The following is a 55,621-nucleotide window of genomic DNA, read 5'->3' on the forward strand; positions in this document are numbered from 1 at the left end:
GGATCGGTCTCGCTCTTCACCAGGCCGGCGGGCGTGAGGCCGCCACCGGCCGCCGTCTCCGTCCCGTCGGTGTAGGCATAGATGGTGGAGCGACCGCTGGGGAAATCCGTGGTGACCGGCGTCGTCTCCTTGGACTTCTCGCCGAACGTCGTGTAATCCCACTTGATGGCGTAGGTGTTGCTAGTGCTGCTCGTCGACCGCGCGTCCCGGTAGGCGGTCATCTGGTCATTGCGCGGGTCGAACTTGTCGGCAGCGTTGAGATAGTAAGCGGCGTAGGAGGTCTGGCAGTCCCCGGCCGATCGGCACTTGGTGATGCTGAGTTCGTTGCCACGCTCGTCGTGGGTGACCTGGGTGGTGTTGCCGTTGCGGTCGATGATCTTGCCGAGGAAGCCACCGGTGTCATACTCATAATTGGTGGTCTTGCCGAGCTGGTCCGTCTCGTTGGTGGTCCTCAGCACACGCAGCGCGTCGTGCACCGACTTCAGCGTGCCGTTGTGCGGGTCGGTGATGGTGACCGTGGCGTGCGGGTCGCCCTCGGGGTCCGCGCTGTACTGCAGCGCGCTGAGCTTCCAAAGGCCGCCGTTGGCGTCAGTGTGGGTCTGCAAGCGGCCACCGTCGGCGCCGTACAGGTTCTGCCCCCACACCCGCCCGGTCGACAGGGTGGACGTGATCATCTGCGGTGCTGCCGCGCCGGCCAGGTAGTGGGCCCGGACCTCCGACACCGGCAACGCCCGGCCGTAGATCGCGACCTCGTCGATGTCGCCCTTAAACGGGAACAACCGCGTGGAGGTGGTGGAGGACGGCCAGGTCGGCGAGGCGTACCCCGAGCCCAAGCGGGTGTCGAACTGGTCGCGGTGGTCGATAGCGCCGCTACGCGTGCCCACGGCCTGTCCGTCCAGGTACAGAGTCTGGGTGCTGCCATCGCCGCTCAGCGCCACATGGTGCCACTGACCGTTGTTCACCGTGCCGGTGGAGGCGATCGGGTTGGCGGATCCGTTCCAGAACTGGCCGCGCAGCTTCCCGTCGGCCCCCACGTAGACCACCGGCGTGAAGTTCGTCGGCGTGGACGACGTGTCGCTATGGCCTAACACGACTCCGGTGCCCGTGGTCTTGAACCAAGCCTCCACGGTGAGGTAAGCACCTCGGCCGCTGACCGCCGAATTCGGCAGCGACACATACGAGCTCGCGGCCGATGTGCCAGCGAACCGGACCGCGGTGTTGGTCGAGCCGCCCAGCGCCCCGGCCGCCCCCACCGCTGCGTCGTAGGTGCCACTGCTGAAGTACCCGTCTTCACTGCCCAGGTTCCAGCCGGCCGCATCGGCCAGCTTAGAATCGGCGGCCCCATTGGCCTCGCCCAGCCGCCAATAACTCTCCGGCACCGAGTTCAGTACGCTGCTGCTGTAGCGCGACGCATCGGCGTAGGCGTACGTGCTGCACGCGGTGGCCGACCCCGGGCCGCACACCTTGACCAGCTTGTGCGCCTCATAGGTGTAGAACCAGTCGAGCGGTGCCCCGTTCACCGGATCGGTGGACACGCCGCTTACATGACCACCATTCCAGGTGAAGTACAACGACCGGCCACCGGTGGAGGTGACCTTGGACAGCTTGCCGTCGGTGCCGTACACCAAATCCTGGGCCCGGCCCCGGTTATCGGTCACCTTGGTGACACGCCCCTGGGCGTCGAACAAGTACGAGGTGGACGACTTGTCCATCAACCGCCACCCGCCACCGGTCACCGTCGCTAGGGTCGCGTAGGTGCCCAGCGGCGAGGCATAGCTGCCGTCGCCCATCGCGCCGAACCTGGACTGCTGGCCGTCGGGATAGGTGACCAGTACGGTCTTGGTCTGCGGCTCGTCCACCAACCGCATATCCCATCGGGTGCTCCACCCCGCCCCGAACATCCCGTCGGTGCGCGGGTCCAGGCTGTTGTAGGTGCGCGTGGCCGCCAGCGGCGGGCCGACCGTGGCCACCGAGGCGTCGGTCACCGTGGAGGTGTAATTGCCCACCACATGGTTGAACTCCCGGCCACCGGTACCGCTGCCGAGCAGGGAATTGATCGACGGCTGCTCGGGCTGAGCGCTGAAGGACATCCACGGCGAGGTCACGGTCAGACCGTTGGAGGTGTCCTCCGCCACCACCGACCACCAGTAGGTCTTGCCCCACTGCAACTTACCCGCTGGCACCAGCCAGGTGCCGCCGTTGCTCCAGGAACCCGGGGTGCACTGTCCCGTCCCCGACGCCCCCGAACAGATTTGGAAGTAGTACGCCACCAGCCGTCCGGTGGCCGAGTAGGCGTACGCCTCCAGAGTCGGCGTCAACGAACCCACCAACCCGCCCTCGCGCGGCCAGAACCCAGCGAACACCGGCGGCTGCGGCGCCGGCTGCACATAACACCGGCCAAGGTCCTGCCACGCCGTCGTGCTCAATGGCGGCAAACCTTGTGGGTTACGCGTCGCCCGGAAGTCGTGTGACTCGGTCATGCCTTGGGCGGTGTTGAAGTAGGACACGGTGGCGCCGGTCGAATAGTGACTAATGGCGGACCATGCCGGGTAATAGCAACCAGCGGCGGCCGTGGCGGCCCCACCCGCGGAGCTAGGCGCGGCGGACGGCGAAGAGGCCGGGGCACTCCCATCCACCGAAGGCTTACGGGCCTCCTCGCGGGCAAGCTGATACGGGGATTTCGGAGGCTTCAGTCCTCCTGCCGCGGGTTCCTTGAGCGCCTTGTGTCGGCCTTCCAGCGGCAGCGCGCCCTTTGGCGGCTTGAAGTCCGTAACCGCTTTTCCGGATGATCCGAGCTTCGTCATGGTGGACTCGGTCGGCACCAGATGCGGTAATCCGGCGGCCGAACCGGTCTGCTGGACCGGAGTGTCCACATCGGCTGCGGATATCTCTACGGCCGCCTGCTCGGCGGTATTCGCCGACGCCTGCGGAGTCAGGCCATCAGGCACACCGACACCCGAAATGAACACCATCAAGGTGGACGAAAAAATCGTCGCAGCAAACAACGACCGACGCAGCACGGAACGACGCACCGACGCCCCTTCTGTAGGCACAAAGCCACCAGGGCGCCGTCGTCAGACGATTACCTGGACCCATCCGGACAAACTGGACTGATCTCTACGAACCACTTGGAACGTACGCAAAGAGTCCCTGTGGCACAATAGTGATCTACGTCACAGTGCAGTCCACTGCTGCTGGGCTACGCCTGCGCGGCCCGCGTGAGCGAGCTGGCCGCGCTCGACGTCACCGACCTCGCCGAGACCCCCGACGGCCTGCTGGTCACCGTCTATCAGCGCAAATCAAGAAGTTCACCGAGGTCGCCGTCCCGTACGGCCGCGTCCCGGCCACCTGCCCGGTGTGCGCGGTGCGCGACCTGCTGGCCGTCATGGAGCAGGCTGGCCGCACTGCCGGGCCGCTGCTGGTGCGCATCGACAAGCACGGCCGCATCGCCGCGCCGATGACCCGGGCCGGTGCCCGATCGGCGACGCGGAGGGCCGGATGACCGCCGAGGCCGTCGCCGACGGCGTGGCCCGCATCGCGGCGGCCGCTGAACTCGAGGGCCGCTGGACCGGCCACTCGCTGCGGCGCGGGTTCGCCACCGCCGCCCGCCGCGACGGCAAGAGGCTGGAGCGCATCGGCCGCCACGGCGGATGGGCCGACGGCTCCCGCGCCCTGCTCGGCTACCTGGAAGAGGGCGACCGCTGGACCGGCAACCCCGTCACCGGGCTGTAGCCGCTCGGTTGCCGTAGTACTCGCCGGGAATCAGGCGGATATCGCTGACCTGCGGTGAGCTTGTGTCAGGTCCTGGTCGGGAGCGCGGCGAACTCAGCGTGGGCCTGGTCGACGGCGTCAGGATAGGCCTGCGTCATGGCGTGGTCGGCGAGTGCGCGGTAGATGCTGGCCAGGCTCGGGTTCTTTCCTCCGCGCTTGCCGGTGGGGATGATCAGGTCGGAGCGGATGTCCTCGACGGACTCACCGCCTGCACGCCAGCGCAGCACGGTGTGCAGCATGTCCTCAGTGATGACCGGCGGCCGGCCGAACTTGAGGAGTGCATCCGCATGACCCACTCGGCCGAGTGGGTCATGCGGGTGGCCACCAACCGACAGGGAGCATGAGCAGATGAGTGACACCGAGGCGGCGCAGACCACCGTCGTGCCGTGGGAGACCGTCGCCGACGCCCAAGGCCGCCGCGCATGGACCGCCGGGCAGCTGCGCGCGGCGATCGCGCATCTGGCCGACGACGACCCGATCGTGGTCCACGTGGCCACCGACGAGGAAGGCGTGGCCGACGACCAGATCATCGTGGACGCCGGCCACGGTCAGATCCGTTGGAACAACGGCGACCGCATGGAGCGCGACCCGCTGTTCGCGCTGGAGTGCGCCTGGCACACCGCCGACGTTCTGCACGTCCGGCCCGCGCGGATCTCATCGTCGTGATGGCCGGCGCCAGGCCGAGCACCGTGGTCACAGTTGGTGCTCACCGGCCGAAGTCGTGGACCGGACTGGAGCCGATGGGTTACCGTGCCGTCAGCGGCTGACGCTCCAGCCCACCCCGAGTCGTTTCCGCCCACGCGGAAGGCGGCGCTGATGGGAGAAGTGTCGTGTGACAGCGAGCGGCATCCTCACCTCCTGTTCTCGGCGCGTCCGTTGTCGACGCGCGCTCTCGACCAGGCGGGGAACGAGCGTGGGCACCCCCGCGGACTGGGACGAGAACATGCCGCACAACCATCGTGACCTCGGCCGCGCCGTGCGCGAGCTCATGCAGCACCGGCCGGGCCAGACCTACACCGCCACCCGCGCCCAGCTGGAGGAGTGGATGGACGGCCGCGAGGAGACGCCGCTGGAAGCCGTGGCTGTCCTGGCCGACCCGGCCAACGAGATCCTGTGCGAGACGTGCGGGTGGACGGTCGGCATGATCTGCCCCGAGTGCTCCAAGGGGTGCGGTTGCGAAATCAGTTGCAGCGGGTGGCGGCATCAGGACTGGGGACCCGAACTCGACCCTGAGGAGGAGGACGAGAGGAACACCTGCGAGGAGTGTGGCGGCGACTTCAGGATGATGGGCTACGACATCGGGTGCATTTGTGGCTGGCCTCGTCCCAGATCCCTTGGAGCTCGTCGCCCGCGGGTTGGCGGTGTTCCCGAGAGCTCCTGGCGGGCGCCTACCCGACCGGCGCGACTGGCAGCAGTACGCCCTGCATACGGCTGACCAGGTCCGACAGCAGTGGCGGCCCGGGGACAACATTGGCGTCGGCTGCTGGACCAACCAGATCGTCGGCCTGGACCTCGACGTGCACGACGACGTCGAGGGCCGCAGGGTCCTCGCCGAGCTGTGCGTCACCCGGGGCTGGCCCTGGCCCGACACCCTCACCGTTGCCACACCGTCCGGCTGTCGGTTTCCGAAGTCGCGTGCACGGATGCGCGAAGTGGACTGCACGCCTGCGGGCGTGGGGGTGCTGCTGGCCACGGGCTACCGGCCCGGCGTGGAATACCTGGCTGCCTTGGACGGCACGCTGGACGGCGAGGGGATGCCGCGCCACCGCGGCGGGGGTCCCTGGCCCACCCCGGGCTGGGGTTCGTCGGCCTGGATTGGCAGCGCTCGTTCGCCTCGGCCACGCTGCGTGGCGTGGGCGCTGACGCCGCCTACGTCCTGGACCGACCAGGCCGTGAGGACGGCATCACCCCCAATACCGGCCTGGATCCGGGCGGGCAAGCTCGCCATGACCACCATCCTGCGATCTCGCGTCCGCCTCGACTATCGGGTGAACGAAACAGCGAGTTCGTTCCGCTGCCGGAGTGGGCCGATGTTCTGGACCGTGCACTTGCCGGCCGCTGGTCAGTGACGCCCGAGGCCGGGACAGATCCCACACCTCGGGACACACCCGTTAGCGGTCGTTTCACTGACGGACTCGACCTCTGCTGGACGAGACCCGGCCGGCCCGAGTGTTACGGCGTGGAGAACAGACCGGCCCCCGGAGGCGAGGAGCCGCCGGGGCTGACGCCGTTCGTGACCCGCAGGAACTCCAGCTTTTCCGCATCGACGGAACCCGCGGCCGCCGTGTAGACGACGAGCCGGATGTCGCAGCCGGGGACGGTGAGCACGTCGCAGTCGCACGTCACCTCGCCAACCTGGGGGTGCACGATGGTCTTGCGAGCCGAGACGTGCAGACCGACCGCACCCTCGTCCCACAGCCGGGCGAACTCCGCACTGGTGGAGCGCAGTTCCGCGACCAGGTCGATCAGCCCACGGTCGCGGGGGTAGTCGACGAGAGCCGTGCGCAGATCGGCGACGAGGGTGGGCTTCAGGGTGTCGCCCTCCTGGAGCACGGGCCAGGCCGCGAGCCCGCTGGGCCCTGCGGCGAAGACCGCCCGCACCAGGTTCCGCTCGACGTGCGTCCGTGCGCTGGGGTCGCCCAGCAGCACTGCCCAAGCGGGAGTCCAGGACAGCAAGGTCCAGTCGGCACTGAACACGCCCACGGGGAACTCCCCGAGGCGAGCCAGCATCCGTTGGACCCCCGCTGGAACATGCGTGGAGATCGTCCCCTCCTGTGGCGGGAGGAGGCCGGCCAGCCGGTAGGCGTAATCGCGCTCCACGGGTTCCAGTTGCAGTGCCCTGGCCAGGCTCGCCACGACCTGCGCCGAAGGGCTCGTGGCGCGCCCCTGCTCCAGCCGCACCACATAGTCGACTGACAGCCCTGCGAGCTCGGCCAGTTCCTCGCGTCTCAACCCCACCGCACGTCGTCCGGGCCGCGAAGTCCGGCCGACGTCGATGGGAGAAAGCCGGTCGCGCCAGCGGCGCAATGCCGTGCCAAGGGTCTCGTCCACTCGACCAGTATGTCCACTGGGCAGCCGTTTTGCCTGGTACTGGCCGTCCTACCCCCGCGGAGGGCACTGGTTGTCCTCTCGCCGCTGGCCGAGAGTGAAACACATGACAACAACGTTCATCACAGGAGCCAACAGATCCCTCGGGTACGAAACCGCCCGCCGATTGATCGAGGCCGGCCACACCGTCCTCATCGGCGCTCGCGATCCAGAGCGCGGCCAGGCAGCCGCCGAGGCACTCGGTGCCCGTTTCGTCCAGATCGACGTGACGGACGACGCGTCGGTGGCCGCGGCCGCCGCCAACGTCGGGGCTCGCGAGGGAGTCATCGACGTCCTCATCAATAACGCAGGTATCTTCGGAACACACAACCCGGCCGACCAGATCACGGCCGCTGACGCCAGCGCGGTGTTCGAGGTCAATGTCGTGGGGATCGTCCGAGTGACGCACGCGTTCCTGCCTCTGCTGCGCAAGTCCGCGAACCCGGTCATCGTCAATGTGTCGAGCGGCATGGGGTCGTTCGCGGCAACCCACGACGCCGAGCGCGTCGAGTCGAGGCCCGTCGCGCCGCTCTACACATCCTCGAAAGCTGCCGTGACCATGCTGACCACGCAGTACGCGAAGGCCTGGACGGACCTGAAAGTGAACGCGGCCGACCCGGGCTATACCGCGACCGACTTCAACGGGCACAGCGGCCCGCAGACAGTGACCGAGGGGACCGACGCGATCGTCGAACTCGCCACCATCGGGGCGGACGGACCGACCGGAACCTTCCGTGACCGTCACGGTGAGATGGCCTGGTGATCCACCTCTGCATTCGGGGCGTGCCCGGCACGGAGGAGGGAGACCCCGGCAGCCCCGAGTCTCTCGCGGCATACTCGGCGATCCGCCCAGACCACACTGACTGGCCGGTCGACCCCGTCGACCGCCAGAGGCCTTCCACCGCAGGGCCGCGCGAGCACATTCGCGCGATGAACGTGAAGGAGACACCATGTCCGATCTCGAGTAAAACGCTCGATTACCAGAGAAGAACACCGCGGGCGCGACGGCGGCGAGTCCCGTTCCGGCATGTAGCTCGTCGTGGGCGAAGACCGCGCTCCAGCTCTGGTGGGCGTTCTCGGTGGCGAGCGAGTGAGCGAGCGCGGCTGAGGAGATAAGCGCTATGGCTACCCGCCCGGCCAGACCTTGCATAGGCGGTATGACGAATCGCAGAGCACTTGAAGATGATGAACGGGCCAAGCGGCGGTTGCAGTCGGCAGCTGACCGCAGCGCAGATCCTTCCTTGGTGAGATTCGCACGGCGGGTTCAGTCGCGGAGAGACCGCGCAGTCCATCAAGAGCGTCAGCGGCGAGGTGGCTCCCCCAGATGACCGTGGTGATGGCATTGGCGGACCGTTGGCGGTGGACTGCGGCTCATCACGACGCCTTTACGATGTAGATTCACAATGGCTATAGCCACCGGTTTCAACCCGAGCCGTCAGCGTGTACTGGCGCTGACGGCAACGGGCAATGCAGTACATCGCTTAGATGTTTGGCACGCTGGGCGACCTCATCGTCTCGGCGAAGTCGTTCGACCACGCGAGAGCAGTCCTAAGCGGGGCAACGGTCGGGGATACGCCTCGTTCGGTGGCCTCTCCTCTCGGTTCCACATACTGAACCTTTTTCATCCTCTGGCGGCATGTGCGACGCGGTGGTTTTGAAGGACGGCGGTGGCCTTGCACGGGTGGCCGGCCTTGGCGGGGCTGCAGCGTAGTTTCCGGAGGATTTTCCAGCTCTTCAGCTGGGCGTTGGCGCGTTCGCCGGGTCCGCGGAGCTTGGCGTGGGAGCGGTTGGCTTGTTTCTGTGACGTGGGCTTGTTCTTGCCCTTGTACGGCGTGATGATCGGGCCCTCGGCTCCCTGATACGCCTTGTCGGCCAGGGTGATGATTCCGGCCCGCTCCAGCGCACGCGGGATGCCCCAGATGCGGGCGGCGCTCAGATCATGCGCCGTGCCCGGCAGGGCTCTGGAGGTCCACGGGATCGTCCCGTCCGGTGAGGCGATGACCTGGACGTTCATTCCATGCACGCGGTGCTTGCCGGAGAAGCGCGGCCGGTCGGCCCGGACCTGGTCAGTGTGGATCGGCGTGGCCGTCCAGCGCCAGGTAGTGCATCCCGTCCCGCTTGGCCTTGCGGCAACGCTTGGCCGAGCTTGGGTGAAGCGCGCCGACAGCACCGCCCCCGTCTGCTGCGCATGGCGTCACGCGGTCGTCGTGGACACTGCGAACCCCGCGCCGAGTTCGACGAACGTCTCGCTCTTGCGCAGGTAGACCAGTACCAGCAGGGCCTGTTGTCCGGGGTTGAGCCGCCGCCAGGGCGACCCGATCGCCTTGCGGTGCCGGCGGATCAGGCCGGCGACGTAGTTCAGCGTTGAACGCGACACATCGACGGCAGCACGATAGAACAGCATCCGAAACCCCTGGTTGTGACGGTGATGGTTGTGGTGATCAACCCGTCTACCAGGGGTTTTTCTATGTCGTTAGGCGAACACCGGTCTTGCGATCATGCTGTGTCCAGCAGTCCGCTGTCAGGGGATGAAAAAGACTCAGTGCCCCGTCCCACCGGCGAAGACAACCGCGATCACCTCACAGCCGACCGGCTCGCGTGCCCGTCGTTACGCTGACGTTCCAACCTGAAGCCCTTCGGCGGAGTTATTTCTCTACATGGACCGCTACGAGGGGTTCCACGAGTTCGTGCACGCTCGCCAGCAATCGCTGATGCGGACGGCGTACCTGCTCACCGGGAACCCCCACCTCGCCGAGGACCTGTTGCAGACAGTCCTCACCCGCCTCGCCTCCCACTGGACCAAGCTCGCCAAAGGCGGCAACCCCGAGGCCTACGCCCGCAAGGCCCTGGTGAACCAGAGCATCTCCTGGCGCCGGCGCAAGCACGTCGAGCTCCTCGAAGCCGAAGCGCCGGAACTCGCCGAGTCCCGGCAACCGCACGACGAGGCGACCGTGCGCCGCCTGGCCCTGCTGCACACGCTGGCCCAGCTCACTCCGAAGCAGCGGGCGGTGATCGTGCTGCGCTTCTACGAGGACCGCTCCGAGCACGAGACCGCGCAGCTCATGGGCGTCTCGATCGGCACCGTCAAGAGCCAGACGCACTACGCGCTGTCGAAACTGCGCGCGATCACCCCTCAGGAGGTGTACCGGTGAACACACTACGTGAGGACCTGCACGCGCTGGCCGAGCAGGCGCCCGCCGTCGACCTGGCGGCCCGGGCGGTGCGGGGGGGGCGCAGGAGGCGCACGACCCGCCTGATCATGGCGTCCGCCGCCGTGACCTGCCTGATCGCGGGCGGTGGCGCCACGCTGCTCCCGCAGATGCACCTTGCCCCCTCGGTGGTGCTTACCCCGCCGGAGACGACGGTGCTCCCGCTGCCCGCCAAGGGGGTCGGGCCGGTCGAGCAGGCGTACAGGCAGAGCTGCCCGATGACCGGAGATCCGTGCGCCAGGCGCGCCTGGCGGATCGTGACCGGCGGGGGCGACACCTACGAGCTGGCCGAGGCGTTCGAGAAGGGGCCGCTGGAGGTCACGGCGGACGGCCGCAGGATCGCCTACTACAGCTCGGAACATCGCGCGATCGTGGTGCGCGACCTGGCGAGCGGCAGGACGTGGAAGGCGCCGCTGAAGCAGCCCGCAGAGGACTTCGCGGTTGAGTACGCCCTGCGGCTGTCTCCCGGCGGGCTGCGGTTCGTCGTGTCGGGGTGGGGCGGGCGGCGAAAGCCGAACAAGCTGGTGGACGTGCAGCGGGGGACGGTGACCGACCTCAAGCGCGGGTGGTGGCCGGTGAGCGTGTCGGACGGGTCTGGACCCGTCGTGCTCGCCAAGCCGTACGACATGACCAGCCAAGTGTGGGTGCTCGGCCATGACCCGATCACCATCCGGGACTTCACGTACGACTACAGCGCTCTCGCGTCTGACGGGCGGACGCTCGCCCGGCTGGGGCAGACCGTCGATCGGGACCGGCAGCCGATGGTGCGGCGGGACGGCTCAATCGTCGTTTTCGACGCGGTAAGCGGCGGCCGGGAAACCCGCATCCCGATATCCGGCATCTCAAAAGGGCTCTACCCCTTACGGCTCGGTGGCTGGCTGAACACCACGGAGGTGACCACGCTGGCCGCACCGGAATCACCGGACAGGCCATCGGTGGTTTACGCGGTGGACATACGGACGGGCAAAAGCAGGGAACTGTTCACGCTCCGCGAGGACGGGGTGAAGGTGGTACCGGGCCTGGTGCGCTGACCGCGTAGTCGGCCCTCTACCAAGGAGCCTTTTCCATCCTGCCCTGCACAGGCTCTAGAACAGCGACGGAGCAACTCCCTCGGGTGCCATCTGAGCGCCGCATGGCCCGCATCCCTGCAGGCCATGCAGCCTCGGTCATCCGCTCAGCGCCTGTTGACCTGCGACAACAAGTTGAAAAAGGTTCACTGGATCATCCCTCGTTGAGGTCCAGTTCTAGCGGCACGTCGGTTGTCGTCAGATCGGTTCGTGGGCGCAGGTACCGGACCGGGTGGCGCCATCTGCCGTGCTCGGCGGCGACGTCGACCTCGATCTCCACTGCCAGGTCGGGACGGACGCGAATGTAGTCGACGGCTTCGTGCCTGCCGTACAGGCCCACCCACCCGGACGGCAGCCGGTCCGGCCATGGTGTGCGGCGAAGGTCGAGTAGTCCAGGCCGGTCATCAGGCTGATGGAGCGGACACCGAACGCCGTGGTGGTGCAGCAGTCCATCCGCGCGGCCGCTCCGAAAGCACGGAGAATCATCCGGAGCACTGGAGCACGCCGGCCCCACGCGGCCCGCCGTTCGGGGTCGTGTTCGGCCACCCAGACGGCGTTGCGCCAGATGAGGATCTGCTGCCACTGATCCAGAAGCGGCCCGCTGTCGGGAGCTTCCGGGACTCCCCACAAGTTAGATGTCTGGCCGTCCCCTCCCCGGGGGGCCGTGGAAGAAATCTGGCTGGTGTGGGAGTTGCGCGCAGATCTCCACCGGTTGACGGAGGTCACTGCGTCGGCCCAGTCCGAGTAGAGGAGCCGCACGCGCGGCACCCCACAGCCAATTGACTGCCCGACTAGGCAGTGGCGCGGCAGCAAGCTCGTCGACTACAGCCGCCAAGCGCGGCACGTGTCAGCGCTTGTACAAGCTCAGGGACAACTTGCTGGCTGAGCGGATCAGCTTGATCGATCCAATCCTCTGTTTCGGATAAGCAGTAAATACCATTAGATGCTTTCCGAATTGTCGGGGCCGAGATGCGGCTCTTGCGGCCACAATCTCCGTTTTCCTCTCCGTGAGCTGCATGAAAGCCACTACTTTCCTGTTGCGTCGTAGTGTCGCGCGTTGCCGCTCACCATGCATATGTTGCGAATCGGTAACGGCACGGAGCGGGGTTCGCGTCTTGGTCTCTACGATCAGCGCCTCATTGACCCCACGAGTCAACGCCCGTCACCTGGTTGCGCGGCCCGGTGGCACATTCGCTGAGGAAGAGGCAGTCATGCAGCGCAGTACCGACATCGGCAACGCCACCATCGCCGACGTGAACCTGGCCTATCTGGAGCTGTACGTACCCGACACCACCGCCGCGACGGAGTACTTCGCGCAGTCCTTCGGCTTCGCCCGCTTTGGGGTATGCGAGTCGGCTTCCCACCGCACGGTCGGCCTCGCCCAAGGGGCCATCACCCTGCTGCTGACCGAACCGAAGGTCTTCGACCACCCGGGCAGCCGATACGTAACCGAACACGGAGCCGGGGTCGCCGACATCGCGATGCGCACCGGCAACGCCCGCGCCGCCTACCAGGCTGCCATCGCCGCCGGCGCACAGTCCATCGCCGAACCGATCGAGACCACCGACGGGTGGGTGCGCGCCACGGTCACCGGACTCGGCGACCTGGCCCACACCTTCGTGCAGCCGCGGACCAGCGCGGCCGCCGCCACCCGAGCACCGGGGCTCACCCCGGTGGGCGACATCCACCTCGCGCCGCTGCCCCGGCTGTATCAGGTGGACCATCTGGCCATCTGCCTGCCCACCGGGCAACTGGGCCCGGTGAGCGAGTTCTACTGCCAGGGCCTGGGGTTCCGGCAGATCTTCGACGAGCAGGTCACCCTCGAAGGCCGGCCGGCGATGGACTCGGTGGTGGTGCAGAGCCTGTCGGGTTCGGTGACCTTGACGCTGATCGAGCCCAGCGCGCACGCCACCCGCCCCGGGCAGATCGATGAGTTCCTGGCCGAGCACCGCGGCCCCGGCGTCCAGCACATCGCTTTCACCACCGACGACATCGTCACCACCGTCTCAGCGCTGACCAACCGGGGAGTGGCTTTCCTGCCAACCCCGGCCGCCTACTACAACCAGCTGCCGCAACGCCTGCTGCCCTCCCACCACAGCATCGCGAACCTCGCCAAGGTCGGCGTCCTGGCCGACGAAGACCACCACGGGCAGCTGTACCAGATCTTCACCCGAAGCATCCACCCGCGCCGCACCCTGTTCTTCGAGCTGATCGAACGCTTCGGCGCGACGACCTTCGGCGCAGGCAACATCGAGGCCTTGTACGCGGCCGTCGCGCACGCCTCGCGCGCCGAACGCCAGCTCGCCTAGGCCGGCGGCGATGACCACCACAGACACCGGCACCCCCGCAGCGACGCCCTCCCCGCCGCAAACGCCGCTGACCGTCGACGACATCGCGCAATGGGCCGCCACCGAGCTCGAGCCCGAAGTGTGGGACTTTGTCTGCGGTGGCGCCGGCGACGAGTCGACCCTCCAGCTCAACCGCACCGACCTGGCCAATATCCGGCTGGTGCCGCGAGTACTGCGCGATGTGGCGCACCCCAGCACCCACACCACCCTGCTGGGCACCCCGGCCGCGATGCCGGTCGCGGTCGCCCCGATGGCCTACCAGCGGCTGATCCACCCCCACGGGGAGCTCGCCGTCGCCCGGGCCTGCAAACGCGCTGGCATCCCGTTCACCGTCAGCGCCCTGACCAGCACACCGATCGACCAGCTCGCAGCCACCGGCGCCACCTTATGGGCGCAGCTGTACTGGTTCACCGACCGGGCCCGGGTAGGTGAGCTGCTCACCCAGGCCGAGCAGGCGGGATGCCGCGCGGTGGTGCTGAGCGTCGACATGCCGCGCATGGGCAGACGGCTGCGTGACATCCGCAACGATTTCACCCTGCCCGCAGGGCTGGCGTCCGGCGCCGATGCGGCCGGGCTGGCCGCGGCCGGTACCCGGCCGGGATCGTCCATCGCCCGCCACACCGACACGATCATGGACGCCCAGCTGAACTGGGATGACATCGAGTGGCTGAGCCGGCAGACCGTCCTGCCCGTGGTGCTCAAAGGGATCCTGGACGCCCGCGACGCCGCGCTGGCCGCCGAGTTCGGCGTCGATGCGATCGTGGTGTCCAACCACGGCGGCCGCCAGTTCGACGGCGCCCCCTCCACCATCGGCGCACTACCGGCAGTGCTCGACGCCGTCGCCGACCGCTGCCCAGTGCTGATCGACAGCGGCTTTCGCAGCGGCCTGGACATCCTGCGCGCGATGGCTCTGGGCGCCGGCGGGGTGCTGCTCGGACGCCCGATCCTGTACGGCCTGGTCGGCGGAGAACGCGGCGTCGAGCTCACCTTGTCGGTCTTGCGAGAGGAACTGCTCGACGCCATGACCCACACCGGGTGCGCCGACCTGCGCGCGGCCGCTGACCTGGCCAGCGTCATCAGCGAAGGGCTACTGCCCGCGCCTGCCGCCCTGACATGAGCGCGCATCCCTGACGCCGACACTCCGACGCACACCCGCCGTGCTCGGCGCGCACCTACCCCGAAGGAGGCTGAGATGAAAGCCCTCACCGTGACACTGGCCGCCACCTGCCTGGCACTGGCATCGGCCGCGCCAAGCTCGCCCGCCACTACCGGCCAGGACCAGGCCGCCATCGAGACGGCCACTGCCAGACCCGCCGACGCGGCGCTGGCGGCCGGGCCACCCGGCCAGCGGGCCTGCTGGTATGAGCCCGGCCCAGACGCTGCGGCCATGCTCACCCGGCAGCGCCACACGAGGGCCTGGTACATCCACACCAGCCCGAGCGGAACCTGGGACCAGCACCTGCGGCAGTTCACCGACAAGATCGGCAAGAAGGGGCGATGGTGGACCCCTGCCTACAACACCGCAGATCCTCAAGGACTGTCCTGCTGGACCGCACTGTCGGGCGCCGTATGGGCCCCGGCCGGCACCACGCCGCCTGGCGGTCGGCCATGAACCGCACCCGCGACATCGGCAAAGGCCGCATGAGCAGATGGAGCACCAACGCCGTCACCAAAGTGGTTGCCGTTGCGGTGACCGCCGCCCTCACCGGCTGCCTCGCAGCCAACCAGCCCGCCGTGCCGCGCGTCTCGGCCACCACCCAGGTCACGGTTTCAGCCGCGGCTGCGTCCCCGGCGCCGCCGACCGCCGCCAGCGTCGAGGCGAGCTTTGCCACCGCCGCCACCGTAGGGCTCCCCGGCGCGCGCAGCACCACCATCCCAGCCCGGGGCACCTCCGGCGAAATCTTGATCTGCGCTCCGCTCACCCCGCTGCACGGCGTCGCCAGGGTACAAGTGCCCAGGCGGTACGCCACCGCCGGCCGCGAGCTCATCGTGCCCGGCACCGGAGTATTCACCCAGCAAGGCTGGATCCTGCCCGACACCGCACACGCCACCACCCTGATGAGGCGCATCACCACCCGACTGAACCGGTGCCGCTACTCCGGCACAGCCGACGACCCGGTCACTCCGGCAAAGAAGATCCGCGCCACCTCCACCACCGCCGCCTACGCCACCGACAGCGCCGGCTGGCGCGGACATACCATCGGCCAAGCCGTCTGGGTCGCCAACAAACGCACCTCGGTCAACGTCCGCGTGCTGGTCCAACGCGGACCGGTCCTGCTGGCCCTGGAATCCATCGACTACACCACCGGCAAAACCGAACAAGCGCTGATCGAATCCAACTTTGGCCGGATCGTCGCGGTGCTCACCGACACCAGGTAAGCGGACGTGCCGGCCCCGGGCAGGCAACCCCTTTTCGCCAGGCGCACACACCGGCCGGACAAAGACTCCGACTCCACGATGCTCATCGCGCTGCTCCGGTCAGGACGGCTCAGCGCCTGGGACCGGGGCGCCGCCCTGGAGGAGTGAGGCCGACAGCTGGTGGCCGGGCCGCGGGACCGGGCGCGCTCGTCGGGCCGGGGGCGCCGGTGGAGCGTTGATGGGCCGCCAGCATGCGGGCACCGGGCAGGGGATGGGCCGCCTGCACGTAAGGCAGGACGGCCGCGAGCTCGGCTGCCAAATGTGGCCGGCCGATCCGCTGCCAGGCGGCGATCACCTCGGCCAGAGCAGTCACGGCGTGCAGCAGCACGCTCCAGGCAGCGCTCTGCGGTGCCTGACGGATGACCAAGACCGCGCTGCGCATGTCCTTGTGAGCTAGGGCGTCGCTTCTCGGCCGCCCGGGCGGGATCTGAGCGGCCTTGGCGAGCAGGTCGGCCAGTTCGGTCACCGGCCCGGCCGTGGGTTCCATGCGGACCGCCAGCGCGGCCGCAACCGCTGCGGTATCCCTGGTGGTCCTCGACCTGGTCGCGGCGTCATGGTGCGGTGGGGTCGCGAGCTGGACGGCGATCTGCTCGATGCGCTCCGCGGCCGTGACCCACGCCCCTGTCCATGCCTTCGGACCGGGGGTTTGCAGGCCAGCGGCGGCGACCGCCGGGCGGCACCACTGGGCCAGTGCCGCGGCTTGCGTCGCCGGAGTGGGGCAGGGCCAGTGCTCGCGCAGCCGGGGCAAGGTCAGGTCGGCGGCCAGGCGACCGCCGGCACCGTACCAGGCCACCATCTGGTGCTCGTCGACCACTGCGACGCTGTAACCGGTCACCGCCGTACGGTCCAAGCTGTAGCGGGCCCGGACCTCCAGCCCCGATCCGCGGGCCAGGCGGACGAACTCTGCTTCGCTCGCGGCCACCAGGGCGCAGGCGCGGACGATACGCGCGGCGCGGTGGCGGTGCAGCTGCAGACCGGCCTTGAGGCGCTGGTGCTCGGCCTTGGAGTAGCCCGGCATCCCGCGCCCGGCACGGCCCTCCACACGACCCAGCCCGTAGCGGTTCTCCATCTCGGCACACAACCGGCTCATCGTGCGCCGGTCGTTCCACGTCGACGCCAGCGTGCTGTCTTCGGCCACCAGGTTGACCATCAGGTGCACGTGGTCGTTCCCGCCGGTCGACAAGCCATGGTGAACGGCCAGCCACCGGCACGGCGCCCGCCCGGCCGCGGTGTCGGCGTCGAAGCGCAGGCGGGTGATGGCGGTGCGGGCGATGTGCGCCCACTGCTCATCGCTCAGCCGTCCGGCCTCCTCGGGCGGCAGGCTGAGCGCGCAGTGCCACACCCACCCGCAGGCCGGGTACTCCTGCAGCAGCACGCGGTGGGAGTCCATGTCCCGGCCGAGCGCGTAGATCTGCTCGGCCTCATCGAGGTGGTCCAGGCGGACGCCGTCAGCGCAGCCCAGGACCGGGTCGGCTGCGATGATCCGCTGGTCGGTGTGCTCTCGGTTGCTGCCCGGGCCGAACAGGTACTGCACCAGGCCGACCGGGTGCCGGCCGCGGGCGGGGGAGATGAAGTTGTTCACCCAGCGGCGCCTTCCACCTCGACATCGACAAGATCCTCACAGTCGGTGACCGGGTCGCCGGTGGCGCGGCCGCGTTCGGGACGCAGGCCGTGCGGCAGGCCCAGGTGTCCGTAGGCGGCGGTGAGCTCGTCCAAGCGGGACACGACGCCATCGATGGCATGCATCGTCGCCTCCAACGCCGGCGGAGGTCCGCCCGTCGCGGTGGCGACGGCGGCCAGGTGGTTGAGGTTGTCGCCGATCGCGGCGAGCAGTCGCCGGACCGCCAGCAGTTCGGCGGCCGCGGCGCGTCGCTCGTTCGCCGTGCCCGCCTCGTCGGCGAGCGCGGCCTCGGCCAGAAACCGGGGCACGCTCACCCCGGCCTCCTGGGCCCGGGCGGCGATGATGTTCTGCTCGGCGTCCGAGAGCCGCACCATGTGCTTGTGCGGCCGACCGCCCGGTTGGCGTCGCTGTCGCCGTACCGTACGGTCTCTGCCAGCGACAGCGGCGTTCTGGCCTGCATACCCCTCGCTGCTCACCTTGACGGCCTCCATCGCGACCACAGCATCCGCCCCGGGCGGTGGGGCAGTTCCCTTCGAAGGTAGAAGGGGAGATCAATCGAATGGAAGGCCCTCAGCGCGATCAGACAGCGGATCATATATCTTGCTGAAGCAGAAACCGGCGGCTCACCGCCTCGATCCCGGAGCGTCCATAAACAGTAGCCGCCACAGGGTGCAGCTCGCGCACTCCCAACGTCGGGCGGGTCAGCAGCGTCTCGACGTCGGCGCGCGCCAGGGCGTGGGTACGGTCAGCGGCGCGCCGCGGCGGATGCGGCCCAGCGGATCGCCACGCGCCATACCCTGTCGCCTGCCAGGGCGGCAGGCTCACAGTACGTCTCGCGGTGGGGTGCTAGCCCAGCAACCCCGATGCCGTTGACCTTCTTAGCACCCAGTTCGCTGGAACGCCGCAATTTCGGCGTCACCGGCCGACAACCGAGCGTGCTCGCGGAGCGTCTCTTGGTTGCCCCATCTGTCGCAAGAGGAGTCGCCTTGCGCATCCGCTCTGTCGTATATGTCGCCATCCTGGCCGGTGGCAATTTCCTGTTCGGTTTTTCGGCTCACGCCGCCGTCCCCGACAGGCAGCAGGGCGCGGTCGTCACCGACATCGTGGAGTACCGGTGCACCACCATCGGCACCGCAGAGTCCCAGGACATCCAGGTCAAGGTCGAGCTGACCATGCCGGCCGGCGCCAAGACGGGTGAGCAGACGACCATCGGCTGGCGCGGGACCTACATCGGCACCGGGCTGAGGGCACCCACCGAGGGGCTTCCCACCGGCACCAACCTGTACGCCTACGGATCCATCAGCGGGATGCCCGGCCTGGCCTCTGCCACCGGTGTGGGCCGGCTCGGCACGGTACTCCCGGGCCAGATCATTCCGCTGCCCACGGCTGAGGTCGGCCTGAAAACGACCCCGTCCAACGCTGGCACGGCGACGGTGAGACCGGCCGCCATCAATATCGGCCCCAGGCCCACCGAACGGTCGATCGACTGTGCGGTCCAGAACGGGGCCGAGCTGACCACCTACACCCTCACCATCGCGGCCGGCGGGCAGACCACCGGTAGTCCCGCCCCTGCGACGACGAGCCCGAAGCCGACCCGCACCGTCACCGAGACGGTGACCGACCCTCCAACGGGCGGGAACCACAAGGTGACAAAGACCCCGCTAGGAGCGGCGGAGACCGGAGGCGGCGGTCAGGCGGGACCCGATGGGCGAGTGTTCGTCGTGACCGGTTTCCTGCTCACTCTCGCCGCCGCCACCGGCCTGCTGCTCCGCCGCCGCACCATCCCTCACCGATAACCAAGGCCCGGCATGTACGGCGCCAATCTGGCTACAGCTCCGCGAACCACACGGTGATGGACTGGCCCCCTTCGGGCCGTGCGCCGGGCGGTGAGAGTGGTGTGGTGGGCTCGCGCGACGGCATCGAAAGCGGCAGACGGCCGGGCGCGGGTTTCGTTGACGACGCTGTGGGCAGCCCGCGCGTGTTCGGCCGCGCTACCTTCCGCGCTTACCTCGGCCATCTGGTCGCCGAGGCATCTGGGGTGGTAGTGCTCATCCCTCGGCGCTGGTGGGGCAGTGTGGTCAAGCCGGGAGGCTGGCCACCGATGGGCTACCGGTGGTCACACGCGCGGCCCCGGCCTGTCTGGGTTCTTTCAACATGAGCTCGGCGTCGCAGCTCGGTGAGCGGCAGGGGGATGGTCTTGCCGCTGCGTCTTATCTTCAGGATGGCTACGTCGCCGAGTTGGAGCCGCAGCTGCTGTTCGCCCCGTTCGGCCTCGGCGTACCGCTCGGGGAAGGTGCGCAGGTGGTGAAGCCATTGCCGTTGGCCGGCGCGCACACAGCTGCCGCCGCAGTTGTTGTGGGTGTAGCCCAGGGCATAGAGCCGGGGCGGTTCGATGCCAGCGGCGCGGGCCTGGTTGAGCATGTCGTCTTTGGTCAGGTACGGCGGCTCGCACATGGGAAATCGTGTGGTCCACGGCGCCCAGCCGCGCTCGATGCCGGCGACGCGGCGGTCTTCGGACCAGTCGATGCCGATGTAGACGACCGTGTCGCGGGGGTCGGCGTGAGCTTTCAACCAGTCTCGGCAGGGCTTTTGCTTCAGCCAGTAGGAGCAGGGCGCGATCAAGGAATTTCCGAGGAATCCCTGATCATGGAATACCTCGAAGGGTGTGCGCCCATCGCACACGACGGTGAGGTCCATGCCGAGCTGGGCGCAGGCGTCGGCGTTGAACCGGTACAGGTCGTGATCTTCGACCAGGGTGTCAGCGAACAGCAAGACCATTTTCCCGGTTCCGTGTTCCGCGGCGACGCGCTGGGCTGCGGCCCAGCTGCCGATGCCGCCGGACATCTGCACCACGTGCAGTGTCATGGCCGATGTAGTTCGTGTGCCCGTAACCGCTCGGCCACGCGCGCGAGCGCGGGCGCGAACGGGCACTCATCTGCAGCGATCGTCTCAGCGCGCACTTCCTTCCCGGACCGCTCTCGGCGCAGGCTGTAGATCGTCCCATCGACGCTCACCGCGGTTAGCACACGTTGGTGGACCTCGCCGGTATCGTGGGGGTCGCTGGCATCGTGGACTTCGGCCCACTCCCGCATAAGGCCGACCGCGACAAGCTCGGACTCGGTCAGGTGATGGGCGATCGTCTCGGAGTGGTCGGCAAGCAGGTCCAGGTCATGGTCGAGATCACCCGTCGCGCCGGGGGCCTGCGCCACCCCTGCGACCCACACCGTCCACTCCCACGGACCAAGATGCTGGACCAGGCGGCACGGCAGCGTCGTTTCGTGACGCTCGCTGGAGTGGATGATCATGAAAAGGCGGCTGGTGTCACATCCCCAGCCGACGCTGCGGTGATGCTGGTCCTCGACTTGGACCAGCAGATGCCTCAGGTCCCCGTGCTGCCTCATACGCACGCTCCCAACTCGAACGCGGTCTGGCATTCGGCGGCGACCTGGCCGGCCAGGTACAGCGGCCGCAGGCCCTGCAGCAGGATCGCCGGCTCGACGAGCTCGGGATCATCGACGACGCGGCGGGAGGTCACCGTGCCATGCGCGGCCTGGTAGAGCAGCCGGTCGCTTGAGGTCATGTGATCGAACCCGGCCCGGACGGCGGCGTTGAGCACCGGCACAATCTGCTGGGCCTGATGGCGGGTGAGTTTCCATCGGATGGTTCGTGGGGGCGCGTCCGGGAGGGTGATGCAGCCGCTGACCTCCAGGGCGATGTATCGGTCCTGGATCAGGTAGCGGGGCAGTGTGACCGCGTCCCGGTCTCGCCAGGTGGCGATCTGGACGTCTCCCTCCATTCGGTGAATCTGCTGACCGACCTGATAGTCGCGGCCGGAGTTCTGCTCGAGGACGGTGAGGACGAGGTCGCGGCGGGTGCGGCCCGGGCGGAGCGTTTCGATCCCGGTAATCTCCGTTTTGATGGTGCGGCGGGAGTGTTTCGGGTCGGGGTAGAAGGCGAGGAAGTCGCCGACCTGGAGGTCGTTGATCGTCATGGGGCTTCTCCGTGGTGTGAGCCATGCGGACATGGACTGCACGCGCGGCAGGGGGCCGTACATGATGTACGGCCCCCTGCGAGGTGCGGTGATGGTGCGGCGCCTGGCGGCATGGATGATGAGGGGCGTTGGGGCCAACCGTTATGGGCTCACCGCTGAGCTCCGCTCAGGAGACTGCTGGGGCAGCAGCGAGTGGCGCCGCTCGGCGAACTCCTCGGGGGAGATGATAGGAATACCGAACTGGACCGCCTTGGCGTTTGGACCCGACATTGTGGCCGGCGGGGGCGGAACCGTACGCGAAGAACGTCATCGCCAACCTGTAAGCGCGCTCACGGGCTGGAAGCGTGCCCGAGGGGGCGCTGCGAGCGGCGCTGCGAGCGGCCGCGAACGGGGGCTCATCATGCGCGGCTCGTACCGCGTTGGTGGTCGTGGGCATTCTGCGGGTCCGTGCTCACGGTGTATCTCCCCGGACGTTGATAAGCGGGGTCGCCGGATCCAATTCCCCTTGGTGGATAGCGCGGAGCACCATCAGCATTCGCCCCAGGATGTTTCGTCCCCGGTCTCGGCATCGGGGCTTGGAGCACTCGCAGTCTCCCCAGTGGTTGTCACACCAGCGGTTCCCCTCGATCAGCTCGGCGCGGCCCGTCGCCACCAGCAAGGTCGTGACGTCGTGGCCACAGGTGAACTTCGCGCGTAGCGCAACCTCCATCGCCTGATAGCGCACCACTTCGTCCCACCTAGGACGAAGCGCGACCCGCCGACCCCGGGCTTTCGCCTCTCCCGGAGTGGCAGCCGCAGCCACCCACGCGCGCTGAAGGGGGTCTGTGGTCTTGGCGGCATTGAATGCGTGCTCGACTGTGGGGTACTCCACTGAACGCCCCGCAAGAGCGGAGTCGATAGTCACCGGGACAACCGCGAAGTTGGACAGAAATCGGTACCGTCCAGCGAAACTTCTGATAGGAGGACTACAAATCGTCATTCAGCCTCCGTTCCTGATCTCGTAAGTGCCTGGTGTGACGCTCGGATTTTGATCCGGCTCGTTGCCGTACACGGTCACGAAGGAGTGCCCACGCCTGCGTTCCGGTGAGGCTTACGGCCACTGCCGTGGTCACAGACGTCTACGAGCTCTGACCGCTCCCGTCTCGGGAGCCGTACATGCCAAAGCCTTCCGCGAGCGCATGGCTCAGCACCATGAACGCGTCGTGCGGATTGAGGTCGTCGTAGATCGCAATGAGCTGACTTTTGATCAGCTCAACGACAGGAATCAGGCGGCTCCTGTCGGGATGGTGTCTGATTTCCTCGCGAGGTCGGCACACCTGGTAGGTGCCAGCCGCTTCGCCGAGCACATTGATGGCGCGGGTCGGCTCACCATTGCGGTAGGCGCGCAGGTCCCCTTCGGCCAGAAGCTCAGCGATGAGGTGTCCGGCTTCCTCGGCGTATCCGGGAGCCTCATGCCGGTAGGACATCTCACGGTGCGCCAGGTCTGCGGCCGCCTCGAACGCTTCGACTGTGGCGCGCGCCATGGAGGAGACGTTTCTGTGGTCGTCGGCAACCATGCTGGTGAGCAGCATGAAGTCGGTGATGCCTTGGATGGCGCGCTCACGCAGAGCGGCTTGGTCCGCATCAGGAATGTCGCCCAGCAACATCCGGGCCCGGTGCAGCCTGGCAACCAGGTCGTTGTGTGGCTGAGGGAGCGGTGGGGTGGTCATTTAGCCTCCGCACTGTGGGACCGGTGCGATCTCGATGTCTAGGCACCTGGTCGGCTACCGTGAGCGGCGCATCGCGTGGACAGGTCGCTGGAGTACCGCTCACGGCGTCGGTCAGGTCGAGGGCACGTTGAAGGTGCGGCGGAAGGCGTAGGCGTCCAAACGCGCGATGTGCACCTGGGACGCGGCCACCTCCCCTCACGATCGACGCGCTTCACCGCGGCCTGCGAGTCGCCGCAGGTCGGTAATCTGGAGAAGGTTCCCTCGGCATAGCCACAACTCGCTGGTGATCTGCCGGTCCGCGCAGTGCCGGAGCGGGGATGTGGTGAACCGACGCGACAGCAAGGCCTCCTGTGTTCGGCCGTCGCCTTTCACCTCGGCTGTTCACGGAGCTCCGGGGGGTCTCGGCGTCTGGATCGTCTCGACCCCGGGTTCTCGGAACGCAGGAAACCTCGCCCGAAGGGCGACCGCGGAGCGGCTCGGGTTTCCGGAGTGGAGAGGTTCCGGGGTAGATCCAGGAAGGCGCCGAGACCACCCCGGAGGCAGCGGATCGGTGAGAAACATCGGTGCCATGTCGGGGTTCAGCTTGCGGTCAGTACGCCGGGTTAGGTCTGCTTGTTGCGTGACAGGACCGGCGCCTTCATACGGGGGGTAGTCCAGCGCGATACGGCCGATTTCCACACCGCAGTCCAGGGTGAGCTGGAACCGCAGCCCCCGCTGTCCTTCTTCGAAGTTCCCTGGTGGCTAGGCCGGGCTGCCAGATGGTGGTGCCGGCGCCTGGCCCCATCCTTGCCGGGACTTCTGCCGAGCTAACCGCGGCGATCGCCGGTGGGCACACGGTGGTCGGCTCGATGGCCACCGGTAGGGAGCGTGGTCGGTTACTGCTGAATCTACGAAATGATCGGTCGAGCCTGGATGTGATGGTCAGAGGCTCGGGAGATGAGATGGCGCGAGGTCGCTACGGGCTATCGCATTGGCCTTCGGGGCTGACCCCCTCGTTGAACTCCAGTCGTTCCCCGTGGTGATGGGCTGGATTTGGGCGATGGTTTCGGTGAGCCAACTGAGCGGAGATTTGCCGCTTGGTATGGGGTGGGTCTCAGCCCTAATCCTTGCGCGAGTTGCGGGCCCAGTTGCAGGGCTTGCTCTACGGTGGGCAGCATCCGGCGTTGCCAGCCCTGTAACGCTGCATCAACGTTGGCGTCATAGCGATAGCACTGGGTGAGTACGGTCACTAGGGCATCTGCCTGCTCGATACCGTTGTTGGCGCCCCTTCCTGTTAGCGGGAAAACGGGAGCTAGCGCATCTCCTATCAGGAGAGCGCGGCTGCCGCCCATCTTGAAGATCATTTGCTTTGGAGGGTCGATGGTGAGCAGGGGGGCGGCTGCCCATGATGTTGTATGTTCCATCAACTGCAGGGCCGGAGCTGGCAGAAGTTCTGCGGTCATGTTCGTCACGAACAGTTTGGCCGCAGGGGTGACCTGGTGCGGCAGGACGAAGACCCGCTGTACAGGATCGCCACCGCACAGCTGCTTGAAGTGTTCGGTGGTCATTGGCAGGTAGAAGGTCCAGTCGGTGCCTACGCTGCCATCTCGCAGGATCGTTGGAAAGATCGCTAGACGTGTTCCAAGCGGCTCGTAGCGCGTGAAGTCTTTCATATCCGCCGGAAGCCAGGAGCTTTGACCACGCCAGGCGACCACTCCGGCGTAGCCCAGTTGACGGCCGGGGTCCAGTAGTTGACGGCCGACCGAGCGACGTCCGTCAGCGAAGACAACGAGATCGGCACTGACGGTGGTGCCGTTGGCAAATTCCACTCTTGCCCGGTTGTTTTCGTCGGTACCGATCGCGGTGGCTCGCATGGCGGTATGAAGGTGCTCGGCAGGCAGTCGTGACAACAGACTGTTGTTGATCAGCTGCCAGATCGTGTTGCGGCCTGGGTAGAGCGTCTGTACCCGCCCGGCTTCCAGCTGATCGGCGACCTTGATCGTCACCACCCGCTCAGAGGGATAAGGGATTATCTGCTCTTGAGGGACTCCGATGGTGTCCAGCACACCAAGCGCGGTGTGTTCTAGCCCGATGATTCCACCTGCCAGGGCCGTGGGCTGTGGTGAGGCTTCGAACACGTGAACATCCTGAAATCCCTCTTGTAGTAGTCGCAAGGCCAGGGTCGGCCCTGTGATCGATCCTCCGATGATGGCGATAGACGGCTGGGTAGCAGGGGGCATGGGGGTGTCCATCCGAGGTCGGCTCAAGGTACACGAGGAGGGCTTTCCCGAGAGGTCTTCAGGGAGTGGAGGCCGCGGACGTAGCTTCCTCTGGCGTCCGGCTCATGATGTGGTCGTCTTTGGTGGCGACAGCCGATGGTCCGTCAGTGAAGAAGTGCAAGCGTTCTTCGCCTACGTCGGTGACGGTTTGCGCGACCATCGTGACCTTGTACCAACCGAAATCGCGCGTGTCTGGATCTTGAATGTGGATGTACCAGTTGGGGTCGATGTTCGTAGCCTGTCGATATTGACCGATCACGATGTGCTTCCTTTGTATGAGCCGCACTGATAGACCCATCCGCGGCAGGGCCTTGATGCGGCGATCAATCGATGCTAGTTAGAGTCGATCTGGGCTTGACGGAGGAGACGCCGATTCCGATCAAAATGTTCTCGTACGCTACGATCGACTCCTTACACGGGAAGTCTATTCATTGACAACGATCAGTTGTGCTAAGACGGGAATCCTCCGCAGCCTGGCGTCCACCGATGAGAAGCACGGTGCTACGTCGAGGGGGGTTCTGCTTCTGGGAGTGACCAGGACCAGCGAACCCTGCGCCTGCCGGGCGCGGGGGTTGGAGCGAGAGACCAGACCTACTCGCCGCGCGTGTCCCACTCAACGGTGACCCGCCACCTGCCCGGCCGCAGCGGAGCCTCGTCCGCGGTGGCCTTCGCCCACCGCAGGTCATTCTCGTAGCTCCCAAGGATCCAGGCCAGGACCCGCAGCTCCGCCTCCAGCCCGGTGTCCGCGTCGATCGCGTAGAAGGACTTCAACGTTCGCTCGTCGACGTCGCCCTCCACGCCAAGCTGCTCGGCGTTCCATCGGTCGAGGGGGATCTTGGGGAGGATCTCCTCGATGCTCGCAGGCATCTCGTCTTCCTTTCTCAGATGGGTGCGGTGTGTGGAAGAGCCTGACCACCGCCTCGGCGGGAAGAGCGCGAATCACTCTTGCGCCGAGCGGAGGATCGGGTGTCACGCCACAGCGAGGAGGCTGCGGATTTGCGCCTCCACGAGTTCCTGGGCGGCCTTGGCGTCGTCGAGGCTGGTCGACAGCAACTCGGATGCTCGGCCGTCGACGACTACAGAGCCTGGAACCGCCGGTACAAGGGCAGGACCTGCGGCCCTGGCAGCCGCGAGCCTTCGCAAGCTCGATCGCGAGCTTCTCCAGCTCCTGCTTGGCCCGCGTGGTCAACGCCGCGACCACCATCTCCTGCATCTCCTGGTCTGCCAAGGGATATGCGTCAGATGGCTTCCTGTGCCGAAATGTGCACCACGTCCCAGCGGCCCCGCTGGCGGGGCGGCGTGCACGTGGTGCACGAAGTACACGCCCCCGCCGGCGCGGACGCGGACGGCGTTCGGCGCTTCAACGTAGGTGCGGACGAACGAACGGAGCCGGTCGCTCTCGCACTGCTGCCGGTAGCTCTCCTTGATGAGGTCGGTGTCGCGTCGGCCAGTCACTGATGAACATCGACCAAGGCGACCGGGTGAGGGTCTTGTTTGGAGGTCGTCGTGCTCAGCGCGCGAGGTCGTGGCGACGGTCGGGCGGGGCGTTCGCTGAAGTCACAGACGACGATTTCGGTGCGCGGGGATACGTCGTGCCAGCTGTTGTCGTAGCCGCGGTGTCGATGCCGATGTTGGGCCCGAGCCGGATCCCGGTCTCTGTCTCGAACCGTTGATGTTCCGGTCCGCTCACTCGGTGCTTCATGCGCATCCCCCGAGCTCGAATGCGGTTTGGCATTCGGTGGCGATCTGATCGGCCAGGTACAGCGGCCGGATGTCCTGCAGGAGGACCGCCGGCTCGACGAACTCCGGATCGTCGCCGGCACGGCGGGAGGTCACCGTGCCGCGCTCTGCCTGGTAGACGAGCTGGTCCTGTGAGGTCATGTGGTCGAACCCCGCCTTGACCGCGGCGTTCAGCACCGGCATGATCTGCTCGGTCTGGTGGCGGGTGAGCTTCCATCGGATCGTGCGGGTGCATGCCTGTGGGTGCCGGATCCGACCGCTGACCTCCAGCGCGATGTAGCGGCCCTGGGTCAGGTAGCGGGGCAGCGTGACCGCGTCTCGGTCCCGCCAGGCGGTGATTTGGGAGTCACCCTCCATGCGGCGGATTCGTTCACCGACCTGGTAAGCGCGGCCGGGGTCCTGCTCAAGCACGGTCAGCACCATGTCGCGGCGGGTTCGGCCCGGGCGGAGGGGTTCGATCTCTGTGATCTGCGTTTTGATGGTGCGGCGCGAGTGCTCAGGGTGGGGGTAGAAGGCGACGAAGTCGCCGACCTTGGGCTCATCGAGTGTCATGACTTCTCCGTGGCGTTCAGCGCGGGTTGGTGCCGGGTCATAGCTGCCAGCGATGGGAGCCGGACCAGTCGAGCACCGCGGTCTCGAGCGTCCACCTCACATCGGCCGTCACCACGACCTCGACCGGGGTAGCCCTCAGCAGGCTTTCCCCGTTGACGATCTGGTGGCGATGCTCACGTCGAGCTGCTCTCCGGTTTCGTTCTCGATACCGCCGAGCAGCAGGTTGGCGATTTCCTTCACCTCGGCTCGGTCGAGGGGCACGGCGGTGCCGTTCTCGCACCAGCGGCAGGGGCAGCCGCGCCGATGACCCTGCAAGCTTCGGTGATCATCGGGCGTCACCGGCCTGCAGCAGCGCTACGGCCTTCCGGTGTTTGTTGTGCATGTCGTTCCTTTCGCGGGGGTCAGCGCAAGCCAGGAGCGCTGGTCGCAATGCGTGTCGGGAGGTGTCCTGGAATGCCGCAGGGGGCCGTACGCGGTGTACGGCCCCCTGCGAGGTGCGGTGTGATGTTGTGATGCCTGGCGGCCGAACGGCGCGGGGCGCTGGCGGCGAACCGGAGTTATGGGTCCATGGGCCAGCGCACCGGTCAGGCCGTGGCCTGATTGCGCTCCAGCAGCGCGTGGAGCCGCTCGGCGAACTCCTCGGGCGAGATGATCGGAATGCCGAGCTCGAGCGCCTTGGCGCGCTTGGAACCGGCGCCGTCGCCGGCGACGACCAGGGAGGTCTTGGCCGACACGCTGGAGGAGGACCTCCCGGCCGCCATTTCCACCAGTTCGTTCATCTGGTTGCGGGAGTAAGCCGCCAGCGGGCCGGTCATCGTGCCGCTGACCACGACCGTCATGCCTGCCAACGGCGCCTGGCCGGCGTCGGGCGATTCGGCGGCCAAGGTGCCGGGTTCGGCGGCGCTGCCGGGTTCGGTCAGGTTCACTCCAGCGGCTTCCAGCTTGGCGATGACGGGGACGAGTTCGGCGAGTTCGGCGACGATCAACGGGGCCTTCTCCGCGCCGATGCCTTCGACTTGCTGCAGCACCGCGACGTCGGCGGCCTGCAGTGCCTGCATGGTGCCGAAGTGCCGGGCGATACGCCGGGACATGGAGCGCCCGGTGCCCTGGACGCCCAGCGCGCACAGTACGCGCGACAGCGGCCGGGTTTTGGCGGTCTGGATGGCGGCCAGGAGTTTGGTGACGCTGGCGGTGCCCATCCGGTCCAGGCCCAGCAACTGGTGGGCCGTGAGGGTGAACAGGTCGGCGATGTCGGTGACGAGCTCGCGGCCGACCAACTGCGTGACGAGCTTGCCGCCGATCCCCTCGATGTCCAGCTGATCCCGTCCGACGGCGTATTCGATGGACGGTGCAAGCCTGCACTGGCGGCCGCGGACGCACCGCCACCGCTGCTGGGAGGTGTCGATGTCCGACCCGCAGTTCGGGCAGTGCAGGGGGAAGGCGACCGGTGTTTCCCGCCCCGTCCGCAGGTGCGCAACCGGCGCCAGGATGCGCGGGATGACGTCGCCGGCCCGCACCACCGTGACGTGATCGCCGATCCGCAGATCGCGCCTGGCGATGTCGGCGGCGTTGTGCAGGGTGGCGAAGGTGACGACCACGCCGTCGATTTCGACCGGCTCAAGCTCGGCGCGGGGTGCGATGACTCCGGTCCGGCCGACCGCCCAGGTGACGTTCTTCAGCTGGGTGATTCGCTCGATCGCCGGAAGCTTGTAGGCGATCGCCCAGCGCGGTGCGCGGGAGCTGAACCCGGCGGCGGCCTGGTCCTCGGCCAGATCGCACTTGATGACGACTCCGTCGATGCCTATGGGGAGGTCGGCGCGAGCGGCGGCGATCTCGTCGACACGCTGCTGGACCTGTTCGACGGTGTGGGCGACGATGCCGGCGACTGGGGTCGCGGCTGTCGTCTGGGCGCCCTGGTCGGCGACCCAGTACATGACGCTGCTGTGGGGGATCTCGCGCAGCCGTACCGCGAAGTCGGAGGTGTCGTCGGGCTGGGGTAGCGCGCCGTAGCAAAAGAAGGTCAGCTCGCAGACGTAGGGGCGGTCCTGGGCGCGCAGGGTGCCGGCGGCCGCGCTGCGGGGGTTGGCGAACGTAGTTCCGTCGTGGGCCTGGCGCTTGGTACAAGCGTCCTCGAACTGAGCGATGGTCATCATGACCTCACCGCGCAACTCGACCGTGTTTGGATGTGCCAACCAGGTTGGCAGGCCGACGATGGTGCCGATCGCGTGGCTCACGTCCTCGCCTGCTGTGCCGTCGCCTCTCGTGATGAGCTGGACCAGGCGGCCATGGTGATAGCGGGCCGAGATCGCCAGACCGTCGAGCTTAGGCTCGACACTCCAGGCCGTCACCGCGTGGCCGAGTCTGCGCTCCAAGGAGGCTGCCCAGTCGGCCAGCTGCTCGGCGCCGAAGACGTTGTCGAGCGAGAGCATTGGCACGGTGTGGGGAACATCGCCGACCACCGAGCCACCCGCGACCTTGCCCGTCGGCGAGGTGGGGAGTACGGGGCCGGGGTGGGCCTGCTCGTAGACCGCGATATCACCTACCAGCCGATCGTAGGCGTCGTCATCCAGCGGGGAGGTGCCGGCGGTGTAGTACGCCTGAGCGGCGTTGCGTGCCTGGGCCACCGCCGCGGCGTACTGCTCCTGGGTGGTGATCAAAATGGCTCCTCAGCAGTGGTTACGTGTCCTGACGATGACGCACGCCTCCGACAATTCCGACCGCTCGCTCGAGGACGTCGTAGCCTCGCTGAGCTCGTCGAACACCGGACACGTGGTGCCTGATCTAGCGCATCACCTCCCAGCTGTCCCGTGTCGTGGTCGGCGGGCAGAGACTCGCAGGCGAGTTGCATCAGGGCGTCGGCGTCGGTCTCGTAGTCGCACCATGCGACCATGGCCACCTCGGCGGCGTGGTCGGGCAGGTGCAGCTCGTTCATGGTTGTGCAGTACGCGTAGGCCATCTGGCCCTCCTTTCGGCGTTCTCCGGATGGCGGGAACGCGGCCCACCGGCCGACATCGCCGCTCGCCTGAACCAAGGGCCAGGCGCCGGACTGGTTCTCGTGGGGCCCGTTGAGCGTCATTGGGTCTCCACCGCCGATGCGGCCGTGCGGGCGTCGGCCATGCATGCTGTGAGGGGCCGTACACGGCGTGCGGCCCCTCACAGAGGTGCGAAGTGATGCGTCTGTGGCCAGCGGCGTCAACGACGTTGACGGTGGTGGCGCATCGGGCTGGGGCAACTCACCAGCGGCGGTTGGATCGGCGCCGTTGCCAGCCCGGCTGCAGAATCATGCCGGTTCGGCCTCCCCCGTGATGACCTCGCTGATCTTCCGCAGGCTCGGCGCGTCCCGCCAGTCGAAGCCGCGCCCTTCGACGGGGACGTGCCGCCAAATCTTCGACGTCAGCCGAAGCGTGCCAGTGTCGTGGGTATGCCAGGTGGCCTGAAGGTAGATCAGCGGCTCGCTTCGCGCCAAGTGAATGGTGACGTACAGGTGGTCGCAGTGGTCCAGCGAGGGTGCGATGAGCGTCTTCCAGTCGTGCCGGCGGGCCAGCTCGAGCAGCTGCTGCGCGGCCTTGGGCAGGGTGACCACCCACAGGCGCCAGTCGCCGGATGCCTCGATCGGGGGCCTGCCCTGGATGGTGAGCTTCCACGGGTCGCGGTCGACCCTGGCTAGGACACCGAATGGAGCGGCGCGTTCGCCGTCGCCATGCTCGCGCCCGGCGAGGATGTCACCGGGCTTCGCCTCGGTGATGCTGGTGAGACCCTCGGGCGGGGCGGTCGTAGGCTTCATAGCCCCTCCCCGAGGTGGACAGGCCCGTCGACGGACAGGACGGCGCGACCAGTGGCCTCCGCCTGTTCGGCGGTGGCCAGGACTTGGGAGGTGGGGGGGCCGAGCCTGGTCCGGCGCTGCGGCAGAACGCAGGTGCAGATCTCCCAGGATTGGAAGATGATTCCGCCGTCCGAGGTGCGTTCGAGGCTGAGGGTGGCGCTGCGGTGGTGGGCGGGGGAGTCGTTCATGGGGTGTCTCTCTTCCGGTGTCGGTCGGTCGGCACCACAGGGTCAGTACGAGGGCAGTTCCAGGCGCCTCCACGGGTCGGCGATGTGGACCTGCACCAACGAGAGAGGTGGGTGACTGGGCTGTTGCGCCGGAGGACGCCTAAGTGCCGCGATCGTGTTAGAACGGCGGCTCGTCGGCCAGCCACACCACACCGCCGCATCGGACATCTCAGGCAGGCGACAGGCGTCCTGTAAGGCTTGACACGATCCCAGCTCGACCTTGCGGCGGGTGAAGTGCGCTCAAACTCCGCCCACTCGGTCGCGGTCGCCTCTGACGGCCCAGGCGGTGTGTGAGCTATGCCTTCATGTCGGGTTGATAGCTGGCTCCGAACTCCTCGCGATTGGCGAACATCTGGTTGATGGCAGTGAGGAGCCGGTAGTAGTGAAACGACTGTGGGTGGGGGTCGACGTAGTCGATGCGGCCGTCCACGACGACCCGGCGCGGCCGGTCGTGGGCCTTGGCAGCGATCGCGTCCATCTCTCGCTGGATGCGGTCGCGAAGGTCGGTGTAGACGACCTCCCAGATGTGCTCCTCGCACGGCCTCTTTCTGCGTGCCCACGACGCCGCGCAGTGATGGCAGCTACCGTCCTGCTCACCTTCGGCTTCGGCGGCCAGGCCCAGCGCCCAGCGCCCAGAAGATGATCGGCAGATCAGCGATGGGGAACTGGACGTCGTGCTCGGTGATGTCTACCTCACCGTCCGCCACGGGGACGAGCTTCCCGTTCTGCCATCTCATGTGCTCTCCGATCTGGGTCCGGTAAGCGGTCACACCCGTCCCGGCGGCTGGGTGCCGGGACGGGCGGGCGTGCTAGAACGGCGGCTCATCGGCCAGCCAGACGGCGCCGATGCGGTAGTAGGCCATGCCGTTGTGGATGCGGTCAGCGATCCGCCATGCCTCGTCGAGGTTGGCGGTGGGGGTGAACAGGCCGCACTCTTCGGGGACGAGCACGGGATGGTTGCGGCAGGCGGCCGCATAGCGTTGGTGCTGGTGTTCGGTGACCAGTTGCTTAAGCGGCACCCGAGTGGTCCGCGGGCTTTGGCAGTCCTCGCGGATCAGCGGTACAGCGGCGGTTTCCAGGCGGACGGGCAGCAGTTCGAGCTCGTCCAGCTCTCGAAGCATGAGCTTTCCTGTCGATGAATGGATGGTTGGCCCCGACCATGTTCGATGGCGGACCTGTCTGGCGGGTGGCGGGGGTTGCGGTCCTGATCGGGCTAACCCGGCCACTGAGTAGGAGGAATGAGAGACCGTTCTCGGGAGCCGTCCAAGCGTCCGCTGGCGCTGTCTCAAGACCTGCTGGCGACGCTTATTTGAGGGAAATGCGACGGCTCAGGCGACGGACATCGTTGCGAACGGAGCTGAGCAGTTCGACCTGCGGGACGGTAGATCCCCAGTCGACGGCGCCGGTGTCCAGGATGGGCGCGGTGAAGGCCACCGTCCCTCCGAGCCCCTGACAGACCCACAGCAGTAGCCGGTGCTTGGCGTGTAAGGCGATCGCGTCGCGCCAGATCAATCCGTCGGGGTCCCGCAGGTGCGGGGCTGAGGGGCGGGCGAGGATATCGGCGATGTAGGGCGAAAACAGCACCGATGCGATGACGTGGGAATCGTGCAGAGTGGCGTACGCCTTCGCCGCCAGCGTGCCCGAGAGTATGTTCGGCCCGTCGTGGCAGATCGCCTCGCGGAAGGTGATGATCCCGCTCTGGGCGCGGGCCTCCAGCAGCACCCTGCCCTCGCCTTGCAGGATGACGGTGGCGTCGTTGCCGGGTCGGTCAAAGGCAGCGTGCCGATCGGCCAGCCAGAACACCGCGTCGAAGGTGGGGGCCACCACCAGCATGTGGCCGTGCTTGGGATAGGTCTCGAAGTCCAGTTGCATTGTGCTCACAGGGTTGCCGTCCGATCATCAGCGATTGCGCGGTCACAGGGCCGCGCACACGTGCAGGGGCAGGCGAGGACGTAGCAGCAGTTGTTACCGCAGCCGGTACCGGTTATCGGCGGCCCGTGTGCTTACCTCGCGGGGTCTTGCTGTGCCGTTGCGATGGCGGGAGCGCGAGAGGGGTCCTCTCTGGGGTGTGTTGCGCCCCCGCCATCGCAACGGCATGCTCCGCAGGCGAGGCAAGCACACGGGCCGGATGTGCCAGCTGTTCAGCCGGGCCTGCGTATCTCGCCTCGGCCCGGTGGATTGCTGTTGCTGTTCGCTCAGCTGGACTGAATTCCAGTCCTCCATTCGGCCCCTCGAGAGATTCCAACGGCCAAGTAGGCGGTGGCCCTATCCCTGGAAGCGAAGGCGTTTACGGTGATCAGTTATGGATGTCAACAACAGAGTCAGCACTGTGGAACAGGCTGCTCGCGCCCTATTGGAAAGATCGGTTACAGGTGGTGCGCGAACTGGTCCAGGCGGACGAGGAGGTCACCGACCTGGAGTCGTGTCTGGCGGCGAAAGTGCGAGCGCGAACGCAGCTGTACGCCCGAGCCGAACGCAAGGGATGGACGGCGGAGGATCTGCGCCGGATGGGCCAGCCGCCGACTTTCGACTGCCCCTTTCCGGCTTATCTTGTCTCCCCCCGGCTGGGGGCATCACGGCTCCGACGACCCGGACGCGAGGCCGTCCGCCCAAGCACAGTGAGCAGGCCTCAGCTGACCACGGCTCATCGACGACGGCGTCGCAGACCGACCCTTTTGCCGGCGACGACGACGGCTTCGGCGGCAACCCGGACAGCATGCCTGCAGGATCTGCGTATGCAGGCCACTAAGGCTGATCGCCCGGGCGCAGGCTCTACCGGGAGCAGTGAGAAGCCCACGCTGTCTGACACCCAACTGTGCTCGCACGCCCCGCACTCGAACTCCTGGGCATGTCCAGAGCCCGGGGCGTCGATCAGGCTGCCGGCGGGGTCCAGCACATAGGTGTTGGCGGCGGCGTCGTAGATGACCTCCATGTAGCGGCGATAGGTGACCTCGACCACCGTGACCGCATCCGACGCGCACGTAGGACAGCGGACAGCGACGGGTTCGGTGTCCCTCGTCTGAGTCAGGTGGTCGATCATCATCGCTGCACCACCGCGGTGGTACAGCTGGTGACGCCATGATCGGCCGCTGTCAGCTCGATCAGCGGGAGAGCAATACGCATTGCCATCCTTTCCCAGGTCAGAAAAGACAAGCCGCTGCGGGCGCAGGCCACGAAGCGGAGAAGACGATGTGCGGGCGGCCTACGTTGCGTCGCCTGGTCGCAGGGACCCGCGGCCGTGGCAGAGCACCGTCGGAGTGCAGCAGGATCAGCTGGGTTTGTTCGCCTCGACCCAGCCGCGCAGCACGTTGAAGACCTGCTCGCGCCACCGAATGCCCGCAGGGACCTCCAGCTCAGCGACGAGCTCAGCCGACCGCCCGCCGAGCCCGAAGGTCTTGAACACCTTGATCGGAGCTGGGTCGGCGATCGGTGTCGGCGGACCGTACCAGATGGTGTGCCCGGGCTCGGGCCACACTGCCCGGTAGTCCTGGCCGTCCAGCGTGAAGAACCACATTTCGTGCCGGGCGCCGCCGCCGCCGCTGATATGGACCTTCCCGCGCTTGAGGCCGGGCCGCTTGGGCAGTTCACCCTCAGGTGGCGGCTCGTACGCCGCGGGGTAACGCTCCCGGGCCCCGTCCGCGGTCAGCTTGCCGCCGACCGTGTCGTAGGGGATCGTCGTGGTGTGCGGGTGCCTGACCCGCCTGGTCAGATCCGCCATCGTCTGGATCTCGGCGCGATGGCCGGTGAGCTGATCTGGTACCGTCAGCGTCCTCTTGCTCACCTTGACGACTTCCAGCCACCGTCCGCCGAGCTGCACGAAGTCGCCGGCGGTGAAATCGACGGCCTGCCACACCTTGCGCCCGGATGCGGCGATGAGGTCTTCCCAGTAGGCGATCTCCTCGAGCGCTTCGACCATCTCGGCCGCCAGCACTTGCTGACCGTGCTCGGAGACGCCGACCCACACCTCCGCGCAGCCGCGGGAGACCCTGCCCGTCTGCTTCACCGGGATGCCCAGGCCGGTCAGCTTCGCAATACGAGCCTGCAGTTCAGACAGCTGGCCCTCCACCAACGGTTCCTGGCCCAGCCACTCGGTGCGGCCGTGCAACGCCCTCTCGATATCGCGCAGCTGCCTTTCCAGGCCCTGGATCCGTCGCAGCGTGGTGCCATGCGATTCGCGCCGGTCCTGGAACTTGCGGGCGGCCTGGGCGCGCCCGAACGCCGCGCCGGCCTTGTCGATGAGCGCGAACGCCTTGCCCTCGCGCTTCCACAGCCGCTCCAGCAGTCTCTTGTGCCGGTTGTAGCTGTGGTGGTCGACCAGCATGGGGGTGCCGTTCAGCGCGTCATAGCTACGCCTGTTGGCCGCGCGGATCGACTCAGCGGTCGCCGTCGCGGCGCCGGCCTGTCGTTGCAGCCGCTCGGCCCGGTATTCAGCGTACTGATACTTGCGCGCCTCCAACTCCCAGAACCCCACGGCTGGGGTGGTTTCATCGATGCGGATCTCGACGGTCCACCCGGCATCACGCAGGTCGCCAGCCGCCCGGTTGATGGTGTGCCGATCGGCTCTGCTGCGCTGCGAATGCGGCAGATACCAGTACGGTTCGCCCAGTTCCTCATCGACGGGCACCTCCAGGTGCTCCGAGCCGCGGAACCGGTGCTTGCTCAGGACCGCTCCAGTGCCGTCGCCGCGGCGCGTTCCGTAGATGATGGTGCCGTGCTGACGGGTATGCACGATCCACATCTGCGGTTTCCGCGCGGGCGTGGTCGTCGTGTCGGTCATGTGAGGTGGACTCCTCTCGTTTGCCTGCCGGCCCGTCCACCCCCCGCCTCGGGGCAGGAGCCTGTGCAGGAGATGGACGAACCGCTGGTCGTCACGGGCGTTGAGCGGGATGAGGTGCACGACGTCGCCGAACGCACGGAAAGGGCGACGTCGTTCAGTGACGCCGCTGATGGTCCAGGGCACGCTGGGCGCCGGGACAGCAGCCGGCGTTCCTTGCGGCGCGGTTTATTACGGCTGCCAATGCGGCCTAGCCCTCTGCCGGCGGCTTGCGGCGGTCCGACGATGGAGGATCCGCACCGGCGCTCCCTAGGGAGCCAGCGGCAGCGCCACCCATCACACGGTTAGTACGACTCCCACAGGGCCTGGCCCCGATGCCGCGGTTCAGGGAAGTCCACCTCCCACGCCGCCGACTCACGGTCGGCAGCTGCGGCAAGGACCTGCAGAACCTGGTGGGAGACGGCCCGGGTGGTGGCGCGCAGCACCCGCTCGTGCCGGTCAGCGACCCGCTTGATGCGGCGCACGTTGACGGCCCGGGCGTAGTGGTAGGCCGCGAAGCGGGGGGTGCGCGTCTCCGGACGCGGCCGCGTCCCCTCTCGGACTCCTTGGGTCACCGCAGCCTGCGAGTACCGCAGGGTGGTGATCTGGTGGAAGGTGCCGGGCACCCACAGTTCGTCGGTCTTGACCAACCGGTCCATACGGTGGCGGAGCGGCGTGTGGTGGACCGTACGCGACAACGAATCCTCCTGGGTTGGGTGAGCCAGTTCGCGTTGCGGTTGTCTATTTGGAGCAGGAGACCGAGGCCTCGGCCTCGGTCTCTCTGGCATCGGGCACTGCGGGTTCTCGCGGCGGGGGAAGGCTCGCCGTAGGCGACCGCAAAGCGGCTCGGCCTTCCCCCGCCGCGAGGTTCCGCGGTAGGTCAGGCAAAGAACGGGACGGCGGTCACGCCGATGCGGACGCGTGAACGCTGGGCTCGCGGTCCGATGGCCCATGCGAACTTGTGCTGGCCGTGGTGGTCCAACATGCACGCCCCGACTTCGGTGAGGGCCTGGTCTGTCCACTGCCTGCGGGACTGGTCAGGCCCGCGCGGCGTCGCTCCGGCGGCGATCAGTCGTTCTTCGACGTGGCGCGCGCCACGCTCACCGGACCTGATCTTCTGCAGGGACCGCTCGGGAAGCGCTGAACCGTCCGGCAGCAGCGTCATCGGCCGCCGTTTGGTTCGGCCGAGGTAGTTGGCGTTGGCCGCACGGTAGATCAGGCCGCGGTGGCCGGGGAAGACGACTCGTCCGTCTGCGGCCACCCGGACGACCGGGTCGCTGTAGGCGAGCACCCCGCGCACTCCTTCGGCGGCCGCCTGGCGAAATACCTCGGCGAGGGTCCAGGTCTCGCCGTTGCTGGGCACGTCATCAAGGAGCACGAACCGGCCAAGTACGATGCTCTGCTCGCCGACGTCCAGCGCAGGGAAGACGTTGGTGAGGCTGGCCGGGCTGGTCGGCATGGACAGGGTCGCCACGCCGGCGAGCCGAGGCTTGGCGGGATCGAGATGGTCGTACAGGCCGTACTCACGGCGGGCAACGACATAACTGCCGCTGTAGTGGTGCCGGACGACGAATTCCTTGGCGGTGGACCGGTCAAGCGGTTCGACGCTGTACCGCTCGGGCCGGAACACGCCGTAGCGCTCGATCTGCCAACTGAACTCTCGATCGCGCCACCGCTGGCATGCCTCTGAAACGGGGTCCAGTTCCAGAGCGTGTTGGAAGTAGCAAACTGCCACCTCGCTGCTCTCCTTTTCAGGTCCGCCCATGGCGGGAGGGCCGCAGGGGCTGGTCCAGATGCTGTCGAGTAACCCGCTCGATGCCGATGCGTTTATCGCCTCGATCACCGCGCTCATCACAACCTCGGTCGTCCGATGTCGGGACGGTGTTGCCGAGCAGGCATAGTCGGTGTCCCAGCCGTGATGTAGGCGAAGGGAGCGGACTGGGTCGGTGTCAGGCGCCCGCCTCGACTGCCGCCCTGGTGGGAATTTCGGTTCGGCGGCACCCGAATGGGCTGCAGCCGGGCGGGTCTTCCTCCCAATCGGCCAAGTTGACGGGGCTGCCGTCGATGGTCAGGTCCAGTTCTGCCTGGCGTTGGTGCCATTCAGCTGCGGTGACCTTCTCGATGGGGGCTTCGGCGAGCGGGACGCGGCTGCGGTGCAGGTAGGCGGTTCCGCGCAGCTTGGTGGGTGCGGCGGGGTGGCCGTGGCGGATGCGTTCGTCGAAGTGGATCGCTTCGGCCCACTCTTTGGGATGGTGGTCGCGCAGTGATCTCCATCGGGCGTTGCCGCTGAATGGGCATCCCACGCAGGCGCTGCGGGTGGTGTTCGCCCGTCCGTGCCGTTCTAAGATCGCTTGGCATCCCTGGCGGGTGAGGCCCAGGTCGATCAGTGGATGCCGGTGTTCGGTGTAGGCGGGGGTGTCCTCCAGCACGCGTCGCTGTTCGTCGCGGGAGAAGCCGACCAGTTGCACGGCACGGCGCCCTTTGGGGACCCGGCCGACGTTTCCGTCGGCGTCGATCGGAGCTCCGAGCAGGGCCCGTAACATCGCCATCAGCGGCCGCACCTTGTAATCGCCGGTGCACTGCCGCTTCAAGATCGCCTGTCCGCCTGCGTGGGTTCGTACGTGCAGCGGCAGGGTCGCGTAGTGGCCGCCGTCGGTGCGCAGCGCGTCGGCGCGGATGTCGCCCGCAGTGACGCGGATCAGGGGGATGCCCATCGGGTGGGCGAGTTCGTGTTCGACCCACTCGACGTTGTCGTACACCGCCTGGGGTTCCCATTGGGTGTCGGCCATGAGCATCACATCGGGACGCTCGATCTCGCCTTGTGCCGCAAGCAACGCCAGCGTGGTCGACTGGACTCCTGCGCCGAGCATCAGCGCCCATAGCGGGCGGGTGGCTGACACATCGCGCAGCCGCTCCACGATTCTGCGTGGCGGCAGCTGCTGCAGCGTGCTCACCGGCGGTCCTCGCACTGCTCGGTGGCATCCTCAGGGACCGCGCTCTGAGGGAGGTCCGAGTTGGGGGCGGCGGAGGCGTCCAGAGCGGGGCCGTGCACTAGGTTGCCGTCGATCAGGAAGCGCACCCGCAGGCCTGAGACGTCGTCTTCGGTGTGGATGTCGAAGCATAAGCCGCCATCGGGGGCCTCATGGATGTAGGCGACCAGTTCGTCGCTTTGCAGGTGAGCGATCGGCCAACCTCGCAGATCTTCGAGCATCTCCACCTGGATGTCCGCGGCCTCGCGTAGGTGGCGGCCGGTGGCCACCACGATGTCTCGGATCTCATCGAGGGTGTCGGGGCTCCAGTCACCAGGACGGTTGAGGGTCCGGTGGATGCCTTCCATCGCCTGGATGTCGTCGATCACCACGTCGCCACGGAATTCGGGCAGCGGAGTTGGTCGGGGGTTCAGCGTGGGGTCCGTCATGGGCGCATCACGCAGCTCTCTTGCAGGTGAGGGTGAACCGGCGTGGCATCCCTGCCGGGCTGGTGCCACGCGTGGAGAAAGGTTGTTCGCCGGTGAGGGCGAGTTGCAGCAGGCTGTCGTTGGCACGGATGGCGCCGGCGATAACGCCGTCGTACGTGCGTGCATGCCAACGACGCGCACTGGTCGTGGAATGTGGCCTTGCGGGTGGTCACCGGTACGGCGGGCCCCCGGAAACGCGGCTCCTCCATACAGGGATGCGCCGGTAAGCCCGCCGAGAAGGGGTCGACGGACCTACGGCGGGGGACTCAGCGGGATACGGTGTCGCCGGCCAGGTCGATGACCGCGACAGTGACGTTGTCGTAGGTGTCGATGTCCTCGGCCGCGTCGGCCAGCGCCTGGCAGGCGGTCTGCGGGCTGTCGGCGGTGATGAGGATGTCGCTGATTTCGGTGGGCGTGATGTGGTGGGTGAGCCCGTCGGAGGTCACCAGCAGGCGGCGCACGTCCAGCCGCAGGTCCACCTCCTGGTCGCCCGGGTCGGCGATCCAGAGGAACCGGCTGCGGATTGTGCCATCGGTGACGTTGTTCGGCAGCGGGCGCAGCGGGTGGGAGGGCTCGGTGAGGGCGTGCAGTACGCCGTCGGTGTCCAGGGCGAACACGACCGAGTCGCCGACCCAGGCGATGTCGATGCCCCGATCGGTGATCACCGCGGTCACGATGGTCGCGACCGCGGTCTGCTCGTCGGGGTCCTGGTCGTAGAAGTAGCGCACGGCCTGCCGGGCAGCGTGGATGCCCGCCTCGGCCATCGCGGTGTGCGCGGCTGCGGCCGCGGTGGTCTCCGCGGCGATCTGCGCGCAGTGGGCGGCGATCGGGGTGTCGCCAGCGCCGTCGGCGATCGCGATGGCGATGACCTGGCCGGGGTAGCTGGTGGTGCGGACGGCGACGTGGTCGGCGTTCCAGTCGCGGGGGCCGCGCCTGGTCAGGGTGGCGCCGAAGCCGCCGATCGGCAAGGTGAAGAGGGTCGCGGTCATGTGTTCCTCCACGGGCTGGGAAACAGAAAAGGCCCCGCCGGGTGGCCAGGGCCTTGGAGACTCGAGATGTGCAGCAGGGGCGAGGGGGATCAGGTGGACGTGCCGGAGTGATGCCAGGGCAGGCCCAGCAGCATGATTCGCGTCAAATCGATCACGTCGCCCGCTCCCGGGCAGATCAGCCGAATCTTCAACAGTGCGCTCTGGTCGACGGTGAGGCCCAGCAGATGACCGGTGGTCGGCTCATGATGCAGCTGGTAGCACGCGCCGGTGATCCATGCGGCGTAGAACGGGGACGCGGCCGCGCCGGCGCGCGTCTGAAGGTCAGCCGAGTTGGTCCACAGCTGGCAGTCGCAGTGCGGGTCACCACAGTGTTCGGCGGTCAGGTCGCGGGGAGTGGATCGGTAGTGGTCCATGGTCCCGGCCAGCATCGGGCATGCGCGGGAAGCGTAGGCCGAGCATTCGGGGTGCAGGGCGGGTTCGGCGGTGTAGCCGCGGATGAGGTCGACAGGCCGCACGACGATCACGATCCTGTCATCGGTACCATCGGCGAGCCGTTGCTCGCAGACCCCGCACAGCTTGTCACGCAGGCAGGTGTCCCTGCGGACGGGGTGATTGATCGAGAAGATGGCGGTGCCGTTGCTGTGCCTGGCCGATACCGCTGGGATGACGCGCCCGCCTTGGGTCGGGCAGCGCCCCAGGCGCGCCAGGATCGGCGGATTCATCTGGCCAGCCGTCGAGTGGCCGGGTGAGTCGTAGACCGCGCCAGCGTGTTCATCACAGAGTGTTCCTCTCGTGATCGGTCAGGGGGAAGCGGGCGGTGAGCTTACGGATGATCTCCATGGCGACGCGGCGGTCTTCGTCGGGGTCGTACTCCTCCTTGGGCTTCACGACCGCCTCTCCGCCGTCCCAGTGGGTGTCGAACAGCCGCTCCGGAGTGGACTCCTTGTCCTCGTCCCGGTCCTCTTCGAGCACCTCCTGGACCTCGCGGTACAGCCGGGAGACGCTGATCGGGTTCTCGTGCACGCCGTTGATGGTTGCCGACTCGATCTCGACAGGGAAGTACGGCTCGTCGGGCCTGATGATGAGCAGGTCGACGATCCGGGCGATCTCGTCCCTGGTGATGGAGCCGCTGATGTCGGTGCTCATGTCAGTCACCGGCTCTCGCGGGTCGTGGTGGTGTCCCGGTCGTCCTGGGTGAAGCTGAACGAGCCGGTCCTGGTGCCGCGCGACACCATCACTCCGGCACGGGTCAGCGTTTCCTGCGTCCGGTCGCCGGAGTAGCTGAGCGTGCTCTCCCGACCGATACCGATCGCGGCGGCGGCGGAGAAGGCTTCCTGGTCGGCGCCGAGAAACACGAACCTCCATCCGTGCTCGTCCTGCTGGTGGGTGATGCGCCGCATGATCCGGCCCGGGGTGTACGTCCAGGAGTCGTTCTCCTGGCCGTCGGTCAAGATGACCACGATCACCTCATCGGGCTGGGCCACCTCCGGCAGCTGTGTGAAGTGCTCCCGCATCCTGTGAATCGTCTTGCCGACCGCGTCGAGCAGCGCTGTGGAGCCGCGGGGGTGCAGGTGGAACTCGGGGATGTCGCTGAGCGGCTGGTGCTCGTAGACGATGTCGTACTCGTTGTCGAACTGGTAGAGGCTGACCGTCGTGTCACCGGGGGTGTTGCGCTGCTCGGCGATGAAGCCGCGCAGGCCTTCCTCCGTGGCACTCTGGACGCTGCTCATGGAACCGGACCGGTCGAGGATGATCGAGATGTGGCGCTTCATGCTGTGCCTTCCATTCCGCGGGTTGAGGGGGATGGTCTGCTGGATTGCGGCGAGGTCCGTGTTCAGCGGGGGTGGGCTCGCGGCGCGTTCGCTTCCGGGCAGGTCGCTGGTGTCGGACCCGAGCTGATGGCGGCGGCCGCCGGTTACATTTCGGGGCTGACCGTGTTGGCTGGGGGCCGGCAGTAGCCTGCCGCGACCTCGGCGCAGGAGGCTAGGAATCCCTCCCAGGTCTGGCATTCGCCCGTCCTTTTGTAGACGGTTGCCTGTCCGGCGCGCCGTGCGACCTTGTGCACGGTGTCGGGCTTGTCCAGGTGGACAACCTGGTAAGCCCACCCGTTCGGCACGGCGAAGCAGTGCAACAGCGTCACACCGTCCGGGCAGGTGATGAACGCCCGCTTGCGGTCGTCGTGCTGCTGATGGAACTCCTGGAACGCCGCGACCGCAGCCTCCTGGGCCAGTGTGCTGGTGTTGCCGAAGAAGATGCCGAATCCGGGAAACTCGGTCCGGTAGCGGTTGCGCCGGAGCTGAGTGGTCTTCAACACGTCACTGATCTTGGCCATGGGTGGCATGCCTTTCGTTTTCGGGAGCCCTCTCAGCGGTGCGGTGGGAGAGCGTCGAGCTTGACGGAAACTCGGGTCAGACCAGCAGGGGGTGGGGTCAGCGCCGGATATGTGCTGGTGCCGCAGCTCCAGCAGATCGAAAGCGATGCGCTGGCTTGCGGGACAGCTAGTCGTCTTCGGGAGGAGCGACACCAGCTCCAGCGCCTCGTCGCGGTCGTGAAGGAACTCCTGCTCGTAGGGGCCGCAATTGGCGGGGAGCTTCCACTCCTGGTCTGCGGTGGCATGGAGTCCGCCCGGCCGGCTGACGACCCACCGGCCGCCTTCTATGCGCCTGGCGATCAACGGCTCGGGCGTGTACCTGTGGTCCTGACGCGGGCCGCACGGTCCGACGCAGGAGTGGGTACGCACCGCGTCAGGGAAGGTGAACTCCGTGACGTTGTCGATGCAGCGCATCGCCTGGTCATCACTAAGCACTACCCGCGCCTGCTGCAGGAGCTCGTCGTAGATGCGCTGAGCGATCTCTTTCAGTGTCTCGGGGTCGGTGTCATGGAAGGTGCGCTGCTGACCGGGGAAGGGACTGGTCAGCTCGTAGGCGGCCCCTCCGGCGAGAGCCTTGATCGTGAACATGCTGTGGAAACCGAATCCGGTGTACGCAGTGATGGGGTGGCGTTCTACGGGGATACCGTTGTCCCAGGTCAGGTCGGTGGACATGTCCAAGTCCTTCCAGTCGACAAGTTGATCGGTGTCACGCCTCGGCGGTTTTCCGGGTGGTGCCTGAAGCACCGTCGGACCAGGGAGGGTCACGCCAGCACTGTCAGCCGTGGAATTGCCACAGGTGTTCGTCGATGGTGGCGGCGTTGATGCCGCGTCGGTTCAGCTCCCAGTGCAAGGCGTGACGTTTGGAGTAGTCGCAGGTGATGCCGGCCAGCCGGTAGGCCAGGGGCAGGGAGGACCGGCACCAGGTTTTGATCATCTGGTGGTACTCCATGTGTTGTTTGATCACCCGCTGCCAGTAGGTGGGATTGACTGCTAGGTAGGCGCACAGCGGGCAGCGCTCGGGAGCATGGCGTATGTCGCCGAACTCGGTGAACGGCGGGTCCTCGCAGACGCGCATGGGTGGGTTCCTCCTACGAGGGGAGGTCGGAATGGAAATCAGGCCGCTGGGCGCAACGGTCCAGCGAACAGCCGGCGTCCCTAGCACCGGCGCGCGGCGCGCGGCAGGCCGCTAGGGGCGAGAAGGGTGAGCTGCTCGCCCACGAGGGCCACCGGCGGGCTGGTCTTGCTCAAGCGCCCGGTGAAGTCGCAGGTGACGATTTCGGTGCGTGGGGACACTCCACGCCATTCATCGTCGTAGCCGGAGGTGTCGATCCCGCAGTTGTGCCTGAGCCGGATGCCGGTCTGGTCTTCGAACCGCTCGTACTCCGGCCCGCGTTCCCACCGGTTACAGCGCTGTCCGCTGTAGCGGAAAGGAGCCGACTCCTGCGGCACGATAAACACGCCATGGCGGGCGAGGTCCGCGGCGATGTCGATGGCGTGGTACTCAAACCGGCGGCCGCGGTAACGGGGCCCATCTCCGGTGCGCGAGGTGACACCGAACGGCGGGTTGCCGATCGCGGTGTCGAATTGCCCTAGCTCTGTGCCTGCCAGGTCGAAGATGTCGGCGCAGATCCAGCGCGCCTCCGGCAGCACCTTGCGGCCGACCTGTACGTAGGCCGGGTTACGTTCCACGCACACCAGCTCGCGCGGCGGCTGATGGTTGGCGCGCCGGCCCCCAACGTCTCGGCAGGACCACGCCAGGCGGCCGATGCCCGCGCACAGGTCGATGATCCGGTCGCCGACGACCTCGATGGCCAGGTCGCGGGCCAGCCCTAGCGGTGTGAAGAACGCGCCGTCGAGGGTGTTGGCCGCCGTCGAGGACTCCTGCCAGTGCTCCAGAACGAACTCTGCTTCGTCCTCATCCAGCGGGCGGTCCAACTCGACCAGTTCGCACGCCCGGCGGTGAAGTATGGCCTCCTGCTTGGTCAGTTTGCCCACGACTGATTCCTCCTTCGGGTGCCTGTAGGGGCGGGAGTCGGTGTGAATGCCCGGAGACCAGGTAGGCCGCAGAGTCCGGTCCTGCCTGGTTGTGTAGCGGCGGTTTAGGAGAAGGCGATCCGCTGCACCTGGTGGGCGCTGCCCTGGGGTTTGCGTCGCTCGGCCGGACCGACCTGGGCGGAATCGGGCCTTCCCACGGGTTCTCGGAGCACGGGAAGGCTCGCCCGCAGGGCGACCGCGCGAAGCGCGGCTTGGCCTTCCGTGCGCAGAGGTTCCGTGAGAAAGTCCCGAAGGCGCCCAGGTCGGTCCGGCCGCGATGTGAGGTGTGGCCTGGGCAGCGCACCCCGTGAAGGTGTGCGGGTGGACCTGTTGAGTGCTGGGGTTAGCCGCCTGCCCTGCGCAGCGCTTCCACGGCCGCCTGTCCGATCGCGTTCGCCGCGCTGGCGGGATCGTTGGCGTCCACCTCGACGGCGCCGCGCATGACTTGGGCGTCGCCGTCCAAGCACAGCCACAGCACGGCGCAGCCGCGCCGGATGAGGCGGTCGATCAGTCCCTGAGCGACGCTGGCCGCGTCATCGTCTCTGAGTTCTCCGTCGGAGGCGATGACGAGGAGACGTGCACCGCCGCCGGACGACAGCCCGAGAGCTCCGTCCAGGGCGCGGATCGCCTCCGGTAGCACGACGGTTCCCTCGTTGGTGCTCAACCTCGGCACCCGGTCGGGCGGTATGCCCGGCCACATCAGCGGGGTGATCTGGTCCCCCCATGCGATCGCGGCCGCGGTCCCGTCGATCTGGCGGACCGCCTGAGCGCACACCCATGCCGCGACGGCCAGCGCCTCAGCGGTGGCGCTCATCGATCCGGACACATCGGCCGCGAATCCCATGATGAGGGCGGGCTCGTCGACCCGGGCTCGCTGCCGGCGCAGAAACGGCTGGGCGGTGACCGCAAGGCCGAGTCTTCGCTGAGCGTCACCTTGCATCACCTGCCGCATGGACAGTCGGCCCGGCGGGACATTGCTGCCGATTGTCGTCACGCGGTGATCGCGATGGCGGGCGTGCCGCAGGTGCGTGGCCAAAGCGTTGGCGGCGCCCCGTTCGGTAGGCGTAGGTTGCCGAAATCCGCGTAGCGGCCCACGCGGGCGGGTGGACGCTCCGCCGTCGAACACCTGTGCCGCCTTGGTGGCCGCCGCCTGCTCGGCCGCCTCGTTGGCCCGTTCGGCCAGGACCTGCCGATCTGGGCCGGCGGCCGCGCGCTGCTCTTGGAGTTCGGCCTGGACATCGGCGACGGCATCCTCGGCGACGGAGGAGGCCAGATTGTCGATGGCGTCAGCCAGGGGGTCACGGGAAGGCGGCTGACCGGACGGGGCGGTACCGCTGGGGTCGGCCGCGGTCGCGGATCCGTGCGCGGCGGCGCCTCCGCCGTGGCAGGCCAGTGCCGGCAGGACGACGTCGTCAGGGTCGTTGTCCCATCCCATCGTGGTGGTGATCTGCGCGGCAGCGTCGACCAGGGTGTCGTAGTCGCCGTCCTCGGCCTCGAGCGCTTGCCGCCACAGCGTCCGCAGGCTGTCGAGCACGTCGGCGCCGAGAACGTCTGTCACCACGTCCTCGATGTCACCGGTGTCCTCGGGCAGCAGCACGCCGGCGTCAACCCGGGCCAGCACCAGCAGCGCCGCCGCCAGGGCGCGGCTTCGCTGCTGGACTTCGGGCATCTCGTCGGAGGCAGGGGGGAACTGCAGGATGTGCCTGGCCGCGGTGCGCAGCCAGCGCTGGTCGATCGGGCGGTGCCGCAATTGCAGCGCTTCTACCCACGGCTCCAGCAGGTAGATCGCGATGGACCTCACCTGTGGTGAGGGGGAACGGGCCGCTAGTTCACGAAGGTCCCATCCGGAGCGCGCATGCCCGCCTTCGTGCGCGGATACCCCGATCAGCACCGGCTGCTCCAGCCGTCCGAGCCGGGTGGTGGGGTCGACCTGGGCCGGCTCGGCCCCATCGGTGATCACGAGATCCCCGTTGAGGGTGATCTCCGCGTTGTCGGGGTCGAACCAGCCGGGGGGTGTTCCCGCGGGCTGGTCCCAGACCATGCGCGCCAGTACGTCCGGACGGCCGGTGACCGCCTCCATGATCGCATTGACCCGGGCGCCCAAGTGCGCGCGAGCGCTGGCCAACTCCGCGTCGCCGATGGATTGCTTGGCCCTCTTCCAGCGGCGTCTGCTCTGACGCGGTGGCGGAGCGATCTGAGCGCTCGGGTCGTCGGACAGGTTCATGCTCCGTACCTCCCGCCGAATCCCGTCACGGCAACGGTGGGGTACAGCTGCTGGATCGCCTCCAGGATCTGGTCGCGGTCATGCGCGGGAGCCTTTGCCACCAAGGTGCCGGCTGCGTACTCCGCGCCGTACAGCTGGGCGGTGTTGCGGAAGTCGAGCAGCGACCGCAGCTGCAGGCTCCAGGTCAGTTCTCTGTTCTGCCGCTTGCGGTCCAGATTCTGTGCGATCTTCACCATCTCGGCGGGCACCCCGAGGTCCCGGGCGAGCTGCCAGTCGCTTCCGACCTGCCAGTGGTGGGTGAAGCGGTCCCGTAGCGCTTCGCTGAGCACCGCCCCTGGGACGTCGGGGTTGTGCGTGGCGCATACCAGCCATCCGTCGGCGACCGGAATGGGCGGCAGGTTGGTCCCGGGGATGTGCAGTACTCCGCGGCCGTCCATCACCTCATACAAAGGCACCAGGACACGCGGATCGATCAGGGTGATCTCGTCCAGGAGCAACGGCAGGCCGAACTGGACCGACAAGGTCAGCGGCCCCGATACCCACACGTATGGGGTGGTGACGACGGTCGCAGGGTCGGGGTTGGGAAGGTAGGTGCCGAGCAGGTCGGCGGTGGTGGTGTCGGCGCTTCCGACCAGGGTGAGCAGGCCCGGCCCGTCGTGGGAGTCGAACGCCGCTTCGACCGCAGCGGTCTTGCCGCAGCCGGGAGGGCCGCCCAGTAGAACGTGCTGGCGCTGCATGCGGACCGAGCGCAGCAGCGCCAGGTCTTCGAAGGGGCCGATCTCGCGCGGGTGGTAGACCTCACCGTTGCGACGAGCTCGCGGTCCGACCGGAGGCAGAACAGGACGAGCCGCTGCGCCGGCTGGTGCGGCGCCCTGCATGAAGTAGTCCTCCTCCAACTGGTTCAAGCGGGCCTGCGCCTGAGCGGCAAGTGGCGTGTTGATGATGACCTCCAGGTGGTGGGGGGTGGCGACCGCGCGGGAACGCCACCGACCAGGGGGCTTTCACGGGGAGTTCACGAGGGAAGGCCCGGTGCGTTCACGGGCTGTGCTCGGGTGCGGCGGCGAGGAAGCTCTGCACGATGCGGCCGCGAGCAGTCGCCTGCGCTGGCGAATCGCCGTTGATGATGTCGCTGTAGTCGCCGCGATCGATCACGAATTCCGTGACCGGCCGGGAGCTTTGGTAGCCCTTGTGCTCTTTGCCCACGGTGATCTTGACCGCGCGGCCCCGTGCGTCATCGAGGCCGGTGCAAATCTTGACGTAGGACTGGCCGATGCTGCCGTACCGGCCATAGTTGATCACCACGATGCGGTGAGTGACGATCACCCGATAGAACTTGTCGCTGTTGTTTTCCCGGAAGCGCAACTCCCAGCCGATGGCGCGCATCATCGCCGCCGCCCTTTCCAAGTGTGGGGAGTGGAGTGCGAGCATCGGGGCCCGGTTGCAGGCGGCCAGGCCCCGAAAGAGGATGGTTTGCTCACCTGGCCGGCGGGCTGTAGTTCAGCCTCTCCAGCTGATCGGGCGTCAGGCTTTCCAGCGCGGCCGGCGCCTCACGCATCGCGGCGCCAGCGGTGTGCGCCGGTGCGGGGGCGGGGTGACCGGGTGCGCCCGGAACCGGGTGACCAGGTGCGCCCGGGGCAGGGTGTCCGAAGGCCGTGGGGGCCGGCTGACCGGAGATGGCCGGAGATGCCGCCCAGGGCATTACCGGTCCGGGGACGGCCGGATTGGGATAGGCAGGAGCTCCGGCCGCAGGAGGTGTCGGATAGGCGGGGTAGGGAGCGGGGAATTGACCGGGGGGCATCATGGCGGGCGCAGAGAACGCCGCCGGCGCGCCCGGGTGAGTGGGGCCGGTGTCGAACAGCAGCGCATCGACCGCCGCAGCCGCAGGCGCGATGTACTGGGCGCTGAACAGCTTCGACGGCTTGGCACCCGCCGTCTTGGGCGGCGCGTCCCCGACGTAGGTCACCGTCAGACGCCCACCAACATCCAGCCTGGCGCCTGCGGCCTTCACCGCGTCCCGGATCGCGTCCTTCATGTGGTGGCGGGCGTAGAGGGCTCGCACGCCGTCGTCGTCGCGGCTGCTGGGGTCGCGCTCGTCGGTGGCCAGCAGAACCCTCAGTTGCATCTGCGGGGTGTTGTCGTCCCAGTACATCGGCTTGTTGGTCTGGTACTCCGTCCGCTGCACCACCTCGGGGTAGCGGACGATGATGCCGGTGACGGTGTGGCCGATCGGCCGGTCGAAGCTCACCGACGGCACCCCGCCTTGCATCAGGAAGTCGTTGGCGTCGGGGATGGCGGGCATGGCCATGGGCCCTCCTTGGGGGCGATCAGTTCGATCAGTGATTGCGTGGGATGGGGAAGGGCGAGCTCTCCGGGGCAGCCGCGTGTCACATCGCGGCTGCCGGGGCGAAACCAGTCGCAGTGATGGCAGCCGGCGTTGGCGGTGCTCAGCAGTGGCAGAGCCTGGACACCGGCCGCTTTGATGGCGGCGTCGATCGCGTCCACCTGCGCCAGGGCCTGCACGGCGATGTGCTCGTCGTAGGGTTCGCCCCAGAAGTGGCGCCGCTCGAACCGTTCGCTGCGGGGCAGGAAGGCGATCGCGACGCCGTTGACCGGGAATCCGCGCAGCCGCCAGCCGCGGCCGTAGGTGTGGACTTGAACCTGGTATTGGGCACCGGGACCGCGGGCGCGGTACCGGGCCAGAGAGGTCTTGCCGACGAGCTTCCAGTCGATGACATAGCCGCTGACCCGGTCGTAGACGTCACTGGTGCCGTCAATGTCCTCGCCTGCGATCTGGCCGACGTGGACTTTCTGTTCGACCAGGAACCGCGGCCAGCCGTCGGGGGCCAGGATCGCTTCGAGATCTTTGGCGATCTGGGCGTGAAAGGCCGTCCCGATGTAGGCCTCCCACTTCATCGAGTGGTGGCATGGCGGGACGCCGGCCAGCTTGTACCCAATGCGCCGATGACACGGGCAGCCGATTTCCGAGGGGCCCAGCCGCCGCTGCAACGAGCGCGGCTGATGGGCGGCCACATGCCCGATGACCTGATCCAGATCGGCGACCAGCGCCGCGAACGGGTCGGCGGCCAGTGCCAGCGAGGTCATGGGGGATCGGTGGGGAACGCCGCGGGCAACAGGCGGACCTGGAATTTGCCCGGGTTCACCTTGGTGTACTGATCCCGCTTGTCCTGCAGCTGCGGATGGTCGGTGAAGAAGGCGTCAGTCTGGAACTTGCGGCTTCCTCCCTCCTCAGCGCCCTGCATGATCGGGATACCGTTGAGCAGGCCGACGCCGCCGTCCACGCCGAGCTTGGGGCGCAACACCGCCGCGGCCTGCTCGGCGATCTGGTTGAGCTCGTCCTCTTTGGCCTTGATCTCTGCCTGACGCTTGCGCAGCTCGGCCCGGTCCGGCTCAAGTTGAGCCCGGGCCATGTGCACCCTGCGAAGCACGTCAACCCAGGCCAGTGCGTCATCATCGGCGGATAGGTCGACCTGCGGCAGGTCATCTCTCGGGGCCTTGGCCATCATCGACCTGCCGTTCGAGCAACGACCGCCGAGCGGCCGGGGAACGACCGGGCCACAAACATGGCGATTCACATCCTTTCGGCGAAACGCGAGCTGCCCTGACCGCGCGAGTGGCGCGATCAGGGCAGCAGGGGGAGTGCGGGGAAGTCGGGCTACGGCCGGGATCCGGTGTCGCTCTGGCCGAGCAGCCCCCGTACCTCCGTTTCGCGGTAGCGGCGGTGACCGCCGAGGGTGCGGATGGAGGTGAGCTTGCCCTGCTTGGCCCAGCGGGTGACGGTCTTGGGGTCGACGCGGAACATGGAGGCGACCTCCGCCGGAGTGAGCAAAGGCTCGGAAGTAACGGTGTGCGTCATCGGGGTGCCCTTCGATGTGGAGTCGGACATGTGGTGGCTGGTGTTCGCGGCGCCGTGAACAGGCACCAGACAGCAAGGGCCGCCGACCTGGCGGTTGGCGGCCCTGAATGGCACGAGCTCAGGCGGAAACCTGGCCCAGGTCGTCGAACTGCTCCTCGTCGTCGACCTGCCACGGCGGGTCGTCCTGGTCCTCGGGAGCATCCGCGATCTGCGGCGGGGGACTGTCATCGGCGTCGGCGTCGGCGGCCAGGCCGGCGGCGGCCAGGACGTCGTCGGTCTCCGGGTCGACGAACGCGTCCGGGTTGTAGCCCGCGTCGGGCGCGGCTTCCTCACCGGCCAGGTCCGTCTCCCGGGCGGCGGGCTCTTCGCTGTCGTCGGCCATGACCGGTTCGGCGGAGGAAGCGCTGTAGTCGACGTCATCACCGACGTAGGGCAGGCCGTGGGCGACCGCGAGCTCGATCGGGCAGGCCTCATACCCCGCCTCGATCAGGTACCGGAGCCAGATGGCAGCGTCGGCGGGCGAGCACGGGCTCCACTTGTCGGTGCGCCAGGTGCTCTTCCATTCCTGGCCTGCCGCCGTCATCTGGTGCTCGAACGCCACCGCGATCGGCAGCAGCCCCAGCAGGTGCAGCTTCCCTGCCCGGGCTGTGGGGATCGCCTCGACGCTGAGCCGTCCCGCGAGCTTCGCATGCAGCTGGCTATTGGCGGCTCCGCCCAGCCGGTCACGAAGCGGCTCCGGCATCGTCATCAGCATCTGGGTGACAAAGGCCAGGGTGTGTCTGGGGGCGGTCGAGCGGGCGAACAGGCGCTGGGCCAGCCAGTCGTGGCGGACGGCGGCGGCGGCCTTCCACGCCTTGTTTCCGGTGATGACGATCTTGCGCGCCTCCGGATCAGCTGTCTTGGGGCTCGAACGGGTCGCACTCGATTCGGCCGGCGTGTAGCCATGCGCCTGCGGCGTTGCGCAGTAGAACACCGGCCGCTGCTTGTTGTAGGACCAGAAGAAGGCGCCATGGCCAGGGCAGGTGTTGTGGGTCTCGGGGTCGAACCCCTCGGCCAGGCGGCTGAGGGTGTCGACCCGCTCCGCGCCCTCGGGCAGGTCGTCGGTGACCGGCACACCCGCCTGGGCGAGCTCGGCGACCAGCGCGGTATGCGCGGCGGCTTCCTGACGTTCGGTTTTGACGTACTCCACGGCGTACTTCACCTTGCGGCCGTGGTTGATCATGTTGGTGATCTGGTCCATGGCCGCCTGGTCGCCGTCGAACTCTGCCAGCAGAGCGAGTTCCTCGAAGTCCAGGTCGTACTGGGTGGCCTGGGCCGCCTGGCGGCCCTGTGCCGTCAAAGCGCCGGCCTTCAGCGCGGCGTTCACCGTCTCGCTGCTGAATCCGGTGCTTCGCCGAATCCCCGATTTGGAGGCGCCTGCCTTCATGGCCTCGAACAGCGCGTCGGCCTTCTCCTGCGGGGTCAGGTCTTCTCGCTGTTCGGCCGTGGTGACCTGGCCGATGTACTGCTCGGCCGGGTCCTCGGCCAGCTTCCGGTCGATCACGCAGGTCAGTGTCGGCCGGTTCTCCTCACGGGCCGCCAGAAGGCGCCGGTTGCCGTCATGCACCCAGTACGCCACGCCGGCGTCCGGCGGTGCGGGGTACACGATCAGCGGATGCTTCAGCTTTTCCTTGACCGAACGCCGGAACCCCGCAGTGATCTTGTATTCCTTGCGCTTGTTGATCGGGCTGAGGTCCAGCTGCGCGAGCGGGATCTCTGCCAGGGTCTGGTGCTCGGGGGCGGCGAGGATGGTCGTCTCTTCGCTGGTGGCCACGGACAACGGGGACTCCTTTCAGAGCGTGAAATGGAAGAAGGAGAGACCGGCACGCGCCGGTCTCCTCTTTGATCGCTGACGTCGCATCGCTGCAGCTCGCGGGCAAGACGCCCACATGCGGCGTCCCCGGGCCCTGATGTTGTGAGTCCGGGGGGCGGGTTGTGTAGGTGTCGGGCGCCGGGTCAGGCTTCCCACGGAGTCGAGCTGCGGGCGCCATAGGTATCGGCGAGCACGTCGCAAACGGTGATCGATCCGGCGATCAGATCCCAGCCGGAAGAGGCGCAGGCCCATGCGACCTCACCGATGACGACGACATCGCCCTTGCTCAGCGACCGGTTACCGCGCGCCCGGTACTTCCGGGCCCGGTCGTCGTCGCCCTCGTTGAAGGTGACGAACGCGTCCTCGAGTACGGCGTGCGGGTCGCGTGCCTGCTCGGCGGGGATGTCGTAGGCGAACACCTTGACCATTGCGTGGGTGGGCTTCCAGCCCTGCAGGAAGTTGTCGGGGACGCAGATGTTGTGCCAGATGCCGACGGTCATCACCGGCGGTGCGAGAGCCTCCACCATGTGGGCCCTTTCGTGTCCCGCGCTGGGGGTTGTTCCCCGGCGCCGGGGCCGGCTTGCCCACGGGTTCTCGGAGCGTGGGAAGGCTCGCCCGCAGGGCGACCGCGCGAAGCGCGGCTTGGCCTTCCTGCGCGCAGAGGTTCCGTGGGAAAGTCCCGGAGGCGTCGGGGCGACCCATCGGCGAAACCCTTGCCCGTGCGGTTACGGGCAGATCAGGTTCTCCAGTCCCGTAACCTCGCCCGCATTTCAGGGGTGCGCAGCCTCGCCAGGGTGTTCTTCTCGAGCTGGCGGATCCGCTCACGGCTCAGCTTGAACGCCTGGCCGACCTCCTCAAGGGAGTGCGGTCGGCCGTCGACGAGTCCGTACCGCAACGCGATGATCTTCGCTTCGCGGTCCGGAAGCACGGCGAGCACCTGCCGCAGAGCGTCGCCGAGCTGCTGGTCGGCGACGATGTTGACCGGGTCGGGGACGTCGATGTCCTCAATGGCATCGGCCAGCGGGATACGCCCGTCGTCGTCGATCGGGATGTCCAAACTGATCGGCTGCTGGCGGACCCGCAGAAGGTGTTCCACCTGCTGATGGGTCTTGCCCAGAGCGCCGGCGAGCTCGGCGGCGGTGGGCCCGCGGTTGAGGTGCTGCTCCAGGCCCCGTTCCGCGGTCCGCAGCGCGGAAAGCACTTCGCGCATGTGAGCCGGAAGACGGATCGTCCGGCCCTTGTCGGCGATCGCCCGCTGGATCGCCTGGACGATCCACCAGGTGGCATAGGTGGAGAACATGTACCCCTTGGCGTGGTCGAACTTCTCCACCGCGCGGATCAGCCCCACGTTGCCTTCACTGATCAGATCGGCGAACTCCAGGCCACGGCCGACATACCGGCGGGCGGTTGCGACCACCAGGCGCAGGTTGCCCTCGACCATGTGCTGCTTGGCCTGCTGGCCGTCGCGGACGATCTCCTCAAGCTCGGCGCGACGCTGATCGGGAAGCTCGCCCCCGCCGGCCGTTTCGGCGTGGTCCAAGCGGTGGCCGGCGAACAGCCCTGCTTCGATCCGCTTGGCCAGCTCCACCTGCTGGGCAGGGGTGAGCACCGTGACGCGGCCGATGCTCTTCAGATACTGGCCGACGCCTTGCCACAGTTCGTCTTGACGCTGGGAGGCGACGGCGGATGTGGTGGGCCTGCCGGTCATGACGGGCGTCCGGTGAGCAGGCCCAGGGCGGTCTGCGCTTCGGCGCGGCCGGGTCGCCGGGCTCCGCGCAGGTCGGCCACGGTCCAGGCCACCCGCAGCACCTGCGGCAGCATGGGCGCCGTCAGCACGCCGGTGTCGGCTGCGGCGGCGAGCACTTTGAGCGCCTGGTCATCGGCGCGGAACGTGGTCCGCAGTTCGACGGCGGGCACCTCGGCGTTGGTGACCCAGGGCAGGTGCGCCAGGCGGGCACTGGCACGCTGACGTGCCGCCCGCACCCGGTGGGCGACGACCGCGGTGGATTCGCCGGCGGCGCGGCCGGGCACTCGGCCGGCAGGCACCGGTTCCACATGGGCGCGCACTTCGACCGCTTCCAGCAGGCGCGACAGCCGCGCCTGGTAGCGGCGCTTGGTTGCAGGGGTGCACGTGCAGCTCTGGGCCTGCTCGGCCGAACCGCATGGGCACAGGCGAGTGGTCCCGG

At 67.7% G+C, this 55,621-nt stretch carries 59 protein-coding genes and 1 pseudogene (1 of these 60 cut by a window edge); 13 read left to right on the plus strand and 47 right to left on the minus strand.

Annotated features, from left to right (window positions below; translation table 11 throughout):
• A partial coding sequence (locus ABD810_RS30080; RefSeq protein ID WP_344948051.1) for a LamG-like jellyroll fold domain-containing protein occupies positions 1 to 3,032 on the minus strand: 3,032 nt, incomplete at its 3' end.
• Between the two features lie 332 nt (positions 3,033 to 3,364).
• Here ABD810_RS30080 and ABD810_RS30085 point away from each other — a divergent pair.
• On the plus strand, positions 3,365 to 3,502 hold the full coding sequence (locus ABD810_RS30085; protein ID WP_344948053.1) for a hypothetical protein: 138 nt from the start codon (positions 3,365 to 3,367) through the stop codon (positions 3,500 to 3,502).
• Positions 3,499 to 3,732, plus strand: coding sequence for a site-specific integrase (locus ABD810_RS30090; RefSeq protein ID WP_344948057.1), 234 nt, complete (start codon positions 3,499 to 3,501; stop codon positions 3,730 to 3,732). The genes ABD810_RS30085 and ABD810_RS30090 overlap by 4 nt, the downstream gene beginning before the upstream one ends.
• Before the next feature lie 65 nt (positions 3,733 to 3,797).
• Here the strand turns inward: ABD810_RS30090 and ABD810_RS30095 are convergent, their stop codons facing one another.
• Positions 3,798 to 4,010, minus strand: coding sequence for a hypothetical protein (locus ABD810_RS30095; protein ID WP_344948060.1), 213 nt, complete (start codon positions 4,008 to 4,010; stop codon positions 3,798 to 3,800).
• 109 nt (positions 4,011 to 4,119) lie between these two features.
• On the opposite strand from ABD810_RS30095, the gene ABD810_RS30100 reads away from it, so the two are divergent.
• From ABD810_RS30100 to ABD810_RS30110, 3 genes are all read left to right on the plus strand, one after another.
• Positions 4,120 to 4,437 (plus strand): DUF6225 family protein, encoded by a 318-nt coding sequence (locus tag ABD810_RS30100; protein ID WP_344948063.1) that lies wholly within the window; start codon positions 4,120 to 4,122, stop codon positions 4,435 to 4,437.
• A 247-nt stretch (positions 4,438 to 4,684) separates the two neighbouring features.
• Positions 4,685 to 5,206 carry a hypothetical protein gene (locus tag ABD810_RS30105; protein WP_344948065.1) on the plus strand — a complete coding sequence of 174 codons (522 nt, stop codon included), beginning with the start codon at positions 4,685 to 4,687 and terminating at the stop codon, positions 5,204 to 5,206.
• Entirely contained in the window at positions 5,133 to 5,840 is a 708-nt protein-coding gene (locus ABD810_RS30110) for a bifunctional DNA primase/polymerase (protein ID WP_344948067.1), read from the plus strand. Before ABD810_RS30105 ends, ABD810_RS30110 begins: the two co-directional genes overlap by 74 nt.
• Positions 5,841 to 5,943: 103 nt before the next feature.
• Here ABD810_RS30110 and ABD810_RS30115 read toward each other — a convergent pair whose 3' ends face one another.
• A complete protein-coding gene (locus ABD810_RS30115; protein ID WP_344948069.1) occupies positions 5,944 to 6,822 on the minus strand; it encodes a helix-turn-helix transcriptional regulator in 879 nt (292 codons plus the stop codon).
• Between the two features lie 103 nt (positions 6,823 to 6,925).
• Between ABD810_RS30115 and ABD810_RS30120 the strand changes: the two genes are divergently transcribed.
• Positions 6,926 to 7,621, plus strand: coding sequence for an SDR family NAD(P)-dependent oxidoreductase (locus tag ABD810_RS30120; protein ID WP_344948359.1), 696 nt, complete (start codon positions 6,926 to 6,928; stop codon positions 7,619 to 7,621).
• An 858-nt stretch (positions 7,622 to 8,479) separates the two neighbouring features.
• Here the strand turns inward: ABD810_RS30120 and ABD810_RS30125 are convergent.
• Positions 8,480 to 9,262: pseudogene (locus ABD810_RS30125) on the minus strand (transposase family protein).
• A gap of 253 nt (positions 9,263 to 9,515) precedes the next feature.
• Here ABD810_RS30125 and ABD810_RS30130 point away from each other — a divergent pair.
• Both ABD810_RS30130 and ABD810_RS30135 read left to right on the plus strand, forming a co-directional pair.
• Positions 9,516 to 10,010, plus strand: coding sequence for a SigE family RNA polymerase sigma factor (locus tag ABD810_RS30130; RefSeq protein WP_344948071.1), 495 nt, complete (start codon positions 9,516 to 9,518; stop codon positions 10,008 to 10,010).
• A complete protein-coding gene (locus tag ABD810_RS30135; RefSeq protein ID WP_344948074.1) occupies positions 10,007 to 11,098 on the plus strand; it encodes a hypothetical protein in 1,092 nt (363 codons plus the stop codon). Before ABD810_RS30130 ends, ABD810_RS30135 begins: the two co-directional genes overlap by 4 nt.
• Before the next feature lie 190 nt (positions 11,099 to 11,288).
• Here the strand turns inward: ABD810_RS30135 and ABD810_RS30140 are convergent, their stop codons facing one another.
• Positions 11,289 to 11,474, minus strand: coding sequence for a hypothetical protein (locus ABD810_RS30140; RefSeq protein ID WP_344948077.1), 186 nt, complete (start codon positions 11,472 to 11,474; stop codon positions 11,289 to 11,291).
• A gap of 871 nt (positions 11,475 to 12,345) precedes the next feature.
• On the opposite strand from ABD810_RS30140, the gene hppD reads away from it, so the two are divergent.
• The 4 genes from hppD (at position 12,346) to ABD810_RS30160 (ending at position 15,861) form a co-directional block, all read left to right on the plus strand.
• Entirely contained in the window at positions 12,346 to 13,443 is a 1,098-nt protein-coding gene (gene hppD / locus ABD810_RS30145) for a 4-hydroxyphenylpyruvate dioxygenase (protein ID WP_344948080.1), read from the plus strand.
• A gap of 10 nt (positions 13,444 to 13,453) precedes the next feature.
• Positions 13,454 to 14,599, plus strand: a complete 1,146-nt coding sequence (locus ABD810_RS30150) for an alpha-hydroxy acid oxidase (protein WP_344948083.1) — start codon at positions 13,454 to 13,456, stop codon at positions 14,597 to 14,599.
• Between the two features lie 75 nt (positions 14,600 to 14,674).
• The gene (locus ABD810_RS30155; RefSeq protein ID WP_344948086.1) at positions 14,675 to 15,094 is read left to right on the plus strand and encodes a hypothetical protein; all 420 of its coding nucleotides are present in this window, start codon (positions 14,675 to 14,677) and stop codon (positions 15,092 to 15,094) included.
• The gene (locus ABD810_RS30160; protein ID WP_344948089.1) at positions 15,091 to 15,861 is read left to right on the plus strand and encodes a hypothetical protein; all 771 of its coding nucleotides are present in this window, start codon (positions 15,091 to 15,093) and stop codon (positions 15,859 to 15,861) included. Before ABD810_RS30155 ends, ABD810_RS30160 begins: the two co-directional genes overlap by 4 nt.
• A 109-nt stretch (positions 15,862 to 15,970) precedes the next feature.
• On the opposite strand, the gene ABD810_RS30165 is transcribed toward ABD810_RS30160, so the two are convergent.
• Both ABD810_RS30165 and ABD810_RS30170 read right to left on the minus strand, forming a co-directional pair.
• The gene (locus tag ABD810_RS30165) at positions 15,971 to 17,482 is read right to left on the minus strand and encodes a relaxase/mobilization nuclease domain-containing protein (protein ID WP_344948092.1); all 1,512 of its coding nucleotides are present in this window, start codon (positions 17,480 to 17,482) and stop codon (positions 15,971 to 15,973) included.
• Positions 17,479 to 18,012, minus strand: a complete 534-nt coding sequence (locus ABD810_RS30170) for a plasmid mobilization protein (protein ID WP_425566976.1) — start codon at positions 18,010 to 18,012, stop codon at positions 17,479 to 17,481. The genes ABD810_RS30165 and ABD810_RS30170 overlap by 4 nt, the downstream gene beginning before the upstream one ends.
• A 495-nt stretch (positions 18,013 to 18,507) precedes the next feature.
• Between ABD810_RS30170 and ABD810_RS30175 the strand changes: the two genes are divergently transcribed.
• Complete coding sequence (locus ABD810_RS30175) at positions 18,508 to 19,317, plus strand: hypothetical protein (protein WP_344948098.1); 810 nt, start codon at positions 18,508 to 18,510, stop codon at positions 19,315 to 19,317.
• Positions 19,318 to 19,627: 310 nt separating this feature from the next.
• On the opposite strand, the gene ABD810_RS30180 is transcribed toward ABD810_RS30175, so the two are convergent.
• The 40 genes from ABD810_RS30180 to ABD810_RS30370 all read right to left on the minus strand — a co-directional run.
• Positions 19,628 to 20,386, minus strand: coding sequence for a hypothetical protein (locus ABD810_RS30180; protein ID WP_344948101.1), 759 nt, complete (start codon positions 20,384 to 20,386; stop codon positions 19,628 to 19,630).
• Positions 20,383 to 20,922 carry a hypothetical protein gene (locus tag ABD810_RS30185; protein ID WP_344948104.1) on the minus strand — a complete coding sequence of 180 codons (540 nt, stop codon included), beginning with the start codon at positions 20,920 to 20,922 and terminating at the stop codon, positions 20,383 to 20,385. Before ABD810_RS30185 ends, ABD810_RS30180 begins: the two co-directional genes overlap by 4 nt.
• On the minus strand, positions 20,919 to 21,512 hold the full coding sequence (locus tag ABD810_RS30190) for a hypothetical protein (protein WP_344948107.1): 594 nt from the start codon (positions 21,510 to 21,512) through the stop codon (positions 20,919 to 20,921). The genes ABD810_RS30185 and ABD810_RS30190 overlap by 4 nt, the downstream gene beginning before the upstream one ends.
• Positions 21,513 to 21,963: 451 nt before the next feature.
• Entirely contained in the window at positions 21,964 to 22,491 is a 528-nt protein-coding gene (locus tag ABD810_RS41155) for an NADAR family protein (RefSeq protein WP_425566977.1), read from the minus strand.
• A gap of 139 nt (positions 22,492 to 22,630) precedes the next feature.
• A complete protein-coding gene (locus ABD810_RS30195; RefSeq protein WP_344948110.1) occupies positions 22,631 to 23,221 on the minus strand; it encodes a hypothetical protein in 591 nt (196 codons plus the stop codon).
• 962 nt (positions 23,222 to 24,183) lie between these two features.
• On the minus strand, positions 24,184 to 25,452 hold the full coding sequence (locus ABD810_RS30200; RefSeq protein ID WP_344948113.1) for an FAD-dependent monooxygenase: 1,269 nt from the start codon (positions 25,450 to 25,452) through the stop codon (positions 24,184 to 24,186).
• A 46-nt stretch (positions 25,453 to 25,498) separates the two neighbouring features.
• Positions 25,499 to 25,738, minus strand: coding sequence for a hypothetical protein (locus tag ABD810_RS30205; RefSeq protein ID WP_344948115.1), 240 nt, complete (start codon positions 25,736 to 25,738; stop codon positions 25,499 to 25,501).
• Between the two features lie 332 nt (positions 25,739 to 26,070).
• The gene (locus ABD810_RS30210; protein ID WP_344948118.1) at positions 26,071 to 26,346 is read right to left on the minus strand and encodes a hypothetical protein; all 276 of its coding nucleotides are present in this window, start codon (positions 26,344 to 26,346) and stop codon (positions 26,071 to 26,073) included.
• 831 nt (positions 26,347 to 27,177) lie between these two features.
• Positions 27,178 to 27,771, minus strand: coding sequence for a hypothetical protein (locus tag ABD810_RS30215; protein WP_344948120.1), 594 nt, complete (start codon positions 27,769 to 27,771; stop codon positions 27,178 to 27,180).
• A gap of 584 nt (positions 27,772 to 28,355) precedes the next feature.
• The gene (gene ligA, locus ABD810_RS30220) at positions 28,356 to 30,428 is read right to left on the minus strand and encodes an NAD-dependent DNA ligase LigA (RefSeq protein WP_344948123.1); all 2,073 of its coding nucleotides are present in this window, start codon (positions 30,426 to 30,428) and stop codon (positions 28,356 to 28,358) included.
• A gap of 623 nt (positions 30,429 to 31,051) precedes the next feature.
• A complete protein-coding gene (locus ABD810_RS30225; protein WP_344948125.1) occupies positions 31,052 to 31,555 on the minus strand; it encodes a hypothetical protein in 504 nt (167 codons plus the stop codon).
• Positions 31,552 to 31,782: a hypothetical protein gene (locus tag ABD810_RS30230; protein WP_344948128.1), complete on the minus strand. Its 231-nt coding sequence runs from the start codon at positions 31,780 to 31,782 to the stop codon at positions 31,552 to 31,554. The genes ABD810_RS30225 and ABD810_RS30230 overlap by 4 nt, the downstream gene beginning before the upstream one ends.
• A gap of 334 nt (positions 31,783 to 32,116) precedes the next feature.
• Positions 32,117 to 32,299, minus strand: coding sequence for a hypothetical protein (locus ABD810_RS30235; protein ID WP_344948131.1), 183 nt, complete (start codon positions 32,297 to 32,299; stop codon positions 32,117 to 32,119).
• A gap of 115 nt (positions 32,300 to 32,414) precedes the next feature.
• Positions 32,415 to 32,558: a hypothetical protein gene (locus tag ABD810_RS30240; RefSeq protein ID WP_344948133.1), complete on the minus strand. Its 144-nt coding sequence runs from the start codon at positions 32,556 to 32,558 to the stop codon at positions 32,415 to 32,417.
• Positions 32,559 to 32,630: 72 nt separating this feature from the next.
• The gene (locus ABD810_RS30245; RefSeq protein WP_344948136.1) at positions 32,631 to 32,942 is read right to left on the minus strand and encodes a hypothetical protein; all 312 of its coding nucleotides are present in this window, start codon (positions 32,940 to 32,942) and stop codon (positions 32,631 to 32,633) included.
• Between the two features lie 184 nt (positions 32,943 to 33,126).
• Complete coding sequence (locus ABD810_RS30250; protein ID WP_344948139.1) at positions 33,127 to 33,693, minus strand: hypothetical protein; 567 nt, start codon at positions 33,691 to 33,693, stop codon at positions 33,127 to 33,129.
• A 772-nt stretch (positions 33,694 to 34,465) separates the two neighbouring features.
• Positions 34,466 to 34,864, minus strand: coding sequence for a hypothetical protein (locus ABD810_RS30255; protein ID WP_344948141.1), 399 nt, complete (start codon positions 34,862 to 34,864; stop codon positions 34,466 to 34,468).
• 225 nt (positions 34,865 to 35,089) lie between these two features.
• Positions 35,090 to 36,598 carry a DUF3560 domain-containing protein gene (locus tag ABD810_RS30260; protein ID WP_344948144.1) on the minus strand — a complete coding sequence of 503 codons (1,509 nt, stop codon included), beginning with the start codon at positions 36,596 to 36,598 and terminating at the stop codon, positions 35,090 to 35,092.
• Between the two features lie 341 nt (positions 36,599 to 36,939).
• Positions 36,940 to 37,332, minus strand: coding sequence for a hypothetical protein (locus ABD810_RS30265; RefSeq protein WP_344948147.1), 393 nt, complete (start codon positions 37,330 to 37,332; stop codon positions 36,940 to 36,942).
• 182 nt (positions 37,333 to 37,514) lie between these two features.
• Positions 37,515 to 38,369, minus strand: coding sequence for a Mom family adenine methylcarbamoylation protein (locus ABD810_RS30270; protein ID WP_344948149.1), 855 nt, complete (start codon positions 38,367 to 38,369; stop codon positions 37,515 to 37,517).
• A 214-nt stretch (positions 38,370 to 38,583) separates the two neighbouring features.
• A complete protein-coding gene (locus ABD810_RS30275) occupies positions 38,584 to 39,588 on the minus strand; it encodes a hypothetical protein (RefSeq protein ID WP_344948152.1) in 1,005 nt (334 codons plus the stop codon).
• Positions 39,585 to 40,052, minus strand: a complete 468-nt coding sequence (locus ABD810_RS30280) for a hypothetical protein (RefSeq protein ID WP_344948155.1) — start codon at positions 40,050 to 40,052, stop codon at positions 39,585 to 39,587. Before ABD810_RS30280 ends, ABD810_RS30275 begins: the two co-directional genes overlap by 4 nt.
• Before the next feature lie 305 nt (positions 40,053 to 40,357).
• Positions 40,358 to 41,080 (minus strand): PP2C family protein-serine/threonine phosphatase, encoded by a 723-nt coding sequence (locus ABD810_RS30285; RefSeq protein WP_344948158.1) that lies wholly within the window; start codon positions 41,078 to 41,080, stop codon positions 40,358 to 40,360.
• An 89-nt stretch (positions 41,081 to 41,169) separates the two neighbouring features.
• Positions 41,170 to 41,802, minus strand: a complete 633-nt coding sequence (locus tag ABD810_RS30290; protein ID WP_344948161.1) for a hypothetical protein — start codon at positions 41,800 to 41,802, stop codon at positions 41,170 to 41,172.
• Positions 41,803 to 41,854: 52 nt separating this feature from the next.
• On the minus strand, positions 41,855 to 42,226 hold the full coding sequence (locus ABD810_RS30295) for a hypothetical protein (RefSeq protein ID WP_344948164.1): 372 nt from the start codon (positions 42,224 to 42,226) through the stop codon (positions 41,855 to 41,857).
• A 5-nt stretch (positions 42,227 to 42,231) separates the two neighbouring features.
• Positions 42,232 to 42,852: a vWA domain-containing protein gene (locus ABD810_RS30300; RefSeq protein ID WP_344948167.1), complete on the minus strand. Its 621-nt coding sequence runs from the start codon at positions 42,850 to 42,852 to the stop codon at positions 42,232 to 42,234.
• Between the two features lie 143 nt (positions 42,853 to 42,995).
• Positions 42,996 to 44,123, minus strand: a complete 1,128-nt coding sequence (locus tag ABD810_RS30305) for a hypothetical protein (protein WP_344948170.1) — start codon at positions 44,121 to 44,123, stop codon at positions 42,996 to 42,998.
• Between the two features lie 103 nt (positions 44,124 to 44,226).
• The gene (locus tag ABD810_RS30310) at positions 44,227 to 44,526 is read right to left on the minus strand and encodes a hypothetical protein (protein ID WP_344948173.1); all 300 of its coding nucleotides are present in this window, start codon (positions 44,524 to 44,526) and stop codon (positions 44,227 to 44,229) included.
• 80 nt (positions 44,527 to 44,606) lie between these two features.
• Entirely contained in the window at positions 44,607 to 45,446 is an 840-nt protein-coding gene (locus ABD810_RS30315) for a class I SAM-dependent methyltransferase (protein WP_344948175.1), read from the minus strand.
• Between the two features lie 382 nt (positions 45,447 to 45,828).
• On the minus strand, positions 45,829 to 47,709 hold the full coding sequence (locus tag ABD810_RS30320) for a hypothetical protein (protein WP_344948178.1): 1,881 nt from the start codon (positions 47,707 to 47,709) through the stop codon (positions 45,829 to 45,831).
• Positions 47,706 to 48,614, minus strand: a complete 909-nt coding sequence (locus tag ABD810_RS30325; RefSeq protein ID WP_344948181.1) for an AAA family ATPase — start codon at positions 48,612 to 48,614, stop codon at positions 47,706 to 47,708. The genes ABD810_RS30320 and ABD810_RS30325 overlap by 4 nt, the downstream gene beginning before the upstream one ends.
• A 130-nt stretch (positions 48,615 to 48,744) precedes the next feature.
• Positions 48,745 to 49,095 (minus strand): WGR domain-containing protein, encoded by a 351-nt coding sequence (locus ABD810_RS30330; RefSeq protein ID WP_344948184.1) that lies wholly within the window; start codon positions 49,093 to 49,095, stop codon positions 48,745 to 48,747.
• An 88-nt stretch (positions 49,096 to 49,183) separates the two neighbouring features.
• On the minus strand, positions 49,184 to 50,014 hold the full coding sequence (locus tag ABD810_RS30335) for a hypothetical protein (RefSeq protein WP_344948187.1): 831 nt from the start codon (positions 50,012 to 50,014) through the stop codon (positions 49,184 to 49,186).
• A complete protein-coding gene (locus ABD810_RS30340; RefSeq protein WP_344948190.1) occupies positions 49,975 to 50,811 on the minus strand; it encodes a hypothetical protein in 837 nt (278 codons plus the stop codon). The genes ABD810_RS30335 and ABD810_RS30340 overlap by 40 nt, the downstream gene beginning before the upstream one ends.
• Complete coding sequence (locus tag ABD810_RS30345; RefSeq protein ID WP_344948193.1) at positions 50,808 to 51,233, minus strand: hypothetical protein; 426 nt, start codon at positions 51,231 to 51,233, stop codon at positions 50,808 to 50,810. Before ABD810_RS30345 ends, ABD810_RS30340 begins: the two co-directional genes overlap by 4 nt.
• 149 nt (positions 51,234 to 51,382) lie before the next feature.
• Entirely contained in the window at positions 51,383 to 51,583 is a 201-nt protein-coding gene (locus tag ABD810_RS30350; protein WP_344948195.1) for a BldC family transcriptional regulator, read from the minus strand.
• 118 nt (positions 51,584 to 51,701) lie between these two features.
• Positions 51,702 to 53,396, minus strand: coding sequence for a ParB/RepB/Spo0J family partition protein (locus ABD810_RS30355; protein WP_344948198.1), 1,695 nt, complete (start codon positions 53,394 to 53,396; stop codon positions 51,702 to 51,704).
• A gap of 182 nt (positions 53,397 to 53,578) precedes the next feature.
• Positions 53,579 to 53,962: a hypothetical protein gene (locus ABD810_RS30360; RefSeq protein WP_344948201.1), complete on the minus strand. Its 384-nt coding sequence runs from the start codon at positions 53,960 to 53,962 to the stop codon at positions 53,579 to 53,581.
• 209 nt (positions 53,963 to 54,171) lie between these two features.
• Positions 54,172 to 55,143 carry a sigma-70 family RNA polymerase sigma factor gene (locus ABD810_RS30365; RefSeq protein ID WP_344948203.1) on the minus strand — a complete coding sequence of 324 codons (972 nt, stop codon included), beginning with the start codon at positions 55,141 to 55,143 and terminating at the stop codon, positions 54,172 to 54,174.
• Positions 55,140 to 55,621: the final stretch of a YifB family Mg chelatase-like AAA ATPase gene (locus ABD810_RS30370; RefSeq protein ID WP_344948205.1), read on the minus strand. It continues 1,045 nt past the right edge of the window; 482 of the gene's 1,527 nt are visible here — the last part of the coding sequence; the start codon falls outside the window, past its right edge; its stop codon occupies positions 55,140 to 55,142. Before ABD810_RS30370 ends, ABD810_RS30365 begins: the two co-directional genes overlap by 4 nt.

Source organism: Sphaerisporangium flaviroseum (genome assembly GCF_039537005.1).
GTDB lineage: Bacteria > Actinomycetota > Actinomycetes > Streptosporangiales > Streptosporangiaceae > Sphaerisporangium > Sphaerisporangium flaviroseum.

What these genes read in the sequence shown, in the direction of transcription:
- ABD810_RS30090 (WP_344948057.1), top strand. Translation starts at nt 3,499, where the DNA reads ATGACCGCCGAGGCCGTCGCCGACGGCGTGGCCCGCATCGCGGCGGCC.
- ABD810_RS30095 (WP_344948060.1), bottom strand. Translation starts at nt 4,010, where the DNA reads ATGCTGCACACCGTGCTGCGCTGGCGTGCAGGCGGTGAGTCCGTCGAG.
- ABD810_RS30100 (WP_344948063.1), top strand. Translation starts at nt 4,120, where the DNA reads ATGAGTGACACCGAGGCGGCGCAGACCACCGTCGTGCCGTGGGAGACC.
- ABD810_RS30120 (WP_344948359.1), top strand. Translation starts at nt 6,926, where the DNA reads ATGACAACAACGTTCATCACAGGAGCCAACAGATCCCTCGGGTACGAA.
- ABD810_RS30130 (WP_344948071.1), top strand. Translation starts at nt 9,516, where the DNA reads ATGGACCGCTACGAGGGGTTCCACGAGTTCGTGCACGCTCGCCAGCAA.
- hppD (WP_344948080.1), top strand. Translation starts at nt 12,346, where the DNA reads ATGCAGCGCAGTACCGACATCGGCAACGCCACCATCGCCGACGTGAAC.
- ABD810_RS30150 (WP_344948083.1), top strand. Translation starts at nt 13,454, where the DNA reads ATGACCACCACAGACACCGGCACCCCCGCAGCGACGCCCTCCCCGCCG.
- ABD810_RS30155 (WP_344948086.1), top strand. Translation starts at nt 14,675, where the DNA reads ATGAAAGCCCTCACCGTGACACTGGCCGCCACCTGCCTGGCACTGGCA.
- ABD810_RS30160 (WP_344948089.1), top strand. Translation starts at nt 15,091, where the DNA reads ATGAACCGCACCCGCGACATCGGCAAAGGCCGCATGAGCAGATGGAGC.
- ABD810_RS30170 (WP_425566976.1), bottom strand. Translation starts at nt 18,012, where the DNA reads ATGGAGGCCGTCAAGGTGAGCAGCGAGGGGTATGCAGGCCAGAACGCC.
- ABD810_RS30180 (WP_344948101.1), bottom strand. Translation starts at nt 20,386, where the DNA reads ATGACACTGCACGTGGTGCAGATGTCCGGCGGCATCGGCAGCTGGGCC.
- ABD810_RS30185 (WP_344948104.1), bottom strand. Translation starts at nt 20,922, where the DNA reads ATGAGGCAGCACGGGGACCTGAGGCATCTGCTGGTCCAAGTCGAGGAC.
- ABD810_RS30190 (WP_344948107.1), bottom strand. Translation starts at nt 21,512, where the DNA reads ATGACGATCAACGACCTCCAGGTCGGCGACTTCCTCGCCTTCTACCCC.
- ABD810_RS41155 (WP_425566977.1), bottom strand. Translation starts at nt 22,491, where the DNA reads ATGACGATTTGTAGTCCTCCTATCAGAAGTTTCGCTGGACGGTACCGA.
- ABD810_RS30195 (WP_344948110.1), bottom strand. Translation starts at nt 23,221, where the DNA reads ATGACCACCCCACCGCTCCCTCAGCCACACAACGACCTGGTTGCCAGG.
- ABD810_RS30200 (WP_344948113.1), bottom strand. Translation starts at nt 25,452, where the DNA reads ATGGACACCCCCATGCCCCCTGCTACCCAGCCGTCTATCGCCATCATC.
- ABD810_RS30210 (WP_344948118.1), bottom strand. Translation starts at nt 26,346, where the DNA reads ATGCCTGCGAGCATCGAGGAGATCCTCCCCAAGATCCCCCTCGACCGA.
- ABD810_RS30215 (WP_344948120.1), bottom strand. Translation starts at nt 27,771, where the DNA reads ATGACACTCGATGAGCCCAAGGTCGGCGACTTCGTCGCCTTCTACCCC.
- ABD810_RS30225 (WP_344948125.1), bottom strand. Translation starts at nt 31,555, where the DNA reads ATGAAGCCTACGACCGCCCCGCCCGAGGGTCTCACCAGCATCACCGAG.
- ABD810_RS30230 (WP_344948128.1), bottom strand. Translation starts at nt 31,782, where the DNA reads ATGAACGACTCCCCCGCCCACCACCGCAGCGCCACCCTCAGCCTCGAA.
- ABD810_RS30235 (WP_344948131.1), bottom strand. Translation starts at nt 32,299, where the DNA reads ATGGACGCGATCGCTGCCAAGGCCCACGACCGGCCGCGCCGGGTCGTC.
- ABD810_RS30240 (WP_344948133.1), bottom strand. Translation starts at nt 32,558, where the DNA reads ATGAGATGGCAGAACGGGAAGCTCGTCCCCGTGGCGGACGGTGAGGTA.
- ABD810_RS30245 (WP_344948136.1), bottom strand. Translation starts at nt 32,942, where the DNA reads ATGCTTCGAGAGCTGGACGAGCTCGAACTGCTGCCCGTCCGCCTGGAA.
- ABD810_RS30250 (WP_344948139.1), bottom strand. Translation starts at nt 33,693, where the DNA reads ATGCAACTGGACTTCGAGACCTATCCCAAGCACGGCCACATGCTGGTG.
- ABD810_RS30255 (WP_344948141.1), bottom strand. Translation starts at nt 34,864, where the DNA reads ATGATGATCGACCACCTGACTCAGACGAGGGACACCGAACCCGTCGCT.
- ABD810_RS30260 (WP_344948144.1), bottom strand. Translation starts at nt 36,598, where the DNA reads ATGACCGACACGACGACCACGCCCGCGCGGAAACCGCAGATGTGGATC.
- ABD810_RS30280 (WP_344948155.1), bottom strand. Translation starts at nt 40,052, where the DNA reads ATGACGGACCCCACGCTGAACCCCCGACCAACTCCGCTGCCCGAATTC.
- ABD810_RS30285 (WP_344948158.1), bottom strand. Translation starts at nt 41,080, where the DNA reads ATGACCGCGACCCTCTTCACCTTGCCGATCGGCGGCTTCGGCGCCACC.
- ABD810_RS30290 (WP_344948161.1), bottom strand. Translation starts at nt 41,802, where the DNA reads ATGAATCCGCCGATCCTGGCGCGCCTGGGGCGCTGCCCGACCCAAGGC.
- ABD810_RS30295 (WP_344948164.1), bottom strand. Translation starts at nt 42,226, where the DNA reads ATGAGCACCGACATCAGCGGCTCCATCACCAGGGACGAGATCGCCCGG.
- ABD810_RS30300 (WP_344948167.1), bottom strand. Translation starts at nt 42,852, where the DNA reads ATGAAGCGCCACATCTCGATCATCCTCGACCGGTCCGGTTCCATGAGC.
- ABD810_RS30305 (WP_344948170.1), bottom strand. Translation starts at nt 44,123, where the DNA reads ATGTCCACCGACCTGACCTGGGACAACGGTATCCCCGTAGAACGCCAC.
- ABD810_RS30310 (WP_344948173.1), bottom strand. Translation starts at nt 44,526, where the DNA reads ATGCGCGTCTGCGAGGACCCGCCGTTCACCGAGTTCGGCGACATACGC.
- ABD810_RS30320 (WP_344948178.1), bottom strand. Translation starts at nt 47,709, where the DNA reads ATGAACCTGTCCGACGACCCGAGCGCTCAGATCGCTCCGCCACCGCGT.
- ABD810_RS30330 (WP_344948184.1), bottom strand. Translation starts at nt 49,095, where the DNA reads ATGATGCGCGCCATCGGCTGGGAGTTGCGCTTCCGGGAAAACAACAGC.
- ABD810_RS30335 (WP_344948187.1), bottom strand. Translation starts at nt 50,014, where the DNA reads ATGGCCATGCCCGCCATCCCCGACGCCAACGACTTCCTGATGCAAGGC.
- ABD810_RS30340 (WP_344948190.1), bottom strand. Translation starts at nt 50,811, where the DNA reads ATGACCTCGCTGGCACTGGCCGCCGACCCGTTCGCGGCGCTGGTCGCC.
- ABD810_RS30345 (WP_344948193.1), bottom strand. Translation starts at nt 51,233, where the DNA reads ATGATGGCCAAGGCCCCGAGAGATGACCTGCCGCAGGTCGACCTATCC.
- ABD810_RS30350 (WP_344948195.1), bottom strand. Translation starts at nt 51,583, where the DNA reads ATGACGCACACCGTTACTTCCGAGCCTTTGCTCACTCCGGCGGAGGTC.
- ABD810_RS30360 (WP_344948201.1), bottom strand. Translation starts at nt 53,962, where the DNA reads ATGGTGGAGGCTCTCGCACCGCCGGTGATGACCGTCGGCATCTGGCAC.
- ABD810_RS30365 (WP_344948203.1), bottom strand. Translation starts at nt 55,143, where the DNA reads ATGACCGGCAGGCCCACCACATCCGCCGTCGCCTCCCAGCGTCAAGAC.